The following is a 57,546-nucleotide window of genomic DNA, read 5'->3' on the forward strand; positions in this document are numbered from 1 at the left end:
GACCTGCCAGCTTTCAATGCCAAGCTGGTAGAAGAGTTTGCAGAGGGCCAGCACTAAGGCTCCACGAATTTAAGCCACGGGAGTTTCCCGTGGCTTTTTTGATCTTGCGCCGGTGTCACATGCCCTATAAAGTTAGGATTTCCTGAAGGGGAGTAGTTCCCTCGGTTAATTCCGAGATGACTGGTCGACATACTGGCGTTTAGCCCGGCCAGCCAACGCCCGCAGTGCCCGCGGCCGTGAACGAGACCTTCGGTCCGCAACCGAACCGAAGGGAGAAGTGACCATGTCCTCCATGGGCTCAGAGCAGCGCACTCTTGAGCGCTTCATGCAGCTATCCATCGCCGCCGCTGTGGCTACCATCATCCTCAAAGCCTTGGCCGCGTGGGTTACCGGCTCGGTGGGCTTCCTCTCCGATGCCTTCGAATCCATCGTGAATCTCGTCGCAGCCGTCGCCGGCTTTTATGCCCTCCGGATTGCCTCTAAGCCGGCCGACGATAACCACCAGTTTGGTCACGGCAAAGCCGAGTACGTCTCCGCCTTGGTAGAGGGCGCAATGATTTTTATTGCGGCCGGCATGATCGTGTACACGGCGATCCAACGCTTCTTTGTTCCGCAGCCGATTGAAGAGCCGGGCTGGGGCTTGGCGTTGTCAACGCTTTCGTCCGTGCTCAACGGCGCAGTGGGTATCGCGCTCATCCGTGCAGGTAAGCGCTACCGTTCCGCCACCTTGGACGCGGATGGGCACCATTTGCTTACCGACGTCTGGACTTCCGTCGGCGTCCTTATAGGCATCGCCGCCGTATTCCTTACTGGTTGGTGGTGGCTGGATCCTGTAGTGGCGCTCGCAGTGGGCATCAATATTTTGTGGACGGGCTATAGCCTTCTGCGCGACTCGGTGAGTAGCCTTCTTTCTGAGGCGCTTCCCGACGACGAGCGTCAGAATATTAGGCAATTGCTAGCCCGGCTGGAGCAGGAACACTCGGTAACGTTCACGGATCGTCGCACCGTGGCCTCTGGACGCCAGAGACTGGTGTACCTGACCATGGAGGTGCCAGGGGAGTGGAGCGTCATGCACTCCCACGAGGTTGCAGACGCAGTGGAAATTGCCCTCGACGAGCTCTACCCAGGCTGCAGTGCGTTCATTCATGTGGAACCAGCCGGCCTGGAAAATCGGCGTCCGTACCTATTCCGCTAAGGCTTAATCTTCTCAGCTTTCTGCCGACCACTGTGGTGTATGCGCACTAGACCAATATGTGTGTAGGCCTGTTCGGGGGCACGGGCTTGTATGTTGCCTGTAAATTGGCGGGGTAAAACTACACCCTCTTTAAAGAATCCTGTGGTACCGCTGTCACCGCATTTCGGGGGTGTGGTGAACAATGGACGATTTGGAGATCGTGAGGGGTCGCGGCTAGGGCGCTGCGGGCGAGAGACTCGACATCCGCCTCCCGCGGTTTGGGTACTTATGGTGCAGTTTCCCAATGTTATAGAACTGTTACCAACCGTCCTGAGCTGCATGAAGCTCGGCTTTGGTGAACAAAATCGAGGAAATTTCCCGCTAGCGGTCGAAAAAATTTGAATTCTCCGTATGGTGGTTGTCACAGCAATCAATTGGAGATTTTCACCCCCACACTCCACGTGGCGGGGTTAGAAAATGTCCTTTTGTTTGATTGAAGATAGCTATACCAATAGCAGAAAGGATTTACTGACAATGGGTAAGAACATTAAGGACCTCTTTAACGCAACCGCATACGACAAGGACGGCGAGAAGCTGGGCGACGTTAACGAGGTATTCGTTGATGACCAGTCCGGCCAGCCTACCTTCGTTGAGGTTAACCACGGCCTGTTCGGCATGAACTCCAGCCTAGTTCCGCTGCGTGGACACGACTTCTCCGGCGACGACCTGAAGCTGGGCTTCTCCAAGGACCGCATCAAGGATGCTCCGGACTTCGACTCCGATAAGCCGCTGACCCCTGAGGCACAGTCCGATATCTTCAAGCACTACGGTCTGGAAAACGCACACGACGTTACCGACTACAAGGATTCCAACCTTGACTCCAAGCGCGACGCTCAGGCTGGCGCTGACAAGGATCACAACCTGACCGCTGGAGCTGGCGCTGCTGCTGGCGCAGGTGTTGCAGGCGCAGGCGTTGCTGGTGCACACGCTGACGAGAAGAAGGCAGCTACCCACACCACCGACGCTGCTGCTACCGAGCGCAAGGCTGGTCTAGCTGACAACGCTGCAGCTGCACGCACCAACAACGATGGCGAGCTCATCCGTTCCGAGGAGCAGCTCAACGTCAACAAGGAGCGCGTGGCTACCGGTGAGGCTCGCCTGCGCAAGTACGTTGTGACCGACACCGAGTCCGTTGAGGTTCCGGTTGAGCGTGAAGAGGTTCGCGTCGAGCGCACCCCGATCAACGCTGAGGATGCCAAGAACTACAACGGCTCCATCTCCGGTGACTCCGAGGAAGCTTCCGTCACCCTGCACGAGGAGCGCGTGAACGTGAACAAGGAAACCGTTCCGGTTGAGAAGATCAACCTGAAGAAGGACACCGTTCGCGACACCGAGACTCACACCGAGGAGCTGCGCAAGGAGCAGATCGACACCGATGGTGTTGACGGCCTCAAGAAGTAAAAGCGCATAGCTAAACGCCCGCAAGGATTACCTTGCGGGCGTTTCTTTTTGCCTATTTAGGAGACTGGTTTAAGCCTTGACGCCGATGGCCTCAGCCGAGTCAGAATCCATAATGTCCTTGACGCCGTTCTCGGCAGCATCCCAGGTTGCCTTGTCCTGGATGCCGGCGCGCTTAGCCACGATGGTGGCGCACAGCACCTGTCCGGTGACGTTGAGTGCGGTACGGCCCATGTCAATAATCGGCTCGATAGCAAGCAGGAGACCAACGCCGGCCAGTGGCAGGCCGAGCGTGGAAAGCGTCAGGGTGAGCATCACCGTTGCGCCGGTGGTGCCTGCAGTAGCAGCGGAACCAATAACGGACACGAAGATGATGAGCAGGTACTGGGTGAAGTCAAGGTCGATGCCGTAGAACTGGGAGACGAAGATGGCAGCGATGGCTGGGTATACGGAAGCGCAGCCATCCATCTTGGTAGTTGCGCCCAGCGGAATGGCAAAGGAAGCGTACTCGGACGGAACTCCCATAGCCTTTTCACTGAAGCGCTCGGTAGCTGGCATGACGCCCATCGAAGAACGGGTGACAAAGCCCAGGGAGGTCACGGGCCACACGCGCTTGAAGAAGCCGATGACCGGGATCTTGTTGAACTTCAGTACTGCCGGGTAGATCACGGCAAATACCAGGCCCATGCCTACGTACATGGCCAAGACGAACTTGCCCAGCGAGCCCAATGCATCCCAGCCGTAGGTAGCTACGGCCTTACCAATAAGGGCCGCGGTGCCAATCGGGGCAAGGCGGATAATCCACCACAGGATGACCTGAATGACCTTCAGGAAGGACTCGGTAAAGCGCAGGAAAGGCTCAGCAGACTTACCAGTCTTGACGGCGGCGATACCAATGGCTAGCGAGATGACGAGGAGCTGGAGGGCACCAAAGCTGAGGGATACTTCGCCGTCGGAAAGCGAGGCAGAAAGGCCCACGAAGTTCTGGGGGAGAAGTTGCTCAAAGAACGCGGTCCATGAACCGACGTGGGAAGGGTCCTGCGCGGTAGAAGCATCGATGCTTGTGCCGATGCCCGGCTTCATCACGACGGCGACGATGATGCCCGTCAAGACGGAGAAGAATGCGGTGATGGCAAACCATACCAGTGTGGAGATTGCCAGGGACGCGGCGTTGGCCACCTTGCGCAGATTAGCGACGGAGGTGACAACAGCGGCGAAGATCAGTGGCGGGATCATCACCTTGAGTAGCTGGACGTAGGCGCCGCCGACGCCCGTGAGTAGGGTGGTCAACCAGCCGGGGTTGTCTGGGTCGGTATCCATGCCGGAGGCAATGAAGCCTAGGATGAGGCCGATAATAAGGCCCGCGATGACCTGGGCACCGAATCCCGTGGCCCAGCCTGGAAGCTTGGAGCGCGAAGATTCTTGTTGAGACATTAAGATTCCTTTGAAAATAAAAATGGACAGATCGGACTATTTTCCAGATACTGTTCTGTTCAACTTCAACATCGCTCAGCTTATTCCTTCAACCTCTTTGGGTACAAGGTGCGGGATATTTGCTGTGGCCACAACCTCACCCTTCGCGCTCACGGAGAGGTGGTTTTGCGCTTGCTTTTCGACGCCGGTGAGCGCGAAGGGAGGGGAGCTTGAACTACCACGTGTGTCCCATTGCTAACTTTAAGTAGCTACTCTCTCTATCTTTCTCAGGAGGAACATTCATGGGCTGGGTTAAACCTCTCGTTGGCATTTTCGCAGTTGGCGCAGTGGCGTCCGTTGCCTTAGGCGGCGGCGATGAAGATGCAGTGGTGGTCAATCGAGTGATCGATGGCGACACCATTGACGTCGACATAGACGGCGAAAATACCCGCGTCCGGCTACTTAATATTGATACGCCGGAAATCGGCCAAAACGGCGAACCGAGTGAGTGCCTCGCGGAGGAAGCGAAGCAGTACTTGGAAGGACGGCTGCCAAAGGGGACGGAGGTTCGGTTGGAATATGACTCCGAGCGGACCGACAAGTACGGCCGCACCCTTGCCGGTGTCTTTATCGACGATGACTTCATTAACGCGGATGTCGCGGCCGAAGGGCTGGCCACTGCAGTCGTATTTGGTGGAAACGACAAGTTTTATGACGAAGTGCACAACGCCGAACGCCGCCCTAAAGATGCTGGCGAAGGGATCTTTGGGGTCTCGGACGAGTGCAAGGTCTCCAGCGATGAGGACATGGCCGAAGCGCTTAGCGGCGCTGAAGCTGCGGCGGCAGCATTTGCAGCTTCCGGGGAAGCTGATATTGCAGGGTACGAGGATGTATTGGACAAGTCAGCAGCTGCGAAGGCCGGATTAGCGGTTCTGACTCGCCACAAAGATGCTCGAAGCACCTTCCAGAAAGCAGCGTATCCGGATGCTCCCAAGGAGATTGCCGCGAAGAAGGAACGCGAGCTTGAGGGAAAGGAGAAACAAGCCCGCGAAGAGATCGAGAAATTGGAGGAAGAGAAGCGCGAGAAGGAGCGCCAGGAAGAAGAACGCCGCCGTGCAGAGGAGCGGAAAGAAGAGATTCGTCAGCAGGAGCACGATGCGCCGGAAGTAGAGGTAGCGGAGCAACAAACGCACGACGAGGTGGCTGAATACCAAGCGCCCGAGCAGCAGCCCGCACCTCGGCCGGCACCGGTGGTCGATAACTACACCGGGTGCCGAGCTTATGGCGGAAACTATGCCATGACGTCTGTAGATAAGAATGGACGTTCATACGCGAAGATCGACTGCACTACGAAGCAGCAGATCGGTTAGGCACCCCGCCCTTCGCGCTCACGGGCAGGGCCCTGAGTGCTTGGAGTATGGCTCCCGGTGAGCGCGAGGGGAGCGGGGATTAGGACCTACGCCCTTGCCGCTCACCGGGACCAAGGGGAAGTGCCATCCAAGCGCTGCCGGTGAGCGCGAAGGGTGGGAGGGCCCGGGATCTGGAATACTGGCAGCATGAAAATCCTCGTAACCGCATTTGACGCCTTCGGCGGAGAGAGCATCAACCCCACGGAACGAGCGCTTCAGCAACTGCCGGATCGCATTGGAGACGCGGAGCTCATCAAGCTGGTGATCCCGACGAAGTTCGGGGAATCGCTGCGTCGGGCGATCGAGGCCGCGGAGGGCTCGGCGGTCGATGCAATTGTATGTTTGGGCCAGGCCGGTGGGCGGGCGCATATCACCCCAGAGCGGGTCGCGATTAACGTTATGGATGCCGATATTCCTGATAATGCGGGTTATCAGCCGGTGGATGTACCGGTTGTGGAAGGCGGCCCGGCGGCATATTTCTCTACGTTGCCGGTAAAGGAAATGGTTGCGGCGATGGAGGATATTCCGGCGCGGTTGTCGAATACGGCCGGGACTTTCGTGTGTAACCAGCTGCTCTATGGTCTCTTGCATCACTTCGCGGGCACCGGGATAAGCGCCGGATTTGTCCACGTCCCATTCATTACAGAGCAGGAGAAAACGGATAAGCCCATGATGGAGCTGGCGGAGATCGTCGAGGGGATTGAGCGGGCACTCTGGGCGGTGCAAGCTAGTTAGGGTAGCCTTTGTGGCTTTTTTAACCAGTGAAATATAGATTAAAGGACATGTCTCGCTTTAGCCCTCTCAACTGGCCGGTTGTGCGCCAGCTGCGCAGTGGCGATCCCTTCGGAAGGGACGTCAATACGCAGTCTCAAAAGAGTAAAGATAAGCATGGGCGCACCGTGGAAGCGGACCGCGTGGTGCAGTCGGTGTGCCCGTACTGCGCGGTTGGTTGCTCGCAGCGCGTGTATGTCAAAGATGACCGCGTCATCCAGGTGGAGGGCGACCCGGATTCGCCCATTTCTCGTGGACGTCTGTGCCCCAAGGGGTCTGCCTCGGAGCAGTTGATCAACTCCGCTACGCGCCTTACCAAGATCAAATATCGTGCGCCGCACTCTACGGAGTGGCAGGATCTTGATGAAGATACCGCGATGGAAATGATTGCGGATCGTTTCTTGGAAGCCCGCCGCAATGGCTGGCAGGATGTGGACGATGAAGGACGTCCGCTCAATCGCACGATGGGCATCGCCGGTTTGGGCGGTGCGACCTTGGATAATGAGGAAAATTACCTCATCAAGAAGCTGTTTACCGCCGCTGGTGCGATTCAGCTCGAGAACCAGGCGCGCATATGACACTCCGCCACCGTTCCTAGTCTAGGAACTTCGTTTGGCCGCGGCGGCGCAACCCAACCGCTGCAGGATATGGCGAATGCGGACTGCATCGTCATTGAGGGTTCTAATATGGCCGAGTGTCACCCAGTGGGATTCCAGTGGGTGGTGGAAGCCAAGAAGCGTGGTGCACGCATCATTCACGTGGATCCGCGCTATACGCGCACGTCTGCCTTTGCGAATCGCCACATTGGCATTCGCGGCGGCACGGACGTGGTGCTTTTGGGCGCAGTCATTAACTACCTGTTGGATAATGAGCTGTACTTCCATGACTATGTGGTGGCGTATACCAATGCGCCGATGATCATTTCGGAGGACTATCAGGACACCGAAGATCTGGACGGTCTGTTCTCTGGTTATGACCCAGAGACCGGTAAGTACGTCACGGATTCGTGGCAGTACGTACAGAAGCCGGAGGGCGCGTCGTGGAATGTGGAACGCGATGAGACGCTAGAGCATCCGAATTCAGTCTTCCAGATTCTCAAGCGGCACTACGCGCGCTATACGCCTGAAGTAGTGGAGGAGACCTGCGGTATTGCGCAGGAGGACTTCTATTACCTAGCGGAGTCGATCGCGCGGAATTCCACGCCGGATCGCACCACCTGCTTTGCCTATGCGTTGGGCTTTACCCAGCACACCCTGGGTGCGCAGTTCATTCGTACCGCCGCCATCTTGCAGCTGCTCACCGGCAATGTGGGTCGCCCAGGTTCGGGAATTATGGCGTTGCGCGGTCACGCCTCGATTCAAGGCTCTACCGATATCCCGACGTTGTTCCACTCGTTGCCGGGGTATTTGCCCATGCCGAGCGTCGATAAGCAAAGCTGGCCAGAGTTCGTTGATGGAATCCGTAATGAGTCGCAGAAGGGCTTTTGGCAGATCGGTGAGAACTACGCGGTCTCGCTGATGAAGTCCTACTGGGGCGATGCGGCAACCAAGGACAACGGATGGGGATATGACCTCATGCCGCGCATTTCTGGTGCGCATTCGACCTATGAAACGCTCATGGCCATGCTGGATGAGCAGGTGGAAGGCTACTTTGTCTTTGGCCAGAACCCGGCCGTCGCGCAGTCCAATGGCGGTATGCAACGCCGTGGCTTGGCGGCGCTGAAGTGGCTGGTCGTACGCGATTTCCAGGAGATTGAGACCGCCTCTTTCTGGAAGGATTCGCCGGAGATTAAAAACGGCGAGCTTAAGACCGAAGACATCGGCACCGAGGTCTTCTTGATGCCGGCGGCCACCCACGTGGAAAAGGCGGGAACCTTTACCCAGACGCAGCGCATGCTGCAATGGCGCTTCCAGGCAGCCCCGCCACCAGGGGATGCCAAGAGTGACCTGTGGTTCTTCTACCAGCTGGGCAAGAAGATCAAGGAGCGCCTGCGCGATTCCACCGATCCGCGAGATATTCCTCTGCAGAAGGTCACGTGGGACTATGTGGAAACCGAGGAAGGCGAGCCGAATTCTGAGGACGTCCTCAAGGAGATCAACGGCTACTACCTAGAGGGCCCGAAGAAGGGCGAGCTTTTGCCTGCCTTCGTGGAGATGAAGAATGACGGCAGCACCTCGGGCGGTTGCTGGATCTATACCGGCGTGTTTAAGGACGGCATTAATCAGTCCGCGCGCAAGGTACCGGGGTCGGAGCAAAACGAGGTAGCTCCCGAGTGGGGTTGGGTATGGCCGGCCAACCGCCGCCTGCTCTACAACCGTGCCTCGGCGAAGCCTGACGGCACGCCGTGGTCCGAGCGCAAGAAGTATGTGTGGTGGGACGCTGACCAGGGTCAATGGGTTGGCGATGACGTGCCGGACTTCCCGGCTACCAAGGCCCCGGACTACAAGGCTCCGGTCGACGCCGTGGGCCCGGACGCCCTCGATGGCACCGATGCCTTCATTATGCAGGCAGATGGCCGCGGTTGGCTCTTTGCACCGACCGGGCTTTCCGACGGCCCATTGCCCACCCACTATGAGCCGCACGAGTCCCCGGTGCACAACGTGCTGTACAAACAGCAGCAATCGCCGACGCGCCTGACCATTAAGCGCCCAGACAACCTGTCGCGCCCAGAGCCTGGTGAGCCGGGCTCGGAGGTGTTCCCGTTTGTCTTTTCCACCTATCGCCTCACCGAGATGTATACTTCGGGTGCGATGTCGCGCCGCCTGCCGTATTTGGCGGAGCTGCAGCCGGGCCTTTTCTGCGAGGTCGATAAGGCCTTGGCAGAAAAGCGTGGCTTGGAAAACGGTAAGTGGGCCACGATCATCTCGCCACGCGGCGTCATTGAGGCGCAGGTCTTGGTCACTGACCGCATGCAGATGATGAAGATCAATGGTGAGGAGTTCCACCAGATCGGCTTGCCGTATCACTATGGCGAGTCCGATTCCACGGCCGTCGCAGGCGATGGTGCCAATGATTTGCTGGGCCTTACGTTGGAGCCGAACGTATTCATCCAGAATTCCAAGATCGGCGCTTGCGATATCCAGCCGGGGCGTCGCCCGCGTGGTGAGGCCCGTGTGGAGATGCTCAAGGAGTATCAGAAGCGCGCGCACCTGAACCTGGATTCCGGCAATGATCTGCTCACCGTGGATGATTCCTTCACCTATAACCCAGAGCCGCAGCAGCCCGCGGATGCGGATGAGCACGGCGAGAAGGGCGAGGAAAGCGAAGAAGGTAGGTAAATGACAAATCTTCTGACCGAAAACGCGAGCCGGCATGGCTATGACAAGTACCGCCGCATGGCCTTTTTCACCGATACTTCCGTGTGCATCGGGTGTAAGGCCTGCGAGGTGGCGTGCAAGGAGTGGAACCGCAACCCGGTTGAAGGCTATGACGTCACGGGTGATTCCTATGACAACACCGGCGCACTGGGTGCAAATACCTGGCGGCACGTGGCCTTTGTGGAGCAAAACAATGACCGCATCGAGCATGCCCGCGAGGAGGGAAAGAATCTCATTTCCCTGGGTATGCCCTCGGTAGGGGTGCAGGCCCCAGAGGTTGATACCACCCCGCCGGATACGGATACGTTCCGGTGGCTCATGTCCTCGGACGTGTGTAAGCACTGCACGCATGCGGGCTGCTTGGACGTGTGTCCTACAGGCGCGCTGTTCCGCACCGAGTTTGGCACCGTTGTGGTCCAGGATGATGTGTGCAATGGCTGCGGCACCTGCGTTGCCGGCTGCCCGTTTGGCGTCATCGAGCGCCGCGATGACGGCGGTGTGGCGCTGAAGTACGACAAGACGGCCACGGTGGATTACGTGGATAATTCCCATGCCGGCGTGAACGTGCTGAAAAAGCTGAAGCAGCTTGCCCCGCAGGGACCGGACCACACGCCAGGCGAGTCGATGCCGATCAAGAACTTGGGCGTGGCCCAAAAGTGCACCATGTGCTACGACCGCCTGAAGCAGGGCGAACAGCCAGCATGTTCTAAGACCTGTCCTACTGATTCCATCCAGTTCGGCCCGTACGAGGAGATGCTGGCCGCAGCCAAGGAACGCGTGCGCGTACTGCACGAGCAAGGCCTTACCGAGGCCCGCCTTTACGGTGCCAACCAGGACGATGGCGTGGGCGGAACTGGCTCCATCTTCCTGCTTTTGGATTCACCTGAGGTCTACGGTTTGCCGCCGGACCCGCGCGTGCCGACGGCCGATTTACCGCAGATGTATAAGACCGCAGCCAAGGCTATCGGCGGCATGGCGCTGGCCGTGGCCGGTTCCTTCCTGATTGGGGGACGCAAATGAGCAACTTTGATGAGTATCGCCCACCGCAGCCGGAGCGACGCAATCGCTACCGGAAATTCGACGGTACAAAGCCGAAGAAGAAGCGGAAGCGGCCGGGCGCCGGCGCGCAGGACGGCTCCAAAGAGGAGCGCATGGCGCAAGACTTCGAGTTCTCGTCTTACTATGGCCGCCCAGTGGTGAAGGCGCCGCCGTGGGAATGGCCTATCGGCGCCTACTTCTTTCTAGGCGGTGTGAGCGGTGGCTCGGGACTCTTGGCCGCTGGTGCACAGGCCGTGGGCAATGCGCCGCTGCGTCGCACCACGCGGATCTCTGCCTTTGGCGCGGCGGCCGTGGGATCGGTCTTTTTGATTCTGGACTTGGGCCGCCCGGAACGCGCCCTGAACATGTTCCGCGTCTTCAAGGTGACCTCGCCAATGTCCATGGGCTCGTGGATTTTGTCGGGATTTGCCAGCGTGGCCGCGCTGCCGGCCGCCGCGGAAGTGGATGCGGCGACTGACCACAAGCTGCCGTTGCCGAAGTTTGTGCGCACGGCGCTGAAGAAGTCGGCCGGGCCGGCGGGCGCGGTCGCGGGCGTACTCGGTGGTCCGCTCGCGGGCTATACCGCGGTATTGCTGTCTAATACCTCGAACCCGGTGTGGAATGACATGAAAAAGCACCTGCCGTATGTTTTCGTCTCCTCGGCGGGCGCGGCGTCGTCAGGCCTGGCTATGGTGACCACTCCGGTCGAGCACGCGGGACCGGCCCGCGCGTTGGGTATGGCCGCGGCGGCCAGCGATCTGGTGGCGACCAAGGTTCTTGAAGAAGGCATGGAGCCGGAGCCGCGCGAGGCGCTGCACGAGGGCAAGCCGGGCGCGTTGATGAAGGCTTCGGAATGCTTCATCGAGGCCGGCGGTGTCGGTAGTGCAGTGGCTGCGGTGACGAAGTCGCGGGCCGTCTCGGTAGCCGCGGGGCTATCGCTGTTGGCAGGCTCGGCGTGCACGCGCTTTGGCGTGCTTAACGCCGGGCTGGAAGCGGTGAAGAATCCGGAGACCACCATCGGGCCGCAGAAGCGCCGGGCGGAAAAGCGCCGGCGCGAGCAGGGCCTCGACCACGATGTAGTGAGCCCGGACTAGTCCAGGTCCTGCAGGACGGGGGCGAGCTCCGAGCCGATGTCTTCCATGCGTTGTTGCTCGGCTGCGGAATCGCGGCCATCGCGGTGAAGGTAGTAGTTCAGCGCCACATCGCCCACGGTGGTCACGCACGTGGTAGACACTGACTCTTCGACCGGCCAGGCAGAACAATAAAAGCGCCTGTCAGCGGCGGTGAACTCGAAGGGGGAGTACTCATTGGCGGGGCGCTGCTGGGCGGCGTTTTGGGCATCGAGGTCGTCGTGCAGCAGCTCTAAGTAACGCTGTGCCGCCTCATCGGGATCCTCGGGGCACACGGGTGCGCCCTCGGCCTCATACTTCGTCCCCAGCAGGCTGACCTGCTCCTTATCCTGTGCACGGTAGAGCACTGAGAAGGAGTGTTCATCCTCGTCGGTGGAGTGCGGGTCGAGCTTCGCCTTAGCGAGCGAATCCGGCAGGGCCTCGCGCACCGCGGCAATATCAACAGGGGAGCATTCGCTTGGCGATGCCCCCTCGGACGAGCACCCCACCAGCCCCACCCCGGCAAGGGCGATGGAGGCGAGGGCGAGGAAAGTGGGGAGGCGTCGGCGCATCTTAGGCCGTGATATAGGCATCGCCGGTGCGCTCGGTGGTGTGGCCGATGACGGGGTAGCCGGGAACCTCGCCGATGAGGAGGAGGCCGCCGGAAGTTTGGGCGTCGGCAAGCAGCACCAGCTCTTCCTCGCTCAAGGAGGTATCGAGGTGGGGACGCACCCAGTCCAGGTTGCGGCGGGAACCGCCGGGGATGAAGCCCTCCGCCAGCGCCTCTTTCGCGCCTTCGATGGTGGGCACGGCGGAAAAGTCGAGCTCCGCGGCGATGCCGGAAGCGCGGCACATTTTGTACAGGTGGCCGAGCAACCCGAAGCCGGTGACATCCGTGGCCGCACGCACGCCCGCCTCCACCGCTGCGCGGGCGGCCTCACGGTTCAAGGTGGTCATAGAATCGACCGCGGCCTGGGAGACCTCGCCGGTGGCCTTGTGCTTGTTGTTGAGGATGCCCACGCCAATGGGCTTGGTCAGGGTGATGGGCAGGCCGGGTTCGGCGGCGTCGTTGCGCATTAGCTTGTCGGGGGCAACGATGCCGGTAGCTGCCATACCGTAGAGCGGCTCGGGCGCGGTGATGGAGTGCCCACCTGTGACGGAGATGCCGGCCTCGGTGGCTATATCCATGCCGCCGCGCAATACCTCGCGCAGCACATCCAGGCTCAGCTTTTCATTGGGCCAGCCCACCAGGTTAATGGCGGTAACCGGGGTGCCACCCATGGCATAGACATCAGACAGCGCATTGGCCGCGGCCACCCGTCCCCAGTCATAGGGGTCATTGAGCATGGGCGTAAAAAAGTCCGCAGTGGAGATAACCGCCAGACCATCTTGGATCTTGACGGCCGCGGCGTCGTCGCCATCGTCCAAGCCGACCAGCACGTTGGGGTCGGCCTTACCAATGAGGCCTTCGACGGCGGATTCCAACTGCCCAGCGGGAATCTTGCAGGCGCAGCCGCCACCGGCCGCGAAAGAGGTGAGCTTAATATCTTCGGTCATACGGCTATTTTACTAGTTATACGGGAGCCCCTTGCTGCCTATTAACGGGGAATAATGCGCAGCAAAAGAATCTCCTCGGGTGCCGCAGGAGCCACCGTGGCGCACCGCGGTGAATGTAGCGTCTGGTAGGTGTCCCGGTACCGAGGAATGCCCGTGTAAGGTGAGCACACGGAGGCGTACGTGTCCTGGTGGGCGCCCCGGTCTTCAAAACCGGTGAGGCCGAGCATCTCGGTCTGGCAGGTTCGATTCCTGTCCGTCTCCGCCACCCGCGCGCAAGGAGGAATGCCACAGTGCCCACGCCCACGCCTGCTGCCAGCTCGGATCCCCGCAGGAATATTCCCCGCATGGACGAGCTGCTCCAACTGCCGGAAGTAGAATCTGCGCGCCAGGGCCTAGCCGCGCACACCATCCGCGCGATAATCCAGGGCGCAGTCACCCAAGCGCGCCGCGGTCAGCTACCGGTCAGCGATATACCCGCAGAAATTGCGCAGCGCCTGGAACAAAAGAACGCACATTCCCTGCGGCCGGTCATTAACGCCACCGGCGTCATCATTCATACGAACTTAGGGCGTGCCCCGCTTCCCAGCGCCGCGGTAGAGGCCCTGCACGCTGCCGCCTCCTATACGGATGTGGAAATGGACCTGAACTCGGGCAAGCGATCAAAGAATCGCGGTGCCGGCGCCACGGCCGCGCTACTCGCAGCTTGCCCCGGTGCAGAAGATGCCCTCGTGGTCAATAACGGCGCCAGCGCCTTGCTGCTTGCCACCACCGCGCTCGCTCCTGGCAAAGAAGTCATCATCTCGCGCGGCGAGCTCATTGAAATCGGTGCGGGCTTTCGCCTGCCTGAGCTCATCGAGTCTACGGCCACGCGCCTCAAAGAAATTGGGGCGACTAACCGCACGCACCTGGCCGATTACGAACGCGCTCTGGGAGATAACACCGGCGCCATCTTGAAGGTGCATCCTTCCAATTTCCGCATCGAGGGGTTTACCTCCGCAGTCGGGGTAGAGGAACTGCACCGCCTAGCGGTGGAGCACGATACGCGACTCATCGTGGACGTGGGCTCCGGCCTGCTCACCCATGACCCGGCGCTGCCAGAAGAACCAGATATCCAGGCCCAGCTGCGCGCCGGCGCCGATATCGTCATAGCCTCCGGCGATAAGCTACTTGGCGGTCCGCAGGCAGGAATCTTGCTCGGCACCAAGGACGCGATTGCCGCGGTGAAGAAGCACCCGCTGGCGCGTGCGGTGCGCATAGATAAGCTGCGCCTCAACGCGCTGGAGGCGGCCATTTCTACGCCCTCGAATGCGGTGCAGGACGCCCTCCACCTCGATCCCCAGACCCACCGCGAGCGCACGGAAGCCATCGCGCAGGCAGTCGGGGCAGAAGTGGTACCTCACGATGGCCGCGTGGGCGGTGGCGGGGCGCCCGAGTACCCGCTGCCCGGCTTCGCGGTGAGCCTGCCCGAGCCCTATGCAGACGCGCTGCGCCGCCAGGACCCGCCCGTGGTAGGCCGCGTGCATCAGGGCCGCTGCTTGGTGGATATTCGCTGCGTTCCCGCTCACCACGACGCCACGGTTATTGCCGCTATTAAGGCGGTGGGCTAGGTGTACGTCGTCGCTACTGCCGGCCATGTGGACCACGGCAAATCCACCCTGGTCCGGGCTCTTACGGAGATGGACCCGGACCGCTGGGAGGAAGAAAAGCGCCGCGGCCTGACCATTGATTTGGGGTTTGCCTGGACCACGCTGCCTTCTGGCGCGGATGTGGCTTTCGTAGATGTGCCCGGCCATGAAAAATTCCTGGGCAATATGCTCGCTGGCGTGGGCCCAGCCCCGGTCGTCCTCTTCGTGGTGGCGGCCGATGAGGGATGGCAGGCCCAGTCCACCGACCACCGCGATGCCTTGCGTGCGCTGGGAGTAAAGCATGGCATCATTGCGCTCACTCGCAGCGACCGCGCCACCGTGGACCGCACCGCAGAAATCCGGACGCAGCTGGCCGGTACCCCGCTTGCCGACGCCCCCATTATCCCCGTATCCGCCCCCACCGGCGAAGGCATTGCGGCGCTGCGGCAGGTGCTCGATGAGGTCCTTGCCGCTGCGCCCGCTCCCGATGAGCAGGCACCCGTGCGCCTGTGGGTGGACCGCGCCTTTAGCGTGAAGGGCGCGGGCACCGTGGTGACCGGAACGCTTTCCGCGGGCACCCTGCGCGTGGGCGATAGCCTTAAGGTGGCCGCGGCCGGTGGGGAAAGGGACGTGGAAATCCGTGGCCTCCATAGTGAAAATCGTGCGCAGGATTCACTCGGCCCCGTCACTCGCGCGGCCGTCAACCTGCGTGGGGCGGATGCCGCCGATATCCACCGCGGCGACGTGCTGCTAACCCCGGGTGCGTGGCGTATGGTGGACCACCTTGATGTGCGCCGCACCTTTGGCGCGGAGCTCGACGGGCTGCCCGATAACCTCGTCGTGCACACCGGTACTGCCGGGGTAGAGGCCCACCTGCGTCCCCTGTCCGCCGATTTCGCGCGCATCAGCCTGGCGCACCCGCAGCCGCTGCGGCTCCTTGATCGCTTCGTAGTGCGCAGCCCTGGCGGCCGGCACGTCGTCGCCGGCGTAGAGACAGTAGACCTGCGCCCGCCGGAGCTTAACCGGCGCGGAGCCGCCCGCCGCCGCGCAGAAGATCTCAGCGCCCAGCACTCATTCCGCGATCCTGCCACTTACCTGCGCCGCGTCGGCTTTGCCCGTGTGGATGACTTAGCCCGCGATGGCTTTACTACCGCAGCGCCGCCGCAAGGCATTATCGCCTTCCGCGACTGGTGGATTGCCGCCTCCCAAGTTACGCGGTGGAAGCACGCGCTTACCGACGCCCTGCACGCCCACGCCGCCGCACATCCCCTGGCACCGGGAATGCCCCGCAAGGCGGCCATGGACGCCCTCGGCCTGCAAGAAGAAGGCTTGCTGGGCCTTGCCATCGCCGCTGCGAAGGTGGAAAGCAGCGAGGGAGTGCTGCGCCTTCCCGGGCAACGGGCGGACCTCGGCGCGGCGGAGCGCGGGGTCGTTGCCATCGAGGAAAGGCTTAAGGCAGAACCTTTTGTGGCCCCCGAGGCAGATGATCTCACGGAGCTGGGCCTGGGCCCCAAGGAGCTTGCCGCCGCCGAGCGCGCCGGGCGCCTCCTGCGCCTCAAGCAGGGAATCGTGCTCTTGCCCTCGGCACCGGAGGAAGCACGCCGGCGGCTGGCCGAACTAGAGCAGCCCTTTACGCTTTCGGCAGCCCGTAAAGCGCTGGGCACCACGCGGCGGGTAGCCATCCCGCTGCTGGAATACCTCGACGCCCAGCGGATTACTCGCCGCGGCGACGGGGGCCAACGCACCCTGCGCTAACAAGGCCCCTGAGTCCGGTCGCCGCACCTATTTGCGGTGATTGCCCCCGCGGTGGTGAGAGGTTTCGCGGGCCACGCGCCGGGCTCGCACGCGCGCGGATTCGGAGGAAAAGCGGCCCGGTTCTTCGGCTACCGGCAGCGCACGCCAGCTGAAATTCTGCTCTGCTGGGATGGAGGAGACCAACTCCGCCAGCTTGGCGCTGGCCTGCGGTTGTTGTGTTTGCTCATTGTGCTGCTGAGCTGGCGCATCTGGATTAGCGGGTGCAGCCGGCTGGGCCTGTGGCCCTTTCGGGCGGCGCGAGCCGGTGGGCCGGGCCGTCACGACGGCCTCGCCGGAGAGCGTGTGCTCCCAGACCTCGGGCTGAGCCGGTGTGGCTGCGGGCGCAGCGGCGGGAATCGCAGGTTGTGGGGCAGGCACGCGCAGCGGTGGAACAGCGGGGGAGAAGAGCTCCGCGGTGGTGGCCTCATCGGCGGGGATATCGACGGCAAGCATGCCGTGGCTCGCGTAGGCGCGGGCAGAAAGCCCCGCCCCAGAACCGTTTGCCGCAGCGAATGCGGCGCGCAGTCCAGGGAGCGCGGCACTGTCGCTGAGGGGGCCGAGAACCGTATCGTCGCAGGTCGCCACCGCGGTGCCGGCAAGGTCGTCCAGTGTGACGAAAAATTGCTGCGTGCCCATCTGCTCAAGCTGAGCGGGCGATAGGTCGCCGGCGGCGGCATCGATCAGCACGCCTCGTCCGCCGGAGAGCAGCGCGGTTCCTTGCGGTTGGTCATTGACCGGCACCATCCACGGCCACAGGCCCAGTGACACGGCAACCTCGACTTGGCCGTCAACTACCTCCACGGTGGCGATCGTCTGTGGCTGTGCAGAGGAAGCCTTCAATCGCTCCAAGGCGGGATACTCCGCCGCCTCGACCTCGTCCAGAAACCCTAAGAAGCCGAAGTCTGAGCGAACGCGCCAGCCGTTGGTGTAGGTATCGGGTTCTAGGGAGACGTCGACAAGCGCAGCGTGCTTCGCCACGCCGGGGATACTCAATGCGGTGCCCAGCACTGGGTGCTCGAGGACCGCAACATGCTCCACGCCGAAGTAACTAGTCGCGAGCGGGTATAGCGCCATAGAAAGTCACTCCCAAGGTTAAAGGCCGGTAAACAATGCGTAGCTCATTTTACGCATATGGGGGATAGGGCTGGCGCCAGCTTTATATCCTGCGAGTTTCTATTAATGTGTAGACAGCTCTCTTAAAAGTGAAACCCGGAAAACAAAATAGGAGTAGAACCATCTCTTCTTTACCGTCTTCCTCATCCCGCCCTGTGCGTGGGGTGAATAATTCGGAGGAAAGCAAAAAGCGCACCCGCAACGCCAAGCGCATTCTCAAAGACATTATGTACCCGCATAATATCCACCCCGCACTGGTGCCGGGCGTTGCCATTGAGGACCAGAAGGTCAAGTATGGAGTAGACAAGCCGATCCTTTTTGTGGTCGGCGGACTGGTCGTCGCCTTCGTAATCTGGGGTGTGATTGCGCCCGAGCAGGTCTTCGATGCTTCTTCGGCAGCGCTCGATTGGGTGATGCGTAACTTGGGCTGGATCTTTACCGCCTTGGCGACGTTCCTGATGTTTTTGCTCATCATCTTGGCCATTTCAAAGTACGGCAAAATCCCTCTCGGACTAGATGGGGAGAAGCCGGAATTTTCCACGGTGAGCTGGGCTGCGATGCTCTTTGGCGCCGGCATTGGCATCGGCATTATCTTCTTCGGCCCCTTCGAGCCGCTGAGCTACTACCTTTCGCCGCGCCCTGGTGCCTATGAGGCCGCGAGCGATGAAGCGGTGCTGGGCGCCATGGCGCAGGCAGCCATGCACTGGGGCCTTAATGCGTGGGCGATTTATGCCATCGTGGGCCTGTGCGTGGCCTACGTGTCCTTCCGCCGCGGCCGCGTGCCGCTGATGAGCTCCATCCTGATGCCGCTCTTTGGCAATCGCTCCTCTGATTCCCTGCCCGCGCGCATCATCGATGGCTTAGCCATTATTGCCACTCTCTTCGGCACCGCCGCCACGCTGGGCATCGGTGCGCTGCAGATCGGCCGCGGCGTGGAATTGGTCAGCGGCTGGTCTACCACCGGCAACACCGCGGCGCTGGTAATCATCGTGGTCCTGTCCATCGGAACGATCTTCTCGGCCGTCTCCGGCGTGGCGAAGGGCATTCGGTGGCTCTCCAATATCAACCTGGTGCTGGCCATGGCCCTGGCCTTGTTCTTCTTCGTCGTGGGGCCGACCGCCTTCTTGGCCAATATGCTGCCGGCCGTGGTGATTGAATATCTCGATGAAATGCCGCAGATGCTCTCTGCCAATATGGGCCAGGGGGAAGACATGGTTGCGTTCCTGTCCTCCTGGACCACCTTCTACTGGGCTTGGTGGGTATCGTGGTCGCCATTCGTGGGCGTCTTCGTAGCCAAGATTTCGCGCGGGCGAACCATCCGCCAGTTCGTGCTCGGTGTGTTGCTTATTCCCTCGGCCATCATTGTTGCCGCTTATACCATCCTGGGCGGTACCACCATTTGGTTGCAGCGCCGCGATGGCGATATCGCCTCAGATGGCACTATTGATTCCATGCCGGCGGCAGAAGACATCTTCTTCAAGGTCTTGGACCACTTCCCAGGAGCGGAGTGGATGGCGCCCATCGTCATCATCATGCTGGTGGTCTTCTTCATTACCACGGCTGACTCCGCATCCATTGTGAACTCGCAGCTCACCCAGCGCGGCAACCCCAAGCCCAACCCGGCAGTAACGGTCTTTTGGGTGGTATGTATGGCTGGCATTGCCGTGGTCATTTTGCTTGCCGGTGGCCGTAATGCGCTGCAGGGCCTGCAGAACCTTATTACGGTGACGGCTTTGCCTTTCGCGGTTATCATCGTGCTCATGTGCATCGCGTTGGTGCGCGAGCTGCGCCATGATCCTGCCTCCATCCGTCATTTCTACGAGGACGAAGCGGTCTCTAATGCGATCGTGCGGGGCGTGCGCGATTATGGCGATAACTTTGCCCTGTCTATCGAGCCGACAGACGGCGACTACGCAACGGGCGCGCACTTTAACTCCACTGCAGCAGAGGTGACCGATTGGTACGCGCGCACGGACGAAGAGGGCCGCGCCGTGGGCTATGACTATGAGGCGGGCGAGTATGTGGACAACGATCCATCTATCAAGAATGGCGAGTTCATCTCGCCGGTGCCGGAGGATAAGGAAGAAAATTAATACTTGACAATTATTGGCTGGTAGGGTGCCAGCTATGACTTTTAGTACCTTTGCCTTTGCCTTCGCCTTGGTGCTGCTGTCGGGTCTATCGACCTCGATTGGCGGCGCTTTGGCGGTGGGAAGGCGCCAGCCGGGGCCGGCTTTTATGGCCGCTGCACTGGGGCTTTCGGCCGGCGTGATGCTGTATGTCTCCTTTATGGAGATCCTGCCGGAAGGCATTGCGCAGCTTTCCGACGCCCTCGGCGAGGAAACCACCGGCACCTGGGCCGCCGTCGGGGCGTTCTTTGCTGGCATCGCCGTCATCGCCATCATTGACCGGCTCGTGCCGGAGGAGATTAACCCCCATGAGCCGGCCACCACGGCCGAAGAAGCCCGCCGCAAGAAGCTAATGAAAACCGGCGTATTTACCGCCTGCGCGCTGGGCCTGCACAATTTCCCCGAGGGGTTTGCCACCTTCCTATCCGGCCTGGATTCTAAGGAAGTTGCGGTGCCGGTGGCGGTGGCCATCGCCATTCACAATATCCCGGAAGGCATTGCGGTGGCTGTTCCGCTGCGCGAGGCCACTGGCTCCCGCAAGAAGGCCTTTTGGTGGGCCACCTTGTCTGGCCTGGCCGAGCCGCTCGGCGCGCTCATCGGCTTCGGCCTTCTCATGCCGGTTATTGGTCCGGCGACGATGGGCATTAGCTTCGCCGCCATCGCCGGCATTATGGTCTTTATCTCGCTGGATGAGCTATTGCCCACCGCGGAGGAGACCGGCGAGCACCATCACGCCATTTACGGCTTGATTGCCGGCATGGCCGTGATGGCGGTTTCGCTGATGCTATTTATGTAGCCGGCTATGCAGCCGGGCTACGGAGCGTTAAGCTTCCGCCGGCTCGGCAGAAGTGGCCGAAGTCTTGCCAAAGGAGGCCTTAACCGCCATCACGATGGTGGCAACGACTACGCCAAGCACCAGGCCGCAGACCATGGACATGCCGGTATCTGCCAGCCATGCCAGGGCGCCATTGGAGATATTCTCGGTCGTGGACGCGATGAATTCGTGGGGCTGATCCATGCCGAACTCGTGCAGGCCCTTGACCACGATATGGCCGCCTACCCACAGCATGGCGGCGGTACCGATGACGCCGATGATATCCAGCACGATCGGCATGCCCTTGACCAAGGCGTTGCCCACCGTGGACTTGCCATCGTGGCGCTTATTGAGGGCCATGCCAATATCGTCCATCTTGACCAAAAGGCCAACGGCGCCGTAGACACCCAGGGTCAGCAAGATGCCGACGAAGATGAGGGCACCCAGGCGCATCCAAAATGGCTCGTTGATGACCTCATTAAGGGAAATGACCATGATCTCGGCAGACAAGATGAGGTCGGTGGTGATAGCGGACTTAACTAGGCTGTCCTCGGCATCGGCGCCCTTTTCCTGGACTGACTCGGTCTCCTTTTCCCGGTGGGGGAGAACGTGGTGCAGGATCTTCTCCGCACCTTCAAAGCACAAGAAAGTACCGCCGCACATCAGGATGGGGGTGAGTGCCCACGGTGCGATCCAAGAGAGGATCATGGCGATGGGCAAGATGATGACGAGCTTATTGATGAGCGAGCCCTTGGTGATGCGCCAGATCATCGGCAGCTCGCGTTGCGGCTTGATTCCCTCCACGTATTGCGGGGTTACGGCAGCATCGTCGACCACCACACCTGCGGCCTTCACGGAAGTTTTGCCCGCGAGGGCGGCCACATCGTCAACGCTGGAGGCAGCGGAGCGGGCGATCAGGGCGACGTCGTCAAGCAGGGCAAAAAGGCCACCGGCCATAAATTATCCTTCTGGGGTTAAGGTGATGTTATCGGACCACGTTAAGTGTATCCCCTGATGCGCCAGCCAAGCCATCGCATCATCACCGCTGCGAGTAATGCCCTCGACCGCGGCAAGTGTAGTGTCGATCGCTTTCTCGGCGTCCTCGGCAGAAATCAAGCCAGCGGAGGTCGCGGCAGAGAGCTCATCAATATCGAGCACGGAAATGGGCTTGCCGCGGGTGGCAACAAGATCCACATAAAGATCGCGGGTGGTCCACACCGTGCCATCGCGCTGGATTTCGGCCACATCAATATAAAAGTCTTGGTGGACGTCTACGCCGGGGCGGAAATGGAAAATATTGGCGCGCAGGTTGAGATCGGGCAGCAGCCACGATTCCAAGTACCCGAAGCGTGGGTGGTCGGCGCCGCGTGCCATGTAGAGGCCGAACTCCGTCTCGGTGTACGTGTCGACCTCGCGCAGGAATCCCTTGGGATCGGTATTGGTGTACTCGGCGGTATTAAAGGTCTCGCGCTTGACCGGATGGAGATCCACCGGCATCTACTTCACCTCAAGGAAGGCGGCGGTCGGGGCAAAATTGCAGCGGGATTCCTGGGTGTTCACGCCGCCAGAAAGCAGCGCGATGACGGTGCCCTTGCCGGTCTGGGCGGTGCCGGACAAGGTGGTAGGGCCGTCCTGATTGATGCCATTGTTATTCAGTGGGGTGACACCGCTGCGCAGGGTGTCAAGGTTGAACCACTGCACGTTCATCCCGCCTTGTTCGCGCGCGGCCGGTGGGGTGCCAAGAGCGGTGAAGAGGAATACGGTTTCACCGGGCTTTGCGCCCGGTGCCGGCATTTCGGTGGGGCCGGGAACGGCGATGGCCGAGCCCATGGCATCGCTGGTGCCGTCGATGCAGTGTGCGGAGACCGTGGGCCAGTAGAACTGGCGGAAGTTCGGGTTATTGCCCTCCGGCATGGCTACCCCGTCCTTGCCATCGCCGCCGCCGGCGAAGAACGCGAGGCCCGAGAGGATAGCGTTGCGAACATCCTCGGGAATCCACGGTTGTGCCGCAAAAGCGCGGATGCGGTCCTGGGTTTCCTGGTTGGGGCGGCCGAGCTCGTCCAGTGGGCTATGGGAGGACGCCTGCTGCACCAAGGAAGAAAGATCCGGTGCGGAAGCCTGCGCTGGGGCGACGAGGGGAGAGGCGAGGCCGATGAGCGCGGCCGTGGCAGCGGCGATATAACCGGTGCGGCCGGACAGGCGCCAGGTGGTGCGGGCGTGGCTCACGTTATCAATTCCTTGGGTGCGGTCTCGGGAAGGGCGGTTAAACCCCAGTTGTCACATTTGTAACAATATTACCTACAGTAACGATAGTGATGGCTGGGGGAGTGTCAAGTGCTTTGGCAATCTATAAGATTTTTCGCCCGTTCTATACGGTGCGTTACGGGGTAAAGCCATCCCCAATGCTGCACTTGGCCCTTTAAGGGGGTATCGTGGGAGCTCGTTCAAGATCAATTTCGCGCGCGCAAGCGCTGTAGATCCTCCGAAGGAGAACCCCACTAGTGAGTAATACCGAGTTCCGTAATGTTGCCATCGTCGCGCACGTTGACCATGGCAAGACCACCCTGGTCAACGGCATGCTGGAGCAGTCCGGCGCCTTTGGTGACCACGGTGAACACACGGACCGCGTCATGGACTCCAATGATCAGGAGCGCGAGCGCGGCATTACCATTCTGGCCAAGAACACGGCCATTCACCGCAAGGGCCTGGGCAAGGACGGCCAGGACCTGATTATTAACGTCATCGACACCCCAGGCCACGCCGACTTCGGTGGCGAGGTCGAGCGCGGTATTTCCATGGTGGATGGCGTTGTCTTGCTCGTCGATGCCTCCGAGGGTCCGCTGCCGCAGACCCGCTTCGTGCTCACCAAGGCACTAGAAGCCAAGCTGCCGGTTATCATCTGCGTGAACAAGACTGACCGCCCAGATGCCCGCATCGACGAGGTTGTCTCCGAGTCTCAGGACCTGCTGCTGGAAATCGCCGCCGGCCTGGAGGACGAGGAAGCTGCGGCCGCCGCCGAGGAGCTGCTGGACCTTCCGGTTCTCTACGCTTCCGGCCGCGCCGGCGTTGCCTCCACCGAGAACCCAGGCGATGGCAACGTCCCTGAAGGCGAGGATCTGCAGCCGCTTTTCGACGTCATCTACAACGTCCTCCCAGAGCCCTCCGCTACCGTCGACGCCCCGCTGCAGGCGCACGTGACCAACCTGGACGCCTCCGACTTCCTGGGCCGTATCGCGCTGCTGCGCATCTACGCCGGCCGCATCAAGAAGGGCCAGCAGGTGGCCTGGATCCACTACGACGAGGATGGCAACCAGCACACCAAGACCGTGAAGGTCGCCGAGCTGCTGCGCACCGTTGGCTTCGAGCGCCAGCCCGCGGAGGAGGCCATCGCCGGCGATATCGTAGCCATTTCCGGTATCTCCGATGTCATGATTGGTGACACCATCGCCGATCCGGAAAACCCTGAGGCTCTGCCGCGCATCACCGTGGACGAGCCGGCCATCTCCATGACCATCGGCGTCAATACCTCCCCGATGGCAGGACAGGGCGGTGGCGATAAACTTACCGCGCGTATGGTCAAGGCCCGGTTGGAGCAGGAGCTTATCGGTAACGTGTCCCTGCGCGTGCTGCCTACCGAGCGCCCCGATGCTTGGGAGGTCCAGGGCCGCGGCGAGATGGCGCTATCCGTGCTCATCGAGTCCATGCGCCGCGAGGGCTTCGAGCTGACCATCGGCAAGCCGCAGGTTGTGACCAAGGAAATCGACGGCAAGACCTACGAGCCATACGAGATCCTCACCATTGACTCCCCGTCCGAGCACCAGGGCGCTATTACCCAGCTGTTGGCTGGCCGCAAGGGTCAGATGCAGGCCATGGACGTTCGCGAGGGCGACTGGGTGCGCATGGTCTTCCGCGTTCCTGCTCGCGGTCTCATTGGCTTCCGCACCCAGTTCATGACCGAGACACGTGGTGCCGGCATTGCCAACTCCATTTCCGACGGCCTGGATGTCTGGGCCGGCGAGATCAAGTCCCGCCCGACCGGCTCTCTCGTGGCTGACCGTACCGGCCAGATCACTCAGTACGCGCTGATGCAGCTGGCTGACCGCGGCAACTTCTTCGTCGAGCCGGGCGCCGAGGCTTATGAGGGCATGGTCGTTGGTGCCAATAACCGCGATGAGGATATTGACATCAACATCACCAAGGAAAAGAAGCTGACCAATATGCGCTCCGCTACTGCGGATGCCACCGTCACCCTGGCCAAGGCGCACACCCTCTCCTTGGAAGAAGCACTGGAATTCTGTGGTAACGACGAGTGCGTCGAGGTCGCCCCGGACGTCCTGCGCGTGCGCAAGGTGGAGCTTTCCGCTACCGACCGCAAGCGTGCTGCTGCTCGCAAGAAGCAGATGAATAAGTAATAAGCCGCACCCTAGGTGGTGGTGATTGCCGCTGATGTGGCCACCATCGCCGCAACCGCTGCCGCCTCCTCAACTACGGCCTTGACCGCTGAGGAGGCGGTTTTGTCATACTCCACCTCTTTTTTGATGTCCTGAATGCGTGCCCGCATCTCCCGGCGCTTCATTCCCTCCGCATTGTTTTTCAGCAGGGTATAGGCGCCGCTGACCTCGCGGAGAATATCGAGAATAATGACGTCGTTGACCTCGGCCGGCCGCTGCGCCTCCAGCACCGCAACCAACCGTTCGCGCAGTTCCTTTTCCAGCTCCAAGTCCGTCATGATGTAGCGGTCGCCGCTTATCTGCCACCACTTGGCCTTTTCCACGTCGAGCTGTCCATTTGCGTGGAAATCCAACGCGATGATTTCCCGCGGGGTAAACCACGAGGCCTCCAAGAGGCTCTGCATGCTGGTGGCTTTGTGTTGCTGCAGCTCCTCCCAGGCCCAAGCCAACACGGGGTGCTCTGGGCGCTGTGGAGTGGTCTCTACCTTCTTCTTCTCACCGAGCTCTACGTGACCGCCCAGCAGCAGGTCCGCGAGTACGGTGGCGCGCAGGGCGGCCTCATTATTGGATACCCAGTCTTCCTTCTTGCCGTTGTCCTTGGTTAGTAGAAGGAACATTTCTTGGCAGATGAGCATCGGGGCCTCCTTAAAAGTTGCGGTCTATGGCCGAGTCTAGCGCCAATAATCTTCGTTTCGGCGGGGGAGAGGGACTAAAGTAGTCCGCGATGAAAAAGAATCCGGCTTCACCAAGGCGCGCGGCGTCGGCAATCGCAGCGGTACTCAGCACCGCCAGCCTTGCACTACTTAGCGCCTGCGCGGCTAACCCCGGCCCACCACCGGTGGTGGAGGAAAATGCCTCCGTGCTGCAAGAAGATCAGACCACCACCACGCCTACCCCGGAAGAAGAGCAGCCGCAGGATGCCGACTCCGCCAAGCGCCCCACCATCTCGGTGGGCGTGGACCCCTTGCGCGCGGGATTGAACCCGCACCTGGTGGCCAATAACTCCGAGCTGGTCGACCAGATTGCAGAACTGGTGCTGCCCTCAGCGTTCCACAACGGGCAAAGGGACGCCGATATCCTCGAATCCGCCTCTGAGGTCACCGCGCCTAAGGGCGTGGTGCAGCGGGTGCGCTACGTCATTGCCTCGCCCGCACAATGGTCCGATGGCACACCCATTTCCGGTGCGGACTTTAGCTACCTGTGGAAGCAGATGACCACTACCGCCGGTGTGCGCGATCCTTCCGGCTACCACGCCATATCGGCTGTTAATACCTCCGATGGCGGCCGCGTAGTCACCGTGGATTTCTCCGAGAAGGTGAAAGATTGGCACCTGCTTTTTCATAATTTGTTGCCTTCCCACCTGCTGCAGGACGATAACTTCGGCTCCGCCTTGGCCGATAAGATTCCGGCATCGGCCGGGCGCTTCCTCGTCGATAGCGTGGACCGCGGCCGCGGAGTCATTACCTTGAACCGGAACGACCGCTTCTGGGGTGCCAATCCGGCGCAGGTGGACGTCATTCAGCTGCGCGAGGTGCGCGATAGCACCCAGGCGCTTAATATGCTGCGCTCCGGGCAGATTGGTTTCGCGGACTTCACGCCTGGCCAAACCTCGCAGGAAGCACTGGGCCTTTTGGGGCATGTTTCCGATAAGACACTGACCCGCCCGCGCCAACTGCGCCTGCACATGTCCACCGCGGATGAAGCTCTGGAAGAAAGGGCCGCGCGCCGCGGATTGGCCTCGCTGATTGATACGGACCAGGTCGCGCGCTTGGCCACCGGCCGCGCCTCCAACCTCGAACCGGGGAATAACCCCATTAGTAAGGACACGGATCTCACTGCGCTGCGCACTCGCGCTAGTAAGAAGCCGATTCGCTTTGCGGTAGACCCCACCAGCCCCACGGCCTTGGCCGCGGCCAATACGCTTTATGACGTCCTCGAAGCCCACGGGATCGCCGCCGAGGTGGTGTCCGAGCGCCTGACCACGATCACCTCCAAGCTCCTGCCCGAAGGTGAGGTGGATGCGGTAGTGACCTGGGAGGATATCTCCCTGAACTCGGTGGCCGCGGCAAATATCTTCAGCTGCGATGACAAGCAGCCGCTCGCCGGCGACCTGTCCGGAATCTGCCCGGAGAACGCGGAGGAGATTCGCGAGGAGATTTTATCCGGCGCCCTGAGCCCAAAGGAAGCACTCGGACGCATTCGCGATGTGAACTCTAAAGAAGCTCTCTACGTGCCTTTGGTGGATGAGACGCGTATCCACGCGCTCGGGGAGGGTATTGTAGGCCCCGGCCAAAGCATCGATGATTGGGACGAGGGTCTTATCACCGCGCCCCGCTGGAGGATAGATGAAGACTAAGGACCTAACCGGCTACCGCGTGGTGGCAGTGCACGCCCACCCGGATGATGAAACCCTCTTTATGGGTGGCACCCTGGCAACTCTAGCCGCACGCGGCGCCGAGGTTATCGTCATTACGCTTACCTTGGGCGAGGACGGCGAGGTCATCGGCGAGCCTTACCAAGGCTTGGCCGATCATGATCAGCTCGGCGGTTTCCGCGCCCGCGAATTGGCCAATGCCCTCGATGCCCTGGGCGTCAAGGGCATCCAACTGGGCGGTTTCGGCCACTTCCATGACTCCGGCATGGCAGGCTCTCCCTCGCACGAGAACCCGCGTGCACTGGTCAATCGCATCGAGGAGGCGGCCGATTTCCTGAGCGACGAGCTCGAGGCGATTCACCCCCACGCCATCTTGACCTACGGGCCCGATGGCGGCTATGGCCACCCGGACCACATTGCGGTGCATAAGGCGGTGATGAAGGCGGCGTCGCCAAGCACGCGCATTTGGTACGGCATTTTTGAACGCGCCGCCAACTATGCCGGTTTGGACACCCTCGATGCGCCGGCGGGGTGGACCAAGCCCAGCCAGGAGTACCTAGACAATTTCACCAACGAGGGCGCGGACGTCACCGTCGCTCTTTCCGACGCCGCCCTGGACGCCAAGCGCTGCGCTATGCGCGCCCACGCCTCCCAAATCTGGGTGGCCGATGGCACCACCACCCGCACCAACCCCGAGGCCGCCGTGGCCGCGCTGCACGAACCCGAGCACGTGCCCGGAGCCTATGGCCTATCCAACCTGCTGGTCATGCCCCTGCTGCGCGCCGAGTACTTCCAGCTGGGCCAGGGTGAGCCGGCCGATGACTTGCTGGGCGGCCTATAATGCGCACGGATTTTAGTCGCGGCGAGCAGGTCACCGGCCTAGTGTGGCTGGCCATCGGCGCGTTGCTATCGGTCTTTCTTGAGGTCATCTACCTCACCGCCCGCATTCCGCTATCCAATGGGGCGAGTGTGGCTTTTCCCATCACCATCCTGCTTGCGTGGTGGTTTAACTCCGTGCTCACCCGCACCGCCCGGCTATGGAGCCCCGCGCCGATGGTCGGCGCCATCCCGCTCATCGTTTGGTGCCTGGGCTTTTTCGCCTTCATGCTCCTCGTACCGATGACAGGAGACATGCTCTTGGCCAATAATATTCTCAGCCTGCTCCTGCTTTTGGCCGGGATAGGCGGGGGCGTTTGGCCATTTTTCAAGCAGAAGTGACATACTGTTAAACATCCCAAATCCGAGAAATCAGGAAGCTTCAAGGAATCTCCATGACTTATACGATCGCACAGCCTTGCGTTGACGTAATGGACCGCGGCTGCGTTGAGGAATGCCCTGTTGACTGCATCTATGAGGGCAAGCGCATGCTCTACATCCACCCGGATGAGTGCGTGGACTGCGGCGCCTGCGAGCCGGCTTGCCCAGTCGAGGCCATCTTCTACGAGGATGACGTTCCCGATGAGTGGCTGGACTACAACGACGCCAACGCGGCCTTCTTCGATGACCTGGGCTCCCCGGGCGGCGCGGCAGCCCTTGGGCCACAGGACTTTGACGTCCCGATGATTGCCGCGCTTCCGCCACAGAATCAGGAGTAAGACATGGCACGCACACCGCTAGGAAAGACGCTTCCAGACTTCCCCTGGGATTCGCTGGCCGGCGCCAAGAAGAAGGCCCAGGCCCACCCGGGTGGAATCGTTGACCTCTCGGTGGGCAACCCCGTTGACCCTGTGTCCCCGGGCGTGCAGCTCGCGTTGACCGCGGCCGCGCAGAACCCTGGTTACCCGCAGACCGCCGGCACCCCGGAGCTGCGCGAGGCCATCGCCGCCGCGCTCACCCGCCGCTATAACATGCAGGTTGACCGCGTCCTACCGGTGGTCGGCACCAAGGAGGCCATCGCCTGGCTGCCCACGCTTCTGGGTATGCGCGGCGAGACCGTCGCCTTCCCCTCGGTGGCCTATCCCACCTATGAGGTGGGCGCCTTGCTCGCCGGTGCTAAGCCGCTGCGCGCGGATTCCGATTTCCAGGATGCCTCCCTGGTCTTTTTGAATTCGCCCTCCAATCCCACCGGCCGCGTCCTCGGCGTGGAGGAGCTGCGCCGCATCGTGGCGTGGGCACGGGAGACCGGCGCCATCATCGCCTCCGATGAGTGCTATATGAGCCTGGGCTGGAACGACGATAATCCGCCGGTGTCCATCCTTGATCCGCGCGTGACCGATGGCGATAACACCGGCCTCATCGCCATGCATTCGCTGTCCAAGACGGCGAATATGGCCTCCTACCGCGCCGGCTTCTTCGCGGGCGATAACGAGCTCATCGCCGAGCTGCTGCAGCTGCGCAAGCACGCTGGCCTCATCGTTCCAGGCCCCATCCAGGCCGCCATGGTCGCCGCGCTAAACGACGACGACACCGAGGCCCTCCAGCGCAACCGCTACGCCTCCCGCCGTGCGGTGCTCATGCACGCGCTTGTCGACGCCGGCTTTACCATCGACCACTCCGATGCCGGCCTGTACTTGTGGGCCACCCGGGGCGAGAATTGCCGCGAGACCATCGACTGGCTGGCTGAGCGCGGCATCCTCGCTGCCCCGGGCGACTTCTACGGCCCGGCCGGCGAGAAGCACGTGCGCATCGGCCTCAATGGCGCCGATGAGCGCATCGATGCCGCCGTCGACCGCCTCGCCGGTGCCTAATTCGGGCAGGCCTCCCGCCCGCGCGGGCATCTCCCCGCGCAAAACGGTCCTGCGTGGCCGCGTGCCGGAGGAAGGGGAGTACTTCGCCGCCCGTGCCGGCGACTCTCCCTTTTCGCCCGGCACCGTGCTGCCGCCCGGCGCCGCACTTTCACACCCCGTGCCCGCCTGGTACCACCCTGCGGTGCCGCCGGAGCCCCCGATTCCTTTCGACTACTCCGTGGTCCACGCCGACCGCGACCTCATCGTGGCCGATAAGCCGCACTTCCTGCCCACGACCACCAACGGCCGCCTCCAACGCGAAACGCTGCAAACGCGCCTGCGCGTGGACTTTGGCGAGGACGACATCGTACCCCTGCACCGCCTGGATCGCCTGACCGCTGGCCTCGTCATCTGCTCCCGCAATCCCGAAACCCGCGCCGCCTACCAGCGCATCTTCCTGGAGGGGAGTGCGGTGAAGAGGTATCGGGGCGTCGTCAAGCAGCCGCTTTTCATAGACCGGGAAATTGACCTGCGCATGCGCAAGCCCCGCGGAGCGCGCCAGGTGCTCGTGGCCCCCGAAGGCACACTGACCTCCACGTACGTACGCGCCGCCGGCCGGGAGGTGACCATGTGGCCGCGCACCGGCCATACCCACCAGCTGCGCGTGCTGCTCAATTACCTCGGCCACCCACTGCTTGGCGACGATACCTATCCTACCCCGCGCAAGCTCGACCTCTATGGTTTCCGAACCCCGCTCGCCCTGCTCCACGAGGCTATAACTTTTATAGATCCTCTATCACATTCCGAGCGTCAATTTTTCAGTTCCCAGGCTTTAAGAACTACAATCGAGTAGTTATTTAATCACTGGCTAGAAAGGCGGCCCATGGCAGACCTCAGCGTCGCGCGCTTTGTGTCCAATTTTGGGCAGTTTCTCAAATTCGGCATCGTCGGCGGTTCCGGTACCGCGGTAAATCTCATCACCTCGGTCCTGGCGAAGAAGTGGGGCTGGGCATGCTTCGAAGCGATGCCCAATGACCCGCTGGTCAACCTCTTCGGAACCCAATTTCACCTGCGCTGGTTCATGCTCTATTCCACCATCGCTTTCTTAGTCGCAAATACGTGGAACTACCAGCTCAACCGCATGTGGACCTTCAAGTCAGTGTCTAAAGTGTCCTGGATCCGCGGATTCTTCCCCTTCCTGCTCGCCGGTATTGGTGCCTTCGTGGTGTCGATGGCGATTCAGCATCTGCTGATGAATCCCACCTCTCCGCTCCATTTGCCGGCCGATATTCTGGATGATTCCACCGGCCTGCGCACGATGTATTACTGGGCAAACGCCATTTCCATCATCGTGGCGATGCCCATCAACTTCGTCATCAACAAGCTGTGGACCTTCCGCTCGAAGCCGAAGGCGCCTCAGGTTGTCCAGGAAACTGAACCTGCCTAGCCAGGTCCCGGGCCGGCCTCATCCGCCTCGCTCTGTCCCGCCCCTTGGCCGCATCGCCTTTCGCCCCACCGCCCTTCGCGCTCACCAGCGCACGGCGATGGGGCTTTTTCTAGCTGCCGGTGAGCGGGAAGGGGGGCGTCGGCAAGCAATGCTCCCGTCGCGGTCACCGGCATCCCTTCGACGACGGTGAGTGGGCCTCTCGGTGAGTGCGAGGGGGCGGTACCTCCCCACGCGCTCACTGGGGCAGAAAACGCGAGAACCCGCCGTCCGCGGTGAGCGCGAAGGGCGGGTGGAGGGGAGCGGGAGTGGGACTAGTCTTCGAGCTCGGCATCCAGGCGAGCCTGGTCGCGGCGGTGCTGGCGGCGACGAATGAAGGGGGTGAGGATGAGTACGGTGATTACACCGACGGCGGTGCCGAGGAGGTAAGAGGCGGGGCTGTGGCCGTCGGCAGGCGCGTAGGCGTTATAGGCAATGCCAGCGAACATGGCGATAAGTGGGATGAAATAGACGGCCATTGCGGTCCAATTTCGGCCCACTGGTGGGGTGGCGACGCGCTTGCGCATCCAAGCTGTGCCGATGGAATTGCCGAGGATGGACGGTACGAGCGCGAGGAAGCACAGCATGCTCATTCGGCCGGGGAGAACCCAGGCGAGGATTGCGGCGACGACGAGCTCGAGGAATGGGATGAGAGTGATGCCAATTGCGCAGGCTTTATAGAGCGTGTCGCGTTCGAATTCATCGCGAGTGGCGCGCTCGATTTCATTGAGGGAGTAGTTGGCAATGGCGTTAATCATGTTGTTCGGCTCCAAAGATTTCTTCGACGGATTTACCTAGTTCGTGGCAAATGTCCAGTGCGAGGTGCACCGAAGGGGAGTAATTGCCCCGTTCGATATTGGCGATGGTCTGGCGGGAGACGCCGGCTTTTTCAGCGAGTTCGGCTTGTGATAATTCGAGCCAGCGGCGCCATTTGCGGACCATGTTGGGGTGGTCGGCCATCTGGACTCCTTTACTGTGTGTCTTGCTTGCATATCCGAATGTAAAGGATAATTGTCATTAAAGCAAATGTTTCACACATAGATGCCATTTCCAGTAAGGCTGAGTTGCTGAGGTCGGAAGCTCAGGGTTGCGGCCTTTTAGCACCTCAAGAGTGGCTTTGATAAGTAGGATGGCTTCGCTGAGGTGGTAGTTGATGTCGTCGGCAGTAAAGCGCAAAACCGTATATCCGTGGGCGACGGCCGAGTTTTGTTTGGACCGGTCAGCTTGAAAGGCCTCGCTGTGCTTGTGGTATTCCCAGCCATCGACCTCCACAAGGAGCCTTCCAATCCTGAGATCAAAGCGGTACCCCGCAATGAGAGCATTGTGTTCTGGGAAAATTCCTTCAGTGCGCAGCTTTCTGCTTAAAGTGCGCTCCGGTGGGCTATCCGCTCCAATCGCGGCGTGCCGGATCGTCTCATTTAGACTCCTTGGGACGCGCCGCATTCGCCGACGATCCGTTTCTAGACGGCCGGGGCCGTGTTTCCCTCGGTAGTGTTCTTCCAAAAGAGGCCTGCAGGCTCGCGAAATCCTTCGCGCGGCCCACAACGGTTGCATCACCGGAAGGCCGTTGACATTGTGCGTGGCTTGAAGTCGCGAGTGTGAAACGCGAAAGCTCTTATCCTTCAAAGTGTGCGGTCCCTCCGCTTCCAGAGGAAATGTCAGCTGCCGGCCGAGGTAAATCTCTTGCGCCGTCTTTCCCGTGAAATGGATGCGGCTGAGCCCATGCGCCAGCGCCCGCGCCACCGCCCACGGCGTCCATTCATCGGTATAAATCCCCCGATGCACGCGATAGAGCTTCCCCTCGCGCACTTTGCGACGAATCGCATCCTTGCTCAAACCTTGCCCGCGCAGTTCCGCGGTAGTCCATTCCCCCATGGGGCTTAACCTAAGCGGTCGTGGTGGGCTGGAGCTATGTGCGTCGCGGCATCCTGTGGATAACCCGGGGTTCGGGGGTGATTTTCCGCTGCGTGGTCCGGATAGCTGTGGATAACTGCCCTTCGCGCTCACCGGCGGCCCCGGGTTGCCCTGATTTGAGTTCCCCGTGAGCGCGACGGGAGGGGGCGTGGGCAGAGTTCGCCCTAGGCGCTCACCAGGTGACGAAAAAGAGAGACCCCGCCTCGTGCCGGTGAGCGCGAAGGGCGGGAGTGGCCGAGGGAGGACGGAGGGGCGAGGTGAGCCCCCTGGGATAAGGGGCTAGGTGAGGGGCAGCGTTGAGGTCGGGTTGATGCCGCGAACCTTGGAATTGATGACGCCGGCGATGGCGAGCACCGCGAACATGGCGGCGGCGGAGAGGAGTTGGGTGCGGGCGGTGGCGTCGGTAAGCATGAGCACCGCGATGGCCGCAAAGAGGGCGAGGGCGAACCAGGTGAGGTAGGGGAAGGCCCACATGCGGATGGGGAGGGGGTGGAGCGCCTCGAGCTGGCGGCGCAGGCGTAGCTGGCTGACGGCGATGAAGACCCAGACGATGAGTAGGGAGGCGCCGGCGGCGTTGAGCATGAAAGTAAGGAGCCAGCCGGTATCGGCGTAGTTGAGCGCGACCATGACGGCCGAGAGGAGGACAGAGAGGGCGATGGCGGTGGTGGGAACGCCGTCCTTATTGGTGGTGGTGAAGATGCGCGGGGCCTCGCCGCGGGAGGCTAGGGAATGCATCATGCGGGAGGAGGCGTAGATCTGCGAGTTGAAGGCGGAGAGTAGTGCGAGGACGATGACGACTTCCATGATGCCGGCCGCGCCCGGGATGCCGGCGCGCTCGAGAACCATGGTGAAGGGGGATTCCGCGGCCGTGGAGGCACCGCCCAGGATGGAATAGGGCAGGAGGAACGTGATGACGAGGACGGAGCCTAGGTAGAACACGGAAATACGCAAGATGGTGGAGCGCACGGCGTTGACTAGGGATTTCTCGGGGTCTTCGGATTCGGCAGAAGCGATGGCAACCACCTCGATGCCGCCGAAGGCGAAGGCTACGGCCAACAGGCCAGCCGCGACGCCGCCGAGGCCATTGGGCATGAAGCCGTCCTCCAAGAAGACGGAGGTACCGATGAAGGAATGGCCGGGCAGGAGGCCCAGGATGAGCAGCGCGCCGATAATGAGGAAGGCCACGATGACAACGACCTTGATGAGGGCGAACCAGTACTCGAATTCGCCGAAGCTGCGCACGCGCAGCAGATTGATGATGCCGAAGAGGACCACGCAGATGGCGGCGGGAATCCATGGCGAGACGTTGAACCAAGAGCCGATGAAGCCGGCCGCGCCGGTGATTTCGGCGCCGAGCACGGCGACGGTGGCTAGCCAATAGATCCAGCCCTGGGTAAAGCCCGCCCAGCGGCCGATGCCGTGTTCGGCGTATTCGGAAAAGGAGCCGGAGGCGGGGATAACGGTGCCCATCTCGCCCAGCATCTGCATCACCAAAATGGCCAGAAAGCCTGCGATGACGTAGGCGAGGAGCACGGCGGGGCCGGCGGCGGAAATGCCGACGCCGGTGCCCAAGAAAAGTCCGGCACCGATGGTGGAGCCTAGCCCCATCATGGTCAGGTGGCGGACCTTCAGGCCAGAACCGAGGGTGGAGGAGTTATCAGTCACCCCTCCATCTTATTTTGCCCGATTGGGCTATAGGAATCGGGGGTGTTAATTCTTGTGCAGCTCGTCGTTAAGCGCGACGGCTTCAGCCTTCCACTCCACGGCCTCAACCGCGCCGGAGACGGAGTTGCGGCGCAGCAGCATGCCGGAGGCACCGGAGAGCTGGGAGCCCTTGACGTTCTCGCCATTGTCGACGCCCAGTGCTTCCGCGACCTTGCCAAAGACGGCTACCTTGGTGCCGGCGGTGACGTAGAGGCCGGCTTCGACCACGGCGTCGTCGCCAAGCGAAATGCCGATGCCGGAGTTGGCGCCGAGGAGGCAGCGCTCGCCGATGGAGATGACCTCCTTGCCGCCGCCGGACAGGGTGCCCATGATGGACGCGCCGCCGCCGATATCGGAGCCATCGCCTACGACGACGCCCGCGGAGATGCGGCCTTCCACCATGGAGGCGCCTAGGGTGCCGGCGTTGAAGTTGACGAAGCCCTCGTGCATGACGGTGGTGCCCTCAGCCAGGTGGGCGCCCAGGCGGACGCGGTCTGCGTCACCGATGCGGACGCCGGACGGCACAACGTAGTCCACCATGCGGGGGAACTTGTCCACGGAGTAGACAACGACCGGGCCGCGGGAGGCCAGGCGGCCGCGCACCATCTGGAAATCGGACACGGCGCACGGGCCGTAGTTGGTCCAGACAACGTTGTTGAGGTGGCCGAAGATGCCATCCATATTCAGGCCGTGCGGCTTGACCGCGCGGTGGGACAGGAGGTGCAGGCGCAGGTAAGCATCGTAGGTATCGACGGGGGCGTCATCCAGATCCTTGATGGAGGTCTCAACGGCGACGCGGGCCACGCCACGCTCCTCGTCCGGGCCTGCCAGTGCGGAGAACTGCTGGGGAACCTCTTCCAGGCGCTTGGTCTCGGTGGTCTCTACGTTCTTATCGGTGTATACGGCCGGGAACCATACGTCCAGGACGGTGCCGTCATGGGTAATGGTTGCTAGGCCACGTGCGGATGCAGAAGTCATGCCCGCTAGCTTAGCAACTACTTCCGCGCCCCCGCGCGCTGGCCGGTGGGAAGTACAAAGGACAAGATGACGAGCACCGCAGCCAGGATGAGCACCGAGATGACCTGGTTGCGCGCGGCCGGATCAAAGAGCATGAGCAGGGTTAGTCCGGCCAGGGCGGCGGCCGTGATCCAGGGCAGCCAGGGGAAGCCGGGCACGTGGATCTCGGTCAGCTCGCCGTTCTTGCGCAGCACGGGGTGCAGCTTGATAAAGGAAGCCACGATGAAGGACCAGATGACCAGCAGGCACCCTCCGACCGCGTTGAAGAGGAATGCCAGGAGCCCCGGCGGGTTCCAGAACTGCAGGCCCACCGAAGCGAAGGCGAAGACCATGGACAAGATGACGGCGTTGATGGGGGAGCCGGCGCGGTTTTGCTTGAGGAAGAATCCCGGGGCGCAGTGGTCTTTGGCCATATCAAAGACCAAGCGGGAGGTGGCGTAAATCTGCGCGTTGAAGGCAGACAGCAAGGCGAGAGCGATAATCGCCTCCATGAAGCCGGCCGCAAATGGAATCTTGGCGGCCGCGAGCACCAGGGTGAAGGGGGAATCGGCCGCGACATCGGCGTCCTGGATGGAGCTAAACGGCAGCGCCATGGTGATCACCACGATGGAGCCGATGTAGAAAATCATGATGCGCACGATGATGGCGCGCACCGCGGTGGCCACGTTGTGCGCCGGGTTCTCGGATTCGGCCGCCGCGATCGTCACCAGCTCGATGCCGCCAAAGGCAAAGGCAACGGCCAGCAAACCGGCGGCGAAGCCCGGCATGCCATTGGGCAGGAAGTTCTCGGTGAAGTTGGTACCGGCCAAGGAGAAATCCATGCCCGGCAGGATGCCCAGCGCCATGAGTACGCCGATGACGAGGAAGGCGACGATGACGCCAACCTTGATGATGGCGAACCAGAACTCGAACTCACCAAAACCGCCCACGGCCGCGAAGTTGACCACCGCGAAAAACGCCACGGCGATAAGCGCTGGAATCCATGGGGCAATATCGAACCAATTGGAAATGATGGCGGCCGCGCCGGTGATTTCGGCGCCCATGACCATGATCAGCATGAACCAGTAAATCCACCCCATGGTAAAGCGCGCCCAGTGGCCATAGGCCTGGCCGGCGTAGGTGGAAAATGACCCCAAAGAGGGGCGGGCGGCAGCCATTTCACCAAGCATCCACATCACCAGTGCGATGAGCGCGCCGGCTACGGCATAGGAGATGAGCACGGAGGTGCCGGAAATCTGGATGCCGAGGCCCACGCCGAGAAAGAGACCGGCGCCCACGGCGGAGCCAAGGCCCATCATCGTGAGATGACGGGAGTTCAATTGAGTGGCTTCGGCCATTGTTATCACCTTACGGGGGACGAATTATTTGCAGTGAAGTGAACTTTACACAATGCGGTGAGCTGCGCGGAGCGCTAGCATGGCGCTTTGTGACTTTAGATCTATATGCAGACCCCATCGAACTAACCAAGGCGCTCGTAGATATTCCGAGCCCCTCCCACCATGAGGAGGCCATCGCAGACGCCATCGAAGAAGCGCTGCGCGGATTGGACGTCGAGGTTGCCCGCTACGGCAATACCGTGTGCGCCCGCACGAACCGCGGGCTCGGTTCCCGCGTGGTGCTCGCTGGCCACATTGATACCGTTCCGTTGGCAGAAAATGTACCGCATCACATGGAAACCTCTGAAGACGGGGTAGAGATTATGTGGGGCTGCGGCACTGTGGACATGAAGTCCGGCATGGCCGTCTACCTCAATGCCTTTGCCCAGCTGCACGAAGCGGACGAGCTCAAGCATGACCTGACCGTCATCGCCTACGAGGGCGAAGAAGTGGCCACTGAATTTAATGGCCTGGGCCACCTGCAAAAAGACCACCCGGAGTGGCTCGAGGGCGACTTCGCTCTTCTGGGCGAGCCCTCCGGTGCCATGGTGGAGGCCGGCTGCCAGGGCTCCATTCGCCTGCGCGTGACCGCCCACGGCACCCGTGCACACTCGGCCCGCGCCTGGCTCGGCTCCAACGCAGCACACAAGCTCGCGCCCATTATGAGCCGCATCGCCGCCTATGAGTCCCGCGATGTCACCATCGATGGCTGCACCTACCGCGAGGGCCTCAACATCGTCCACCTCGAGTCCGGCGTGGCCACCAATACGCTGCCGGATGAGGCATGGATGTTTGTGAACTTCCGCTTCGCGCCGGACCGTACGAGCGACGAGGCGCTGGACTACATGAAGTCCATCATCGGCGAGGAAGAAGACGTCACCATCGAGATCGATGACATCGCACCGGCCGCCCAGCCCGGTTTGGGCCAGCCAGCGGCCAAGGCTCTTATCGACGCCGTCGGGGGCAACGTCCGCGCCAAGTACGGCTGGACCGACGTCGCCCGCTTTTCTGAAATGGGCACCCCGGCCGTAAACTTCGGCGCCGGCGACCCCGGGTTCGCGCATAAGAAGGACGAGCAGGTCCCCACCGCGCAGATCACCGAAGTATCCACCGCCCTCTTGAACTACCTGAAGGGATAGACCATGACCCCTGAGCAGATGCGCACCCTGCGCGGCCCGATGCTGCTGCGCACCGAAGGCGAGCAGGCCTCCACCTTTGACCAACGGCTCTTGGAGTCCGGCGCGGACCATGAGTGGCAGCATGCCGATCCGTGGCGCGTCCTGCGCATCCAAGGCGAGTTCGTCGCTGGCTTCGATGCGCTTTCCAAGCTGCCGAAGGCCGTGACCGTCTTCGGTTCCGCACGCACCACGCCGGAGGATGCGAGCTACCAGTTGGGCGTCGAGGTTGGCCGCAAGCTGGCCGAGCACTCCTATGCCGTCATCACCGGCGGCGGCCCCGGCATCATGGAGGCAGCCAACCGCGGCGCCCACGAGGCCGGCGGGCTATCCGTGGGCCTGGGCATCGAGCTTCCCCACGAGCAGGGGCTTAATGAGTATGTGGATCTGGGCCTGAATTTCCGCTACTTCTTTGCCCGCAAGACAATGTTCTTGAAGTACTCGCAGGCTTTCATCTGCCTGCCTGGCGGCATGGGCACGATGGATGAGTTCTTCGAGGTCATGTGCATGGTGCAGACCGGAAAGGTAACCAATTACCCCATCGTGCTCATGGGCACCGAATACTGGTCCGGCCTGCTGGAATGGATGGAAAACACCCTCGCGGCCAACGGCTATATCAACGAGGGCGACCGGGAGCTTTTCCTGCTTACCGACGACCCCGATGAGGCCCTCTCCCACATCATCCAGCGCCACCAAGTCATGAGCGATAAGCGCATCAGGGAGCCGCGTTGAGCCTCGCGCGTGTGATGGCGATTGTCAATCGCACCCCGGATTCCTTCTATGACAAGGGCGCAACCTTTGACCTTGACCCGGCGCTGCGCCGTTGTGATGAGGTGATCGCGGCCGGTGCGTCGATCGTCGATATTGGCGGTGTGAAGGCTGGCCCCGGCAAGGCAGTGGACGCGGCGGAGGAAATCGACCGCGTGGTGCCGACCATCGAGAAGGTGCACGAGCGCCACCCGGATGTGCTCATCTCCGTCGATACCTGGCGCAGCGAGGTGGCAGAGGCCGCCATCGCAGCCGGCGCCGGCCTGGTCAATGACACCTGGGCCGGTTGGGATCCCGAGCTCATCGAGGTCGCCGGCCACCACCGCGTGGGCTACGTGTGTTCGCACACCGGCGGCATCACCCCGCGCACCCGGCCCCACCGAGTGCACTTTGATGACGTGGTGGCCGATGTCATCGCGGAAACCACCCAATTGGCCGAGCGCGCCGCCTCCCTCGGCTGCCCGGAGGACCTGACGTTCATCGATCCGACGCATGACTTTGGCAAAAACACCTTTCACGGGCTCGAGCTCCTGCGGCGCATCGACGAGGTCGTCGCCACTGGATGGCCGGTGCTCATGGCGCTATCCAATAAGGACTTCGTGGGCGAGACGCTCGACCGCGGGGTAGGAGAGCGCGTGGCCGGCACCCTGGCCGCCACCGCGTGGTCCGCCGCCCGCGGCGTGGCCGCCTTTCGCGTGCACGAGGTGGCCGAGACGGCTGATGTCATCCGCATGACCGCCGCCATCCAAGGCGAGGTGGCCCCACTAGCAACCACGCGAGGCCTTGCATGAGCGTCTCTGTAATCATTCCAGCGCTCAACGAGGAGGACACCGTCGCGGACGTCGTGCGCGCCTGCCTCGCCGATGAACCGCTCGAGGTGCTCGTCATCGACGCCGACTCCACCGACGACACCGCCTCCCGCGCTGCCGCCGCCGGGGCGGATGTGCGCAATTGGCGCGATATCCTCCCAGAGGAACCGCGCCCCGGTAAGGGCGAATCCCTCTGGCGCGGGGTTGCCGCAGCGAAGGGAGACATCGTCGTCTTTGTCGACGCCGACCTTGAATCCGCCGCGCCCGGCATGGTCACTGCCTTGGCCGCGCCCTTCGCTGACCCCGCGGTGGAGATGGTCAAAGCCTGCTACCGCCGCAGCCTCAACGGCCAGCCCACCGGCGGCGGCCGCGTGACCGAACTGACCGCCAAGCCGCTCATCAAGCAGCTCTTTCCCGAGCTCGCCCACATCGATCAGCCCCTTGGAGGCGAATACGCCCTGCGCCGCGCCACCGCCTTAGAACTTCCCTTCGTGGAGGGGTATGGGGTGGAAGCGGGGCTAATGGTGGACGTCGCCAAGCGGGGCAAAGTCGCACAGGTAGACCTGGGCACGCGGGTACACCGCAACCGGCCGCTGCACGAGCTGGCGCCGATGGCCGAGGTGGTTGCGCGCACGCTGCTCGCCCGCGCCGGGGTCATCGCTCCCGTTGCTCAACGCCCGCCGCTAAAAGGTAAGGTTTAAGCCATGCTGTCTTGGATTATGCTCCTCCTTGTCCTCATCGCCCTGACCGTCATCGGCACCTGGGTATGGGGCTCCATCTTTGGCCGCGGCGAGGTCATGCACCCGCTCGACGAGCCGCAGAAGGTGCGCGAAAATAACCGCGCCGCCCTCCGCGAAGGCCGCCTTGACCAGGTGAAATTCGAGGTAGTTCCCCGTGGATACCGCCAGGACCAGGTAGACGATCTCCTCGCGCAACTGGAAGAACAACTATCTTCCGCGCAGAAAAGGTCTAAGCTGGAAGGAAAAGAAGTTAACTAAAGGAGACTCACTATGGCAGCAATGAAGCCGCGCACGACGGGCGGAGAAATGGAAGCAGTAGAGGAGTCCCGCAAAATTGTCATGCGCATCCCCTCGGATGGCGGCGGTCGCATCGTCATCGAGCTGAGCAAGGACGAGGCCGCCGAGCTCGGTTCCCTGTTGACCGAGGTTTCTAGCTAGTCTAGGTACATGCTTTCTCATATCGTCGACATTCTGGCCGATCCCAACGATGGCACCGCGCTTTCTGGTGCCGATGATTTCTCTCGCCTCGTTTCGGAATCCGGCCACTCTTATGATGTGGCCAAGCAGGGCTACGTCACCCTCGCGGCCGGCGCCGGACTCAAGCACAAGGGCGATGACATGGATATGGTCAACGCCCGCGAGACCTATTTGGCCATGGGCCACTTCGCGCCCTTCGTTGAGGCCGTAACCGGGGCCGTCCAGGACGGACTGGATTCCGCCTCCCTGGCCGAGTCCACGCCCGCCTCCCTCCTCGAGGTGGGTGCCGGCACCGGCTACTACCTGGCCCACACCCTGGACTCCATCGCGGAGGCCCGCGGCGTTGGCCTCGACATTTCCCCGCACGCTGCGAAGCACTTGGCTAAGTGCCACCCGCGCGTCGGCGCCGTCGTGGCCGATGTGTGGGAGCGCCTTCCCATCCAGGATGAGTCCGTCGACGCAATCTCCGTCGTCTTCGCCCCGCGCAATCCCGCCGAATTCCAGCGCGTGCTTGCCCCAGGCGGCCAGGTCATCGTCTTGACCCCCGGCGCCGGACACCTGGATGAGCTGCGCGAGCCGCTCGGCATCCTCGGCGTGGAAGAAGGCAAGGTCGAGCGCATGTATGAGCAGGCCGAGGGCTTCCTCGAGCAGGCGGCCGACCCGGTCGATATCTCGTTCCCCATCGAGCTTGATAAGGCCTCCGTCGCCGCTCAGGTAGGCATGAGCCCGTCCGCGCGCCACATCAGCGCCGGCGAACTCGCCGAGCGCATGGCCGCGCTGCCCCCGACGCTCACGGTCACCGCTCGCGCCCGCTTGGACCGCCTCCGCGCCGTCTAGCTCCCGGCTGGCCCCAGCCACCTCACCGCCCTTCGCGCTCACCGGCAGCGCGTGGGGCGGTTCTTTCGTCTCCCCAGTGAGCGCGAGGGGAGGTTTTCGCCTTTGCCGCTCACCGGCACACGCTTGCCGACGCCCCAGCTTCTCCCCGTGAGCGCGAAGGACGCGTATGAGGGAGCGAGGACAGACGCGGCTCAGCGGAGTGAGGCCGAAAACGCGCAACCCCGCCCTTGCCGCTCACCAGGGGAGGCGGAACCGCGGTGGGCGGCCGCGCCGGTGAGCGCGAAGGGCGGGGAGGGGCTGAGAGCCGGGGGATTAGAGCTTGGAGCCGGAGCGCTGCCAGTCCTGTTCGATGACGGCATCGCCGGAAGTCTCGACTCGCAGGCCGGAGCAGCCGCCTTCGAAGTAGACGCGGGAGGCCATGGCGATGAGACCGCCGTCGACGAATACCTCAACGGTGGAGCCGTCTTGGATGATGGTGAGGGTATCGGAGTCGCCTTCGGCAAGCGTGGCGGTGGCGGGCTCGGAATCGGCGAAACAGTGGTCGAAGGCCTTGTTCATGGAGCGATCGAGGCTGATGTCATCGCCGGAGTGGCAGATGGTGGCGGCGGGGTCACCGGCGCCGTCGAGAAGCGTGACAGTCACACAGGAACCGGAAGGGACCTCCATGACGCCGGTCCAGGAACGGGCGTAATCGGAGAGCTTGACGGCATCGGGCAGGCCGCGGGCGGGTGCTTGGTAGAGGACGCCGCCCTCGAGGGTGACTCGGCGGGGCAGGGACAGGGCATTGGCCCAGCCTTCGGCCTCCCAGGAAGCGTGCTTGGTGGCGTCGTCGCCGCGGCCGTTGCCGTTGAGGAGGCCGACGATGACGGCCCGCTCGTAGCGCTGCTCTGGGGTGAGAGTGCCGGTGGTCGTATTGGTATTGCGCGGACGGGAGAAGTCGTGGCCGAAGTCTACGCGGCGGAAGCCGGAGACCACGGTAAAAGTAGTGCCCTCCAGCCGGCCGACGAGGTAGCCGGAGACGTCGCGGCCGCCGCGCTCTAGGGTGACGAAGAGGACGTCGTAGATATTGCCGTCGACCTCATCGCGCAGGCGGACCAAGCGCGGCGAGACGACCGGCGGGATGGGCGAGGTAGCGGGGACCTCGCCTTCGAGGAAGCCAGGGTCGCCGTCGAACTTGAGGCTGCCGCGCAGCCGCCAAGACACGCCATCGGCCGATTCGAGGATGACGGGAACCGGGGCGTCGGAGTGGCCGGTGAGCGCGAGCATGAGCCAACCGTCGTGGCCGTCATCGCGGTCCTCGGAGGCCCAATCGGGCACCACGGAGGGGGAGCGGAAGTGATCGAAGTTGCGGGTATTGCCTACGACTTCGCCGAATCGTACGACATTCGCGTCGAGGGCCTGGGGGTCATCGGAGACCTCGCAGATTTCGTCCACGTCGGCGTAGCGGGCGAGGTGAACGGCGATACCGGCGGCGGTCACGGAGGTGAAGTAGAGGTGGATATCGTCCGGGCCTTGGGCTACGGAACCTGCGCGCAGGGAGAGCTCGCCGCCGACGGGCGCGAGGACATCGTCGCAGTCCAACCAGTCAAAGGGAGACTCTTCGGAGTAGGTGTGTCCCCAGCGGGCAGGGGAGTCCGCGGTGGGGCGGTACTGGTAGAACAGGTGCCAGGTATCGCCGTCGCGCAGGATACCAGCGGGGGCGTCGAGGACGCCGTCTTCGGGGACAAAATGCAGTTCGGGGCGGTGAGTTGTCACGGCTATCCTTCCTTAAATCAAGCTGCGGTAGATATCGACGGTCTGGGCGGCAATAGTAGCCCAAGAGAAATCGCGAATGGCGCGCTCGCGGCCGGCGCGGCCAAATTCCGCGGCGCGCTCTTTATCGGCGGCGACGTCATTGACGGCGGCGGCGAGGTCGGCTTCGAAGGCGGCGGTAGCGGCGGCGTCGTAAGGCACCAGCACACCGGTCTCGCCATCGACCACAACCTCCGGAATGCCGCCTACGTTGGAGGCGACAACGGCCGTGCCGCAGGCCATGGCTTCCAAGTTGACGATGCCGAGCGGCTCGTAGATGGACGGGCAGACGAAAACATCAGCGCCGGAGTATATCTGCTGGACCTCGTTGCGCGGGAGCATGTCCTTGACCCAGAAAATGCCATCGCGCTGGGCGCGCAGCTCATCTACCAGCGCCTCGGTCTCCGCCGCGATTTCGGGCGTATCGGGCGCGCCGGCGCACAGCACTAGCTGGATATCCGGGTCGAATTTCTGCGCCGCCTGCAGCAGGTGCTTCACGCCTTTTTGCCGGGTAATTCGGCCAACGAAGGCGGCGATGGGGCGTTGCTTATCGACGCCCAGCTTGTCCAACACATCCCCCTCTCGCGGCTGCCACAGCTCGGTGTCGATGCCGTTGAGGACGACGTGGACTTTGGAGGCGTCGATGCGCGGGTAGGCATCCAGGATGGAGTCCTTCATGCCGGCGGAGACGGCGATGACGGCGTCGGCATATTCCATGGCGTTCTTCTCAGACCAAGAGGAAACGTCATAGCCGCCGCCGAGCTGCTCGCGCTTCCACGGGCGGTGCGGCTCCAGCGAGTGGGCGGTGACCACGTGCGGAATATCGTAGAGCTGGGCGGAAAGATGGCCGGCGAGGCCCGTGTACCACGTGTGGGAATGGGCGATGTCGATATCAGAGGCGGCATCGGCCATGCGAAGCTCGGTGGACAAGGTCTTAAGCGCGCCATTGGCACCCTCGAGTGCGGGGTCTACGCCGTGGACAAAGACGTCTTCTTCTTCGCGCGGGGAGCCCATGCAGTGCACGGAGACATCGATGATATCGCGCATAAAACGGGTGAGTTCAGCTACGTGAACTCCGGCCCCGCCGTAGATTTCCGGCGGGTATTCTTTGGAAAAGATTCCGGCTCTCATGCCCACCCAGAATACGTATCTCTGGTGCCGCGTGCAGAAATACGGGATGGGGGTAGAAATGTGCATATATCTGCTGCGAAATGTGGGATTTGCGGTTAGGTTTGGAAACGTGAGAAGCCTGCCAAATGTCCTAGCCATCGTCCTAGCCGGCGGCGAGGGAAAGCGCCTTTTTCCCCTGACCGAAGACCGCGCTAAGCCCGCCGTGCCTTTTGGCGGGTCCTACCGCCTCATTGATTTTGTCCTGTCCAATCTGGTCAACGCCGGCTACCTCAAGATTGCGGTGCTGACGCAGTACAAATCCCACTCCCTAGACCGCCACATTTCCCAGGCATGGAATTTGGCGGGGCCGACGCCGCAGTACATTGCCTCGGTGCCTGCCCAGCAGCGCCGCGGCAAGCGGTGGTACAACGGTTCGGCGGATGCCATTGTGCAGTCGCTTAACCTCATCTATGACGAGAAGCCGGACTACGTCATCGTCTTCGGCGCAGACCACGTCTACCGCATGGATCCGGCGCAGATGGTAGAAGAGCACATCGCCACGGGGCTAGATTGCTCGGTGGCCGGCATTCGCGTGCCGCGCTCGGAGGCAACGGCGTTCGGATGCATCCAGGCCGACGGCATGGGAACCATCACGGAGTTCGTGGAAAAGCCTGCGGACCCACCGGCTACGCCGGATGATCCGAATATGAGCTATGCCTCGATGGGCAACTATGTCTTTACGGCGCAGGCGCTTATTGACGCCCTCTTGGAGGACGAAAAGAACGAGGACTCCGCCCACGATATGGGCGGCGATATTATTCCGTACTTTGTGGAGCGCGGGCAGGCACACGTCTATGACTTCATGGCCAATGAGGTGCCGGGATCTACCGAGCGCGATCACGGCTACTGGCGCGACGTGGGCACCATCGATTCCTTCTATGAAGCGCACATGGACATGATTTCGGTGCACCCGATCTTCAACCTCTATAACCGGAATTGGCCGATTCACTCCACGGATGACTCCAATTTCCCACCGGCGAAGTTCGTGCAAAATGGCATCGCGCAGTCCTCGATGGTGGCGCCGGGCTGCATCGTCTCCGGCGGCACGGTGCGCAATTCCGTGCTGGCGTCTGACGTCCACGTGGCCGATGGCGCCACGGTCGAAGGATCGGTCATTCTGCCGGGCGTGCGCATCGGACGGGGTGCCGTGGTGCGCCGCGCGATCCTCGATAAGAACGTCGTCGTCAGCGATGGCGCAATTATCGGCGTGGACCGCGAGCGCGATGAGGAGCGCTTCAAGGTTTCTGACGGCGGCGTGGTTGTCGTCGGCAAAAACCAGAAGGTCTAAAGCTTCGTTACGAGGGTGAGCCCGGACCCCAGCGGCAAGCGGGTGACGTTAGCACCCTCGAGCTCGCGCAGGTACTCGTCTGCTTCGCGGGCGGCGGCGGTGTCGCGGTCGGTCCGGGAGACGTCGGCAAGCGTGCCATCGAGCAAAGAATTAGCCAAGACCAGGGTGCCGCCCTGGTGCAGCAGTGGCCACGCTGCCTTGATGATGGCGGGGAGCTCGAGCGCGGCGACGTCGGCGTAGATGACCTGGTAGGCGTCATTAGCCAGACGGCCCATGACCTCGAGCGGGCGAGACGGCAGAAAGCGGCCGCGCGAAGGCGCATAGCCGGCCTCGCGGAAGGCGGTCTTGGCGCTGCGCTGGTGCTCCGCCTCGGGGTCGATGCAGGTCAAGATGCCATTATCGGGCATGCCAGCGAGCAGGTAGAGGCCCACCACATTGGCGGCCGGGGTGATCGCCACGGACTGGGGGCGTTCGGTAGAGCCGGCCGAGGCGGCCGTCAGCGTGGTGAGCAGCTGGCCCGTTGATTCATCTGGAACGGGCAGACCGTACTCATCGGCGTGGTCGCGCGCACCACGCAGGGCCGCGGAGGGCTCGCTGGTGGTCTCGATATAAGAACGCAGTGCTTCATATGCGGTAGTAGTCACGCAATAAACCTTAGGGAAAAGTGTCCGCAAATGTGGCAAAAACGCGCCTAGCCAGCTAGGTTGTGGTGGGTGGGGATAATGTGACGGACTCACAGGAAATTATCAGCACTGTGGCTGGAGTTTCACTTTGAAGTATAGAAAGATGACATGCATGACAACAACGAAGCGCGATGCCGAATCCCTTCAGCCCGCTACCTCAGGAGCGGAGTTGACCGGTACCGCGGCGTTCGATGCCGGCGAAGCTGACATGCCCGCCTGGGGTGACCTAGTGGCCGAACATGCCGATGGCGTCTACCGCTTGGCGTATCGCCTCTCCGGCAACCAGCACGATGCAGAGGACCTCACCCAGGAAACCTTCATGCGCGTCTTCCGCTCCCTGGATAAATACCAGGCCGGTACGTTTGAGGGTTGGCTGCACCGCATTACCACCAACCTCTTCTTGGACATGGTCCGCCATCGCTCCAAGATCCGCATGGAGGCCCTGCCGGAGGATTATGAACGCGTGCCCGGCACGGATATGACCCCGGAGCAGGCCTATACCGTGGCCAACCTGGACCCGGCGCTGCAATCCGCGCTCGATGGCCTGGCTCCCGATTTCCGCGTGGCCGTGGTGTTATGTGATGTCGTAGGTATGAGCTATGACGAGATTGCGGAGACACTGGGCGTCAAGATGGGTACGGTGCGCTCCCGCATCCACCGTGGCCGCTCCCAGCTGCGTACGGCACTCGAAAAAGAAGCACAAACCAATGCGGAAACCCGCATGCTGCTGCGCACGCGTTAAACCACCGCGCGCTAAACTTTAAAGAAACTGCATAGTCCCCGCTACCGGCGGGGACTTTCCGTGTCACTGAAGGCCAAGCAACTAGTGGAGGAGGGGGTCGATGGACTCGCTGCGAGGACGCCGGACCGTGCCCACGCTGAGCGTGCGCGGCGGATTCGATGCCGCCCAGGCCAAGGCCCGCGATAAGGCGAAAGCTAAGGCACGGCGCAGCGATACCATCGGGCACCTTGGCCCAGAGGCTGTCGTTGCCTTCGTAGACGGGGAGATGGAGCCGAAATTCATGCACCGCGTGCGCATCCACTTGGTGCACTGCGCCGAGTGCCGGGCGGATGTGCATCAGCAGCGCCATGCCTCAGAGTGGGTTCGCCACTGCGCGGATTCCGCTAAAGTCAAGGCGCCGCAATCCCTGCTGGCAAAGCTCGCAGGCATTGCCACCGAAGAGGTTGCGCCCGGGCCGGATGCGACAACGCCCGTGCACCGGCCGCAGCAGGATTTCTTGGACAAGGTGGAAATGGTGGTTCGCGCAATCAAGCACAATCAGCGCGGCTAAGAGTGAGGGACTAGTATTTAACCGTGTTTTCTTCCATTGGTTGGCCCGAGATTTTCGTCATCGTGCTCTTGGGCATCATCGTCATTGGCCCGGAGCGCATGCCCGAGGTGATTAAGGATGTGCGCGCGGCCATTTATGCGGCCCGCAAGGCCATCAATAACGCCAAGGCGGAGCTCAACGGCGAGATGGGCTCGATTACCTCGGAATTCGATGATATCCGCGCCCCGCTCACCCAAGCTGCCCAGTGGACGCGCCTCGGCCCGAAGGGGGCAATTACCAAGGCGCTTTTCGATGGCGACGATTCCGCCTGGGACGATTTCAACCCCAAGAAAATGGCAGAAAACGTCAAGACCGCTACCGCTCCACAGGAGCCGGAGGAGCAGCCGCAGTCCCAACCGCAGCAGCCGCGCCCGAGCTTCGACTACTCCCAGATCTACGCTGAGCAGCCGCAGCCAGAGCCCCGGCCGCAGCAACGCACCGCAGCCCCCCAGCCGACGGAGCAGCCCGCACCCAAGAAAAAGCCGCCGCGCGATGGGGAAGAATCCACCGGCGGCGGCATGTGGGGCGATGTGACCTAAGGCGTTAGTTCACGCCCAAGTTGAGGTTTTTGCCCACCAGGGAATCGGAGCGGATGGCCAGCTTATCGGCCACCGCCTGGATCTGTTGGGCGGCGGGGGACTCGGGGGAATCGAGGACAATCGGCGTGCCGGCATCGCCACCGCTGCGCAAGGTGGGATCCAGCGGCACGGAAGCCAGCAGCGGCACCTCATGGCCCAAGATGACGCCCAGACGATCGGCCACAATCTGTCCGCCGCCGGTGCCAAAAACATCCATGGTGGAGCCATCCGGCATCACCATGGCGCCCATGTTTTCAATTACGCCAGCCACGCGCTGACGGGTCTGCTGGGAGATGGATCCGGCGCGCTCTGCCACCTCGGCGGCCGCGGCCTGCGGGGTGGTGACAATAAGCAGCTCTGCATTGGGAATGAGCTGGGCTACGGACAGGGCAACGTCGCCAGTGCCCGGTGGCAGATCCAAGAGCAGGACGTCGAGGTCGCCCCAAAAAACGTCAGCCAGGAATTGCTGCAGAGCGCGGTGGAGCATAGGCCCGCGCCAGACCACCGGGGCATTGCCCTCCACAAACTGCCCGATGGAAATGTGCTTAATTCCGTGAGAAATTGGCGGTAGTAGCATCTCATCATCGAGCACAGTCGGCCCATCGGTGCAGCCCAAGAGGTTAGGAACGGAGTGGCCGTAAATATCGGCGTCCACAATGCCAACCTTGAGGCCCTTCTGTACCAGCGCTGCGGCCAGGTTTACGGTCATGGAGGATTTGCCCACACCACCTTTACCGGAGGCCACCGCGAAAACGCGAGTGGTGGAATCCGGCTTTGCAAACGGGATTTCCGGCTCGGCTTGGCCGCCGCGGAGCTTCTGCTTGAGCTCCTTGCGCTGCTGGTCACTCATCGGCGTCATGGAAATGGAAATGTTGCCCACGCCCGCGATATCGGCCACGGCCGCGCGCGTATTGGACTCAATAGTGCTCTTCATCGGGCAGCCCGCAATGGTGAGGTAGAGCTCGATGTCAACGTCCGAACCGGAAACGGTGACGTCCTTGACCATGCCAAGCTCAGTAATGGGGCGCCCAATCTCGGGGTCATCGACGCGCCCGAGCGCGTCACGAACTGCTGATTCAGAAATTGCGCTAGTCATAACCTGTCCCAGTCTAATCACCTACAACGCCAGAGAGCTACACCGCGTCAAAGGGAGGAGGGTGTGTAAGATTCAGCACGATGCCTCGTCATGCTTTAACCGTGCTGAATAGAAAGAACGCCCTCGATTTGATGCCTCGTCTTATTACTTCTGCCCGCACCGTCACGTGTATTGGTGGGATTGTAGCGGCGGTGGCGATGGGGGCGTCGATAAGCGCCTGCTCCGGATTCGAGCCGACGCCAGACCCGAAACCAGTATCCTCAGCACCTATCACCATCGTGATCGACCCAACTTCCCACGAACAGCGAGTCTTGGCGGAGATTTACCGCCAGAAGCTTCGCGAAGAAGGCCGTGACGCCACTGTCTCTCAAGAACCGATGCTGGTGCAACACGGCGACCATGACGACGGCATGAGCCGCAGCGGAAACTTCTTCGTTGGCTGTACAGGGGTGTTCTTAGATGCTTTTAACCCAGTCGAGGCCCGCGTGGTGTCGAAAGACTACGTTAAACAACAGGAAGGTGACTCTTCCGGCGAAGATTTTCTGGAGCGTACCCACATCTCACTGATGGCCACTTTGCCGCCTGAGCTCTCCGTGGTTGAGCCCGCCGGCGCTCATGGCTGCCCGGATGCCAAGCCGGCGCTGCCGCAAAACTATGTTGTGGTGTACCAAGACGGCCTGTTCAATCGTGAAGAGAAGTTGGAAGTGGCTTCCTTCACCAAGTTCCTTACTGCACAGGACCTCGACCAGGTAGTGCAGGACGTTAAGGATTCCGAGGACCTTGAGTCGGCCGTGAGTGCCTGGATGGAGGCTAACCTCCAGCAAAACCTCAACGAGGAAGGAGACTCCAATTCCGCCGGCGGATCAGATTTGGTGCACGACGAAAAATAGGCATCCAGTCGGACCGGAAAATGTGGAAGATTTAATAAAATGTTATTGGTTGCATTTTTTACAAATAGCTGGTTAGCCGAATAAATTGTTGTGTTCTTTAGGGCGGGGATGGTAAAATTTTAGTTGCTGCTCTGCCTATTTCCATTAATTCTCTCGGGCAGTTGTGGGGAAACTTCTTAACATGCCCCGTTACTGCTTTGGTCTCACTAGAGCGAGGCAGAATGCTGCATTGGAAAGGACACAATTTATGAATGCACAGCGAAGTGGTTCGACCCAGCGTCGCACTTCCCCCAGAGGAGTAGCCACTCTCTCTGCCATCACTCTTGCGCTTAGTGGTCTCAGCATCACTTCTTTCAACTCGGTGGCTCCTGACGCTACCGCTGCTACGTTGAGCGGCGGCATCCGTGATAAGTCCGGCGCGGTCGAACAGGACGCCCAGCAGGCGTCCGACCTGCCGGCGGGTTCGTGTGTTGTTGAGGGCGGTGAGAAGAGCGGAAGTCAGGCAGGTTTCAGCTGGAACACCCTGGAGCCAGGTCCGGCCAGCCCCGACAAGAAAGCTTGGGGCCTGAGCGTCGCCTTTGATAACTCGAAGGACCGCACGTTTACGGATTGGTACTTTTCAAATTCGGAGAACCTTAATAATGTCTTGGATGTTGGCCAGGTGCCTTCCATGGAGGCTGGCCAGACCTTTATTGATAAAAATGTCACCCGCAAGGCCGACGAAAACATCGACATTACTGCTAGTGGTCGCAGTCTGCGAAGCTTGAATGTCTACGCAGAGCTGACCGATGAGAAAGTCAAGCAGTTCGCTTCGGCCTCTGCCGGTAACCCTGTGCGTTACGCCTGGCAAAGCAATTACAAGCAGGACAATCCTTATGGCCGGAATGCCACCCAGGGGGGCAGCGCTATTTTTAGCGCTACCGTAAACCCGTGGCCGAGCGAGAACATCGAATGTAACCCGATCTCGGTGTCGTGGGAGTCTGCCGAAATATCTGAGAAGCATGTGATCGTCCCTGGTGAGGAAACGAAGGTCGGTCACATCAACGTCCCTGAGCTGTCTGACGGCGAGACGGACGACTCGCTGTCCCGCATGGTCGTAGAAGCCTACGACGGCAACGGTAAGTTCATCGGCACCACAGACCCAGAAGCCTCCGGCGGTGAGCAGCTCCTGCGCGTCGACGAAAAGACCGGCGACATCTTCTTCACCTGGCCTGAGTACCGCGGTACCGATCAGGCGACCGACAAGAACGTGAACTTCTCCGTTCTGGCGAAGCCGCGTACCGTTAAACAGCTCCAAGCTGCCACTGAGCACAACAACGACGGCAATGGCAAGACCTTCGACAGCTCCAACTCGCTGGATCGCTACAGCAAGGCGAACGTTATCGACTCCAAGGCGTTCTCCCTGGACGACACCGAGTACCACGACCCGAAGTACGACAAGACCGATGCTTCGATCATCTCTGGCGTCGATAGCGCGACGGGCCCGCTCGCTACCGAGCCACAAAAGGTCAAGTTCAACCAGGTTCCGGACCTGATCAAGGACCTAGCCAAGAAGAAGGGCGACGGCGGCTTCGAAGCCAAGGTTTCCCTCGACGAGAAGTACGTCTACGAGGGCTGGACCGTCGAGATGGACGAGGACTACAACGTCACCGTCACCGCTCCGGAGAACCCGAAGCCGGGTACCTTCGCGCGCCCTGTCGTAACAGTGGAGTACTCCAACGGCTCTACAGACGAGCTTGAACTGCTCGTGGTTGTCGACCCGAACAACACGCAGGTTACTGACTTGGTGCGCCCGAGTCTGACAAAAGGCACCATTGGGGACGAGCTCAACGCCCAGGTGGGCACCAAGTCCATCATGAAGGGCCACAAGCCGGTTCACCCTGCTAAGTTCGAGGTCGACCCGTCCACTGTCCCTGAAGGCTGGACCGTCACCGTCGATGAGACGGGCAAGGTCACCGCGAAGGCGGACGACACCGTGGCGCCGGGCACCATCATCACCCCGAAGGTGAAGGCGACCTACCCGGACCAGACCACGGACGAGATCGAGACCCAGTTCCAGGCGATCGTCGACATTAAGGTCCCTGACTACGACACCGTCACCAATAAGCCGACCGCCAAGGTCGCCCTCAAGCCCGCGATTCCCGAGCGTGGACTGAGCGGTAACACGACCGATGAAGCTCCGAAGCGTTACACCTTCAAGGACGGTAAGACCGAGTACACCCACACGGATGACAGCGGCACCTGGACCGTCAAGATTGACGAGAACACTGGTGAAATCACCACGACCATTCCGCGGAACGCCCCCGAGGGCTACATCCTAGACGTCCCAGTCCTCGCGTACTACGACAACGTCGACAAGCCGCAGCAGGTGAAGGGCACCGTCGTTGTTCTGAAGAGCGACATCTCTCCGACGTACTCCGTTGAGTCCACCGGCCCGAATCAGGCTGTGAACCACAACGTCCAGGACGCCCCGAAGGGTTCGAAGTTCTCCTTCGGCAACGATGAGAACGGCGCACCGATCACCGAACAAGAAGTCGACGGCTGGAAGTACACGGTCGACCCGGACACCGGTGTCGTATCTTCCACCCCGCCGGCAGATGCCAAGCCGGGTGACAAGAAGACCGTCAACGTCACCGTGACGACCCCTGACGGCTCTACTCCACTGGTGCCCGTGACCACCGTGGTGAACCTGGCCAACAATTGGGAAGCCGAGCCGTCCTACCCAGTAGAGACCGTCTACCCGGGCGAGACCGCTAAGCTGCCGGTGACTCTCGAAAAGCCGGAGAACGTCAACGTCGCAAAGGATAGCCCCTACAAGTTGGGCACCATTCCCGATGGCTGGACCGCGACCATCGACGACAATGGCCAGATCACCGCAACCGCACCAGCGGACGCGGAACCGGGCTCCCAGGTGGAGATTCCCGTCACGGTTACCTACGAGGACGGTTCCACGGACACCGCCAAGGCGGTAGTGAACGTCGTCGATGTACCCAAGCGCGAGGTTCCGTTCGACGTCGTGTACAAGTACGATGACACCATCCCGGCCGGTACCTACCAGGTCGAGACCGAAGGCAAGCCAGGCGCGGAGAAGCAGAACAAGGACGGCAGCTGGGAGCAGACCAAGGCACCGACGAACGAGGTCGTCATCGTCGGCACCAAGCCCGCTGAGAGCGCCAAGGACGTGACATGGACGGTTCCGATCCCGTACCCGACTGAGGTTCGCGAGAACCCGGACCTGAAGCCTGGCGAGACCAAGGTCGTCCAGGAAGGTGCAAACGGCGAGAAGACTTACACCGCCAAGTTCACCGCCAAGGGTGATAATGCTGAGGTAGTCGAGGAAGAGACCACCAAGGAGCCTGTCAAGCGGATCGTCGAGTATGGTCCGGAACTTGCTCCGAGCGAGCTCGTGACCAAGACCGAAAAGCCGATTCCGTTCACCACCAAGGTCGTTTTCGATGACACCCTCAAGGCAGGCGAGCAGGTTGTTGATCAGAAGGGTGAAGTTGGTACTGAGGTTGAAACCTCGACTCAAAAGCTTGTCGACGGCAAGCCTTCCGGCGAGCCGACCGTGACCACTGAGCGCACCAAGGAGCCGACCAACGCGGTGATCCGCGTGGGCACCAAGACCGAGGGCACGAACACCACCGAGTCCGAGGTCGAGGTCCCGTTCGAGACTGAGATTCAATTCGACGACTCCCTGCCGGCCGGTACCCAGGAGACGGTCCAGGAGGGCAAGCCGGGCAAGGATAAGGTCACCACGACCCAGACCATCGAGAATTCGAAGGTCACGGGCACCACGACCGAAACCGAGCGCGTCGAGGAACCGGTCAAGAAGATCATCAAGGTCGGTACCAAGGGTGACACCACATCCAAGACCGTGGAGTGGACCGAGAGCACCCCATTTGAGGTCGAGGTTCGCGAGAACCCGGATCTCAAGGCCGGGGAGACCAAGCTGGTCCAGGAAGGAAAGCCAGGTGAGGTCAAGCACACCGTGACCGTGACCTCCGATAATGGCGAGATTTCCACCAAGGATGCCACCGAGGAGATCCGCAAGCCGACCAAGCAGATTATCGAAGTCGGTACCGCACCATCCCAGACCGAGCTGAGCGATAAGCACACCGAGCAGCTGCCGTTTGAGACCCTCATCGAGTCTGACCCGAACCTCGAGGCGGGCAAGATTGTGGAGGACCAGGCTGGTTCCTTCGGCGAGAAGGAAGTCACCAAGGTCTGGAAGCTCAAGGACGGCAAGGTCGTGGGCGACCCAGAAACCACTGAGGACGTCATCAAGGAGCCGACCCCGCGCAAGCTACGCGTAGGCACCAAGGTGGTCACGGAAACGCAGACCGAGACCGAAACCGAGAAGGCCACCGAGACCAAGGAAGTTCCGGTCGAGCTGGACCGCGGCTTCTACGGCGTGGAGCTAACCAAGCCGGGCGAGCCTGCTTCCCAGAACATCAAGGACGGCTCCGAGGGCAATACCTACGAGATTGGTGAGCTCCCAGCCGGCTGGACCGCCACCGTGGACGAGAACGGCACGGTTACGGCCACGCCGCCTGCCGACGCCAAGTCGGGCGACTACGCCGAAATCCCGGTTACGGTTACCCCGGATGGCGGCAAGCCCTACACCGCGACGGCAACGTTCATCGTCAAGGAGGACCAGCCGGTAGACCCGACTCAGCCAACCGAGACCGAGGTAATCACCGCGCCAACCTATAACCCAGCGGTTATTGAGGCCGGCGATACCCAGACCGTAGATATCAACTACGGCCACACGGATGGCAATACCTACGAGTTGGGCGAGGTTCCAGCAGGCTGGACTGTGACCGTCGATGAGACCACCGGCCAGCTGACGGTTACTCCGCCGGCTGATACCCCGAGCGGTACTATCCAGGAAATCCCAGTCACCGTCACCACCGAGGATGGCCAGACCTTCAACGTGAAGACCGTCATCGGCGTCATCAGCGACAACTGCGGTTGCGACCCAGTTGAGCCTGTCGAGCCGACCGACCCGACCGATGAGCCTACGGGCGAGCCGACTGAGGACCCCAAGGACCCGACTGAGGAACCGAAGAACCCGACCGACAAGCCGACCACGGACCCAACCGAGGATCCCAAGGACCCAACTGAGGACCCGACTGACGAACCAACCCCAGGTAAGCCAGACGAACCTCAGGATCCGGAGCCAGGCAAGCCGAATGACCCGAAGGATCCAAAGGATCCAGAAGGCCCACGCGGCTCGAGCATCCCGGATGGTTTGGTACCGATTATCGGCGGCCTGATTGGCGGCGGAATCTTGGGCTCCAGCGTCAACGACCACCACACCCCAGGTGGTTCGCCAGATGCCAAGCCGAAGGTGCCGACTGCACCTCAGCCCAAGCCTGGTGAGGACGAGCCGAAGATTAGCGGCAAGGTTGAGCTGAATGAGCAGGGCCAGCAGACCAATGGTCAGACCAACCAGTCCAACCCGAGCTACGGGGATGCACCGCGGAACAACTCCACGACCTCTAGCCAGAGCGGCTCGAAGAGCACCTCTGGATCGACGTCGAGCAACCGCGCACTGGCTGATACCGGTGCCAATGTCCTCGGAATCGTGGGCGTGGGTATTGCACTCATCATCGGTTCCACGCTGTTGCTGCGTCGTGAGCGCCGTAATGATTAATCATTCGGCCTAGCGCACAGCGCCTGCTAAAGACGGCAGTCACCTTATTGAAGGGTGGCTGCCGTCTTTGCGTTGATAAGGCCTGGCCTGGCTGTGCTTGTGGGCGGGCGAGAATAGAAGCCTAAGGAATAGCCCTCAGCTCTCCCTTCGCGCTCACGGGGAGCAGGGATCAGGTGGCTTCACGCGTCGACGGTGAGCGGGAAGGGCGAGGGAGGCGGGAGGAGGGGAGAGGCGGATGGCGAGGAAGGCGGGGCGCGAGAGTGGAAGTCTTAAGGCGGAGGCTGAAAGAGGCCAGTGGCCACACGTTCAAGTCGAGGATGAGGGCATGAGTAAGCCCCAGTGAGGAGGTCCTCACTGGGGCTTATGCGGTGCAGAGGCAACTAGATGTCGAAGGCCTCTTCCAGCAGGTTCTTCTGCTCAATCTGGTGCACCTTGGCGTTACCGGTGGCAGTCGAGGACTGTGCGCGGCGGGAAACGCGAACCAGCTCCGGCATATCCGGAATCAACCGGCGCAGGTGCTCGTTGTAGAACGGCCACGGCCCCTGGTT

The 57,546-nt window shown here is 61.7% G+C and carries 52 protein-coding genes and 1 tRNA gene (2 of these 53 running past the window's edge); 34 read left to right on the forward strand and 19 right to left on the reverse strand.

All coding sequences use genetic code 11. The annotated features are described in order from the left end of the window. The 3 genes from MHY24_RS00820 to MHY24_RS00830 form a co-directional block, all read left to right on the forward strand. Positions 1–57, forward strand: the final stretch of a protein-coding gene (locus MHY24_RS00820; protein WP_239228026.1) for a type 1 glutamine amidotransferase domain-containing protein. 477 nt of this gene lie to the left of the window's left edge; the window shows 57 of its 534 coding nt (coding positions 478–534); the start codon falls outside the window, past its left edge; its stop codon occupies positions 55–57. Between the two features lie 226 nt (positions 58–283). Beyond that, positions 284–1,195 carry a cation diffusion facilitator family transporter gene (locus MHY24_RS00825; RefSeq protein WP_239228027.1) on the forward strand — a complete coding sequence of 304 codons (912 nt, stop codon included), beginning with the start codon at positions 284–286 and terminating at the stop codon, positions 1,193–1,195. A gap of 513 nt (positions 1,196–1,708) precedes the next feature. Next, positions 1,709–2,635, forward strand: coding sequence for a PRC and DUF2382 domain-containing protein (locus MHY24_RS00830; protein WP_239228028.1), 927 nt, complete (start codon positions 1,709–1,711; stop codon positions 2,633–2,635). Positions 2,636–2,704: 69 nt separating this feature from the next. On the opposite strand, the gene MHY24_RS00835 is transcribed toward MHY24_RS00830, so the two are convergent. Next, positions 2,705–4,066: a dicarboxylate/amino acid:cation symporter gene (locus MHY24_RS00835; protein ID WP_204609600.1), complete on the reverse strand. Its 1,362-nt coding sequence runs from the start codon at positions 4,064–4,066 to the stop codon at positions 2,705–2,707. A 281-nt stretch (positions 4,067–4,347) separates the two neighbouring features. Here MHY24_RS00835 and MHY24_RS00840 point away from each other — a divergent pair, with 281 nt between their 5' ends. The 5 genes from MHY24_RS00840 (at position 4,348) to nrfD (ending at position 11,674) form a co-directional block, all read left to right on the forward strand. Then, positions 4,348–5,415, forward strand: coding sequence for a thermonuclease family protein (locus tag MHY24_RS00840; RefSeq protein WP_239228029.1), 1,068 nt, complete (start codon positions 4,348–4,350; stop codon positions 5,413–5,415). Positions 5,416–5,601: 186 nt separating this feature from the next. Next, positions 5,602–6,189 (forward strand): pyroglutamyl-peptidase I, encoded by a 588-nt coding sequence (gene pcp, locus MHY24_RS00845; RefSeq protein ID WP_239228030.1) that lies wholly within the window; start codon positions 5,602–5,604, stop codon positions 6,187–6,189. A 47-nt stretch (positions 6,190–6,236) separates the two neighbouring features. Further along, positions 6,237–9,503 (forward strand): formate dehydrogenase-N subunit alpha, encoded by a 3,267-nt coding sequence (gene fdnG, locus MHY24_RS00850; RefSeq protein ID WP_239228031.1) that lies wholly within the window; start codon positions 6,237–6,239, stop codon positions 9,501–9,503. Beyond that, entirely contained in the window at positions 9,504–10,562 is a 1,059-nt protein-coding gene (locus MHY24_RS00855) for a 4Fe-4S dicluster domain-containing protein (RefSeq protein WP_239228032.1), read from the forward strand. Beyond that, complete coding sequence (gene nrfD, locus MHY24_RS00860) at positions 10,559–11,674, forward strand: NrfD/PsrC family molybdoenzyme membrane anchor subunit (RefSeq protein ID WP_239228033.1); 1,116 nt, start codon at positions 10,559–10,561, stop codon at positions 11,672–11,674. The genes MHY24_RS00855 and nrfD overlap by 4 nt, the downstream gene beginning before the upstream one ends. Here nrfD and MHY24_RS00865 read toward each other — a convergent pair. Then, entirely contained in the window at positions 11,671–12,261 is a 591-nt protein-coding gene (locus tag MHY24_RS00865; protein WP_239228034.1) for a hypothetical protein, read from the reverse strand. The genes nrfD and MHY24_RS00865 overlap by 4 nt on opposite strands. A gap of 1 nt (position 12,262) precedes the next feature. Then, positions 12,263–13,246: a selenide, water dikinase SelD gene (gene selD, locus MHY24_RS00870; protein ID WP_239228035.1), complete on the reverse strand. Its 984-nt coding sequence runs from the start codon at positions 13,244–13,246 to the stop codon at positions 12,263–12,265. A 170-nt stretch (positions 13,247–13,416) separates the two neighbouring features. On the opposite strand from selD, the gene MHY24_RS00875 reads away from it, so the two are divergent. From MHY24_RS00875 to selB, 3 genes are all read left to right on the forward strand, one after another. Beyond that, positions 13,417–13,511: transfer RNA gene (locus tag MHY24_RS00875), tRNA-Sec, on the forward strand. Positions 13,512–13,536: 25 nt separating this feature from the next. Then, positions 13,537–14,853: an L-seryl-tRNA(Sec) selenium transferase gene (gene selA, locus MHY24_RS00880; RefSeq protein WP_367398041.1), complete on the forward strand. Its 1,317-nt coding sequence runs from the start codon at positions 13,537–13,539 to the stop codon at positions 14,851–14,853. Beyond that, entirely contained in the window at positions 14,854–16,626 is a 1,773-nt protein-coding gene (gene selB, locus MHY24_RS00885; protein WP_239192545.1) for a selenocysteine-specific translation elongation factor, read from the forward strand. A 27-nt stretch (positions 16,627–16,653) separates the two neighbouring features. Here the strand turns inward: selB and MHY24_RS00890 are convergent, their stop codons facing one another. Continuing rightward, a complete protein-coding gene (locus tag MHY24_RS00890; protein WP_239192542.1) occupies positions 16,654–17,739 on the reverse strand; it encodes a hypothetical protein in 1,086 nt (361 codons plus the stop codon). 194 nt (positions 17,740–17,933) lie between these two features. Between MHY24_RS00890 and MHY24_RS00895 the strand changes: the two genes are divergently transcribed. Next, a complete protein-coding gene (locus tag MHY24_RS00895; RefSeq protein WP_239192539.1) occupies positions 17,934–19,871 on the forward strand; it encodes a BCCT family transporter in 1,938 nt (645 codons plus the stop codon). A 34-nt stretch (positions 19,872–19,905) separates the two neighbouring features. Continuing rightward, the gene (zupT, locus tag MHY24_RS00900) at positions 19,906–20,703 is read left to right on the forward strand and encodes a zinc transporter ZupT (RefSeq protein ID WP_150851315.1); all 798 of its coding nucleotides are present in this window, start codon (positions 19,906–19,908) and stop codon (positions 20,701–20,703) included. A 27-nt stretch (positions 20,704–20,730) separates the two neighbouring features. Here zupT and MHY24_RS00905 read toward each other — a convergent pair whose 3' ends face one another. The 3 genes from MHY24_RS00905 to MHY24_RS00915 are packed head-to-tail and all read right to left on the reverse strand — an operon-like array spanning position 20,731 to position 22,947. Next, positions 20,731–21,678, reverse strand: coding sequence for a DUF808 domain-containing protein (locus tag MHY24_RS00905; RefSeq protein ID WP_239192536.1), 948 nt, complete (start codon positions 21,676–21,678; stop codon positions 20,731–20,733). A 3-nt stretch (positions 21,679–21,681) separates the two neighbouring features. Continuing rightward, positions 21,682–22,218, reverse strand: a complete 537-nt coding sequence (locus tag MHY24_RS00910) for a DUF402 domain-containing protein (RefSeq protein WP_239192533.1) — start codon at positions 22,216–22,218, stop codon at positions 21,682–21,684. After that, positions 22,219–22,947 carry a hypothetical protein gene (locus MHY24_RS00915; protein WP_204609569.1) on the reverse strand — a complete coding sequence of 243 codons (729 nt, stop codon included), beginning with the start codon at positions 22,945–22,947 and terminating at the stop codon, positions 22,219–22,221. A 275-nt stretch (positions 22,948–23,222) separates the two neighbouring features. Between MHY24_RS00915 and typA the strand changes: the two genes are divergently transcribed. Continuing rightward, positions 23,223–25,133, forward strand: coding sequence for a translational GTPase TypA (typA, locus tag MHY24_RS00920; protein WP_239192530.1), 1,911 nt, complete (start codon positions 23,223–23,225; stop codon positions 25,131–25,133). Positions 25,134–25,144: 11 nt separating this feature from the next. Here the strand turns inward: typA and MHY24_RS00925 are convergent, their stop codons facing one another. Then, the gene (locus MHY24_RS00925; protein WP_239192528.1) at positions 25,145–25,807 is read right to left on the reverse strand and encodes a GPP34 family phosphoprotein; all 663 of its coding nucleotides are present in this window, start codon (positions 25,805–25,807) and stop codon (positions 25,145–25,147) included. 89 nt (positions 25,808–25,896) lie between these two features. On the opposite strand from MHY24_RS00925, the gene MHY24_RS00930 reads away from it, so the two are divergent. The 7 genes from MHY24_RS00930 to MHY24_RS00960 are packed head-to-tail and all read left to right on the forward strand — an operon-like array spanning position 25,897 to position 31,659. Continuing rightward, entirely contained in the window at positions 25,897–27,528 is a 1,632-nt protein-coding gene (locus tag MHY24_RS00930; protein WP_239228036.1) for an ABC transporter family substrate-binding protein, read from the forward strand. Beyond that, positions 27,518–28,387 carry a PIG-L family deacetylase gene (locus MHY24_RS00935; RefSeq protein ID WP_239192522.1) on the forward strand — a complete coding sequence of 290 codons (870 nt, stop codon included), beginning with the start codon at positions 27,518–27,520 and terminating at the stop codon, positions 28,385–28,387. Before MHY24_RS00930 ends, MHY24_RS00935 begins: the two co-directional genes overlap by 11 nt. Beyond that, the gene (locus MHY24_RS00940) at positions 28,387–28,764 is read left to right on the forward strand and encodes a hypothetical protein (RefSeq protein ID WP_005327488.1); all 378 of its coding nucleotides are present in this window, start codon (positions 28,387–28,389) and stop codon (positions 28,762–28,764) included. The genes MHY24_RS00935 and MHY24_RS00940 overlap by 1 nt, the downstream gene beginning before the upstream one ends. Positions 28,765–28,817: 53 nt before the next feature. Then, positions 28,818–29,141: a ferredoxin gene (gene fdxA / locus MHY24_RS00945; RefSeq protein WP_005327491.1), complete on the forward strand. Its 324-nt coding sequence runs from the start codon at positions 28,818–28,820 to the stop codon at positions 29,139–29,141. Between the two features lie 3 nt (positions 29,142–29,144). After that, positions 29,145–30,233, forward strand: a complete 1,089-nt coding sequence (gene dapC, locus MHY24_RS00950) for a succinyldiaminopimelate transaminase (protein ID WP_239192520.1) — start codon at positions 29,145–29,147, stop codon at positions 30,231–30,233. Beyond that, positions 30,190–31,065: a pseudouridine synthase gene (locus MHY24_RS00955; protein WP_239192517.1), complete on the forward strand. Its 876-nt coding sequence runs from the start codon at positions 30,190–30,192 to the stop codon at positions 31,063–31,065. Before dapC ends, MHY24_RS00955 begins: the two co-directional genes overlap by 44 nt. A gap of 30 nt (positions 31,066–31,095) precedes the next feature. Further along, entirely contained in the window at positions 31,096–31,659 is a 564-nt protein-coding gene (locus MHY24_RS00960) for a GtrA family protein (RefSeq protein WP_204609555.1), read from the forward strand. Positions 31,660–31,970: 311 nt separating this feature from the next. Here MHY24_RS00960 and MHY24_RS00965 read toward each other — a convergent pair whose 3' ends face one another. From MHY24_RS00965 to MHY24_RS00990, 6 genes are all read right to left on the reverse strand, one after another. Next, positions 31,971–32,453, reverse strand: coding sequence for a transcriptional regulator (locus tag MHY24_RS00965; protein ID WP_204609553.1), 483 nt, complete (start codon positions 32,451–32,453; stop codon positions 31,971–31,973). Continuing rightward, positions 32,446–32,655 (reverse strand): helix-turn-helix transcriptional regulator, encoded by a 210-nt coding sequence (locus tag MHY24_RS00970; protein WP_049377975.1) that lies wholly within the window; start codon positions 32,653–32,655, stop codon positions 32,446–32,448. The genes MHY24_RS00965 and MHY24_RS00970 overlap by 8 nt, the downstream gene beginning before the upstream one ends. A gap of 57 nt (positions 32,656–32,712) precedes the next feature. Next, complete coding sequence (locus MHY24_RS00975; RefSeq protein WP_239192513.1) at positions 32,713–33,570, reverse strand: type IV toxin-antitoxin system AbiEi family antitoxin domain-containing protein; 858 nt, start codon at positions 33,568–33,570, stop codon at positions 32,713–32,715. Between the two features lie 318 nt (positions 33,571–33,888). After that, entirely contained in the window at positions 33,889–35,220 is a 1,332-nt protein-coding gene (locus tag MHY24_RS00980; RefSeq protein ID WP_239228111.1) for an amino acid permease, read from the reverse strand. A gap of 99 nt (positions 35,221–35,319) precedes the next feature. After that, positions 35,320–36,291, reverse strand: a complete 972-nt coding sequence (gene dapD / locus MHY24_RS00985) for a 2,3,4,5-tetrahydropyridine-2,6-dicarboxylate N-succinyltransferase (RefSeq protein WP_150851324.1) — start codon at positions 36,289–36,291, stop codon at positions 35,320–35,322. A 17-nt stretch (positions 36,292–36,308) separates the two neighbouring features. Then, the gene (locus tag MHY24_RS00990) at positions 36,309–37,667 is read right to left on the reverse strand and encodes an amino acid permease (protein WP_239228037.1); all 1,359 of its coding nucleotides are present in this window, start codon (positions 37,665–37,667) and stop codon (positions 36,309–36,311) included. A gap of 89 nt (positions 37,668–37,756) precedes the next feature. Here MHY24_RS00990 and dapE point away from each other — a divergent pair, with 89 nt between their 5' ends. Genes dapE through MHY24_RS01025 form a run of 7 tightly spaced genes read left to right on the forward strand, consistent with a single transcriptional unit; the run spans position 37,757 to position 42,512 of the window. Beyond that, the gene (gene dapE, locus MHY24_RS00995) at positions 37,757–38,845 is read left to right on the forward strand and encodes a succinyl-diaminopimelate desuccinylase (RefSeq protein WP_239228038.1); all 1,089 of its coding nucleotides are present in this window, start codon (positions 37,757–37,759) and stop codon (positions 38,843–38,845) included. Positions 38,846–38,848: 3 nt separating this feature from the next. After that, on the forward strand, positions 38,849–39,613 hold the full coding sequence (locus MHY24_RS01000; protein WP_239228039.1) for a TIGR00730 family Rossman fold protein: 765 nt from the start codon (positions 38,849–38,851) through the stop codon (positions 39,611–39,613). Between the two features lie 14 nt (positions 39,614–39,627). Continuing rightward, entirely contained in the window at positions 39,628–40,440 is an 813-nt protein-coding gene (gene folP / locus MHY24_RS01005; protein WP_200435252.1) for a dihydropteroate synthase, read from the forward strand. Further along, positions 40,437–41,159 carry a glucosyl-3-phosphoglycerate synthase gene (locus MHY24_RS01010; RefSeq protein ID WP_239228040.1) on the forward strand — a complete coding sequence of 241 codons (723 nt, stop codon included), beginning with the start codon at positions 40,437–40,439 and terminating at the stop codon, positions 41,157–41,159. Before folP ends, MHY24_RS01010 begins: the two co-directional genes overlap by 4 nt. Before the next feature lie 3 nt (positions 41,160–41,162). Next, positions 41,163–41,456, forward strand: a complete 294-nt coding sequence (locus MHY24_RS01015; RefSeq protein WP_005327512.1) for a DivIVA domain-containing protein — start codon at positions 41,163–41,165, stop codon at positions 41,454–41,456. A gap of 12 nt (positions 41,457–41,468) precedes the next feature. Continuing rightward, a complete protein-coding gene (locus tag MHY24_RS01020; protein ID WP_005323535.1) occupies positions 41,469–41,636 on the forward strand; it encodes a DUF3117 domain-containing protein in 168 nt (55 codons plus the stop codon). A 9-nt stretch (positions 41,637–41,645) separates the two neighbouring features. Then, entirely contained in the window at positions 41,646–42,512 is an 867-nt protein-coding gene (locus MHY24_RS01025) for a methyltransferase domain-containing protein (protein ID WP_204609539.1), read from the forward strand. A gap of 312 nt (positions 42,513–42,824) precedes the next feature. Here the strand turns inward: MHY24_RS01025 and MHY24_RS01030 are convergent, their stop codons facing one another. Together MHY24_RS01030 and glgA are read right to left on the reverse strand one after the other, a co-directional pair. After that, on the reverse strand, positions 42,825–44,267 hold the full coding sequence (locus MHY24_RS01030; RefSeq protein WP_239228041.1) for a GH32 C-terminal domain-containing protein: 1,443 nt from the start codon (positions 44,265–44,267) through the stop codon (positions 42,825–42,827). A 12-nt stretch (positions 44,268–44,279) separates the two neighbouring features. Next, positions 44,280–45,434 carry a glycogen synthase gene (glgA, locus tag MHY24_RS01035; RefSeq protein WP_239228042.1) on the reverse strand — a complete coding sequence of 385 codons (1,155 nt, stop codon included), beginning with the start codon at positions 45,432–45,434 and terminating at the stop codon, positions 44,280–44,282. Between the two features lie 109 nt (positions 45,435–45,543). Here glgA and glgC point away from each other — a divergent pair, with 109 nt between their 5' ends. After that, on the forward strand, positions 45,544–46,761 hold the full coding sequence (glgC, locus tag MHY24_RS01040; protein WP_204609533.1) for a glucose-1-phosphate adenylyltransferase: 1,218 nt from the start codon (positions 45,544–45,546) through the stop codon (positions 46,759–46,761). On the opposite strand, the gene MHY24_RS01045 is transcribed toward glgC, so the two are convergent. Next, positions 46,758–47,405 (reverse strand): O-methyltransferase, encoded by a 648-nt coding sequence (locus MHY24_RS01045; RefSeq protein WP_225747145.1) that lies wholly within the window; start codon positions 47,403–47,405, stop codon positions 46,758–46,760. The genes glgC and MHY24_RS01045 overlap by 4 nt on opposite strands. A gap of 151 nt (positions 47,406–47,556) precedes the next feature. On the opposite strand from MHY24_RS01045, the gene sigE reads away from it, so the two are divergent. The 3 genes from sigE to MHY24_RS01060 all read left to right on the forward strand — a co-directional run bounded on the left by sigE (position 47,557) and on the right by MHY24_RS01060 (position 49,314). After that, positions 47,557–48,186: an RNA polymerase sigma factor SigE gene (gene sigE / locus MHY24_RS01050; RefSeq protein ID WP_239228043.1), complete on the forward strand. Its 630-nt coding sequence runs from the start codon at positions 47,557–47,559 to the stop codon at positions 48,184–48,186. 100 nt (positions 48,187–48,286) lie between these two features. Next, entirely contained in the window at positions 48,287–48,736 is a 450-nt protein-coding gene (locus MHY24_RS01055) for an anti-sigma factor (protein WP_239228044.1), read from the forward strand. Positions 48,737–48,759: 23 nt separating this feature from the next. Continuing rightward, entirely contained in the window at positions 48,760–49,314 is a 555-nt protein-coding gene (locus tag MHY24_RS01060) for a twin-arginine translocase TatA/TatE family subunit (protein ID WP_239228045.1), read from the forward strand. Between the two features lie 4 nt (positions 49,315–49,318). Here the strand turns inward: MHY24_RS01060 and MHY24_RS01065 are convergent, their stop codons facing one another. Beyond that, positions 49,319–50,449, reverse strand: a complete 1,131-nt coding sequence (locus tag MHY24_RS01065; protein ID WP_239228046.1) for an Mrp/NBP35 family ATP-binding protein — start codon at positions 50,447–50,449, stop codon at positions 49,319–49,321. Between the two features lie 101 nt (positions 50,450–50,550). On the opposite strand from MHY24_RS01065, the gene MHY24_RS01070 reads away from it, so the two are divergent. Both MHY24_RS01070 and MHY24_RS01075 read left to right on the forward strand, forming a co-directional pair. Next, entirely contained in the window at positions 50,551–51,339 is a 789-nt protein-coding gene (locus tag MHY24_RS01070; RefSeq protein ID WP_239228047.1) for a hypothetical protein, read from the forward strand. A gap of 247 nt (positions 51,340–51,586) precedes the next feature. Continuing rightward, on the forward strand, positions 51,587–56,998 hold the full coding sequence (locus MHY24_RS01075) for a G5 domain-containing protein (protein WP_239228048.1): 5,412 nt from the start codon (positions 51,587–51,589) through the stop codon (positions 56,996–56,998). Positions 56,999–57,378: 380 nt separating this feature from the next. Here the strand turns inward: MHY24_RS01075 and MHY24_RS01080 are convergent, their stop codons facing one another. Next, positions 57,379–57,546, reverse strand: the final stretch of a protein-coding gene (locus MHY24_RS01080) for a multifunctional oxoglutarate decarboxylase/oxoglutarate dehydrogenase thiamine pyrophosphate-binding subunit/dihydrolipoyllysine-residue succinyltransferase subunit (protein WP_239228049.1). The gene runs 3,573 nt beyond the window's last position; the window shows 168 of its 3,741 coding nt (coding positions 3,574–3,741); its start codon lies off the right edge, out of view — the gene reads right to left on this strand; its stop codon occupies positions 57,379–57,381.

This window comes from Corynebacterium sp. ACRPQ, from assembly GCF_022347225.1.
GTDB lineage: Bacteria > Actinomycetota > Actinomycetes > Mycobacteriales > Mycobacteriaceae > Corynebacterium > Corynebacterium tuberculostearicum_D.

What these genes read in the sequence shown, in the direction of transcription:
- pcp (WP_239228030.1), top strand. Translation starts at nt 5,602, where the DNA reads ATGAAAATCCTCGTAACCGCATTTGACGCCTTCGGCGGAGAGAGCATC.
- MHY24_RS01025 (WP_204609539.1), top strand. Translation starts at nt 41,646, where the DNA reads ATGCTTTCTCATATCGTCGACATTCTGGCCGATCCCAACGATGGCACC.
- MHY24_RS00910 (WP_239192533.1), bottom strand. Translation starts at nt 22,218, where the DNA reads ATGCCGGTGGATCTCCATCCGGTCAAGCGCGAGACCTTTAATACCGCC.
- MHY24_RS01020 (WP_005323535.1), top strand. Translation starts at nt 41,469, where the DNA reads ATGGCAGCAATGAAGCCGCGCACGACGGGCGGAGAAATGGAAGCAGTA.
- zupT (WP_150851315.1), top strand. Translation starts at nt 19,906, where the DNA reads ATGACTTTTAGTACCTTTGCCTTTGCCTTCGCCTTGGTGCTGCTGTCG.
- folP (WP_200435252.1), top strand. Translation starts at nt 39,628, where the DNA reads ATGGCGATTGTCAATCGCACCCCGGATTCCTTCTATGACAAGGGCGCA.
- selD (WP_239228035.1), bottom strand. Translation starts at nt 13,246, where the DNA reads ATGACCGAAGATATTAAGCTCACCTCTTTCGCGGCCGGTGGCGGCTGC.
- MHY24_RS00905 (WP_239192536.1), bottom strand. Translation starts at nt 21,678, where the DNA reads ATGGCCGGTGGCCTTTTTGCCCTGCTTGACGACGTCGCCCTGATCGCC.
- MHY24_RS01075 (WP_239228048.1), top strand. Translation starts at nt 51,587, where the DNA reads ATGAATGCACAGCGAAGTGGTTCGACCCAGCGTCGCACTTCCCCCAGA.
- fdxA (WP_005327491.1), top strand. Translation starts at nt 28,818, where the DNA reads ATGACTTATACGATCGCACAGCCTTGCGTTGACGTAATGGACCGCGGC.
- MHY24_RS01055 (WP_239228044.1), top strand. Translation starts at nt 48,287, where the DNA reads ATGGACTCGCTGCGAGGACGCCGGACCGTGCCCACGCTGAGCGTGCGC.
- MHY24_RS00930 (WP_239228036.1), top strand. Translation starts at nt 25,897, where the DNA reads ATGAAAAAGAATCCGGCTTCACCAAGGCGCGCGGCGTCGGCAATCGCA.
- MHY24_RS01000 (WP_239228039.1), top strand. Translation starts at nt 38,849, where the DNA reads ATGACCCCTGAGCAGATGCGCACCCTGCGCGGCCCGATGCTGCTGCGC.
- MHY24_RS01015 (WP_005327512.1), top strand. Translation starts at nt 41,163, where the DNA reads ATGCTGTCTTGGATTATGCTCCTCCTTGTCCTCATCGCCCTGACCGTC.
- MHY24_RS01010 (WP_239228040.1), top strand. Translation starts at nt 40,437, where the DNA reads ATGAGCGTCTCTGTAATCATTCCAGCGCTCAACGAGGAGGACACCGTC.
- MHY24_RS00830 (WP_239228028.1), top strand. Translation starts at nt 1,709, where the DNA reads ATGGGTAAGAACATTAAGGACCTCTTTAACGCAACCGCATACGACAAG.
- MHY24_RS00825 (WP_239228027.1), top strand. Translation starts at nt 284, where the DNA reads ATGTCCTCCATGGGCTCAGAGCAGCGCACTCTTGAGCGCTTCATGCAG.
- MHY24_RS00990 (WP_239228037.1), bottom strand. Translation starts at nt 37,667, where the DNA reads ATGGCCGAAGCCACTCAATTGAACTCCCGTCATCTCACGATGATGGGC.
- MHY24_RS00890 (WP_239192542.1), bottom strand. Translation starts at nt 17,739, where the DNA reads ATGGCGCTATACCCGCTCGCGACTAGTTACTTCGGCGTGGAGCATGTT.
- glgA (WP_239228042.1), bottom strand. Translation starts at nt 45,434, where the DNA reads ATGAGAGCCGGAATCTTTTCCAAAGAATACCCGCCGGAAATCTACGGC.
- MHY24_RS00960 (WP_204609555.1), top strand. Translation starts at nt 31,096, where the DNA reads ATGGCAGACCTCAGCGTCGCGCGCTTTGTGTCCAATTTTGGGCAGTTT.
- MHY24_RS00835 (WP_204609600.1), bottom strand. Translation starts at nt 4,066, where the DNA reads ATGTCTCAACAAGAATCTTCGCGCTCCAAGCTTCCAGGCTGGGCCACG.
- MHY24_RS00970 (WP_049377975.1), bottom strand. Translation starts at nt 32,655, where the DNA reads ATGGCCGACCACCCCAACATGGTCCGCAAATGGCGCCGCTGGCTCGAA.
- MHY24_RS00840 (WP_239228029.1), top strand. Translation starts at nt 4,348, where the DNA reads ATGGGCTGGGTTAAACCTCTCGTTGGCATTTTCGCAGTTGGCGCAGTG.
- MHY24_RS00855 (WP_239228032.1), top strand. Translation starts at nt 9,504, where the DNA reads ATGACAAATCTTCTGACCGAAAACGCGAGCCGGCATGGCTATGACAAG.
- MHY24_RS00955 (WP_239192517.1), top strand. Translation starts at nt 30,190, where the DNA reads ATGAGCGCATCGATGCCGCCGTCGACCGCCTCGCCGGTGCCTAATTCG.
- MHY24_RS00965 (WP_204609553.1), bottom strand. Translation starts at nt 32,453, where the DNA reads ATGATTAACGCCATTGCCAACTACTCCCTCAATGAAATCGAGCGCGCC.
- MHY24_RS00940 (WP_005327488.1), top strand. Translation starts at nt 28,387, where the DNA reads ATGCGCACGGATTTTAGTCGCGGCGAGCAGGTCACCGGCCTAGTGTGG.
- MHY24_RS00975 (WP_239192513.1), bottom strand. Translation starts at nt 33,570, where the DNA reads ATGGGGGAATGGACTACCGCGGAACTGCGCGGGCAAGGTTTGAGCAAG.
- MHY24_RS00865 (WP_239228034.1), bottom strand. Translation starts at nt 12,261, where the DNA reads ATGCGCCGACGCCTCCCCACTTTCCTCGCCCTCGCCTCCATCGCCCTT.
- MHY24_RS00925 (WP_239192528.1), bottom strand. Translation starts at nt 25,807, where the DNA reads ATGCTCATCTGCCAAGAAATGTTCCTTCTACTAACCAAGGACAACGGC.
- dapC (WP_239192520.1), top strand. Translation starts at nt 29,145, where the DNA reads ATGGCACGCACACCGCTAGGAAAGACGCTTCCAGACTTCCCCTGGGAT.
- sigE (WP_239228043.1), top strand. Translation starts at nt 47,557, where the DNA reads ATGACAACAACGAAGCGCGATGCCGAATCCCTTCAGCCCGCTACCTCA.
- MHY24_RS00980 (WP_239228111.1), bottom strand. Translation starts at nt 35,220, where the DNA reads ATGATGGGGCTAGGCTCCACCATCGGTGCCGGACTTTTCTTGGGCACC.
- dapD (WP_150851324.1), bottom strand. Translation starts at nt 36,291, where the DNA reads ATGACTTCTGCATCCGCACGTGGCCTAGCAACCATTACCCATGACGGC.
- MHY24_RS01065 (WP_239228046.1), bottom strand. Translation starts at nt 50,449, where the DNA reads ATGACTAGCGCAATTTCTGAATCAGCAGTTCGTGACGCGCTCGGGCGC.
- MHY24_RS00935 (WP_239192522.1), top strand. Translation starts at nt 27,518, where the DNA reads ATGAAGACTAAGGACCTAACCGGCTACCGCGTGGTGGCAGTGCACGCC.
- nrfD (WP_239228033.1), top strand. Translation starts at nt 10,559, where the DNA reads ATGAGCAACTTTGATGAGTATCGCCCACCGCAGCCGGAGCGACGCAAT.